Below are 56693 nucleotides of genomic sequence, written 5' to 3'. Positions count from 1 at the left end.
AGCGCGTGGCCAGCACCCGGTCGTACGCCGTCGGCGTGCCGCCGCGCTGCACGTGCCCGAGGATCACCGGCCGCGCCTCCTTGCCGAGCCGCTGCTCCAGCTCGACCGAGAGCTGCCGCGCGATGCCCGCGAAGCGTTCGTGGCCGTAGATGTCCTTGCCGCCCTCGTCGAACTCCATGGCGCCGGGCCGCGGCTTGGCGCCCTCCGCGGCGACCACGATGGCGAACCGCTTGCCCGCCTCGAACCGCGCGCCCACCTTCCGCGTCAGCTCGTCGATGTCGAAGGGCCGTTCCGGGACGACGATGGCGTGGGCGCCGGCCGCCATGCCCGAGTGCAGCGCGATCCAGCCGGTGTGGCGGCCCATGACCTCGACGATCAGCACCCGCTGGTGGGACTCGGCGGTGGTCTTCAGCCGGTCCAGCGCCTCGGTGGCGACCCCGACCGCCGTGTCGAAGCCGAAGGTGACGTCCGTGACCGCGATGTCGTTGTCGATGGTCTTCGGCACGCCCACGATGGGCAGCCCGTGGTCCGACAGCAGCCGGGCCGCCTTCAGCGTGCCCTCGCCGCCGATCGGGATGATCGCGTCCAGGCCGAGCTCCGCGACGTGGCCCCGGGCCCGCTCCACGCCGTCACGCAGGTGCTCGGGACGGACCCTGGAGGAGCCCAGGATGGTGCCGCCGCGCGCCAGGATGCCGCCCACGGCATCGAGGTCGAGCTTCGTGTAGTCGCATTCCAGGAGGCCCTTCCAGCCGTCCCGGAAACCGATGACCTCGTCACCGTGGTCGGCCACGGCACGGTGCACGACGGACCGGATGACGGCGTTCAGGCCGGGGCAGTCGCCGCCGGACGTGAGGACACCAATGCGCATAGCCCGAAATACCTTCTCAACGTGGGCCGGGAAACCGGACCACGTCGTCCGGCGGATTCCCGGTCACCATACCGGCGTGAGGGGGTGGCTCCGTAGCGGGCGTCCGCCTGCTGGACGCGTCCGCACATGTGAGCGGACGAGCCGTCAGGCGGGCCCGTCACGAGCCTGCCGGAGAGCGCTGAGAGGGCCCTGACGCGAGCCTTACGCGCGTCTCACGCGGGCTGCTGCGCGGACGCGATGCGCTCGTTGCGCAGCGCCTCGTACCAGCGGTCGTCGACCGGCGGCAGCGCGTTGACGTCGAGCGCCAGCTTCAGCAGCAGGTCGGCGATCTGCGGGTTTCGCGCGAGGACCGGGCCGTGCATGTACGTGCCGAAGACGGTCCCGTTGAACGCGCCCTCGGTGCCGTCCCCGGTGCCGTTGCCCTTGCCGATCCGGGTCCGGGCGAACGGGCGGGCGCCGGGCCCGATGTGGGTGACGCCCTGGTGGTTCTCGAAGCCCGTCAGCGGGGGCAGGCCGAGCTGCGGGTCGATGTCCGCGAGGACGTCGCCGACGCACCGCTCGCCCTCGCCGCGCACCGACGTCACGTCGAGCAGGCCGAGGCCCGGCTCGCGCTGGCCGAGGTCGTTGATGAACTCGTGGCCGAGGATCTGGTAGCCGGCGCAGACCGAGAACACGATCGCGCCGTTCTCCACGGCCCGGTGCAGATGGCCGTCGCGACGCAGGCGCTCGGCCGCGAGCCGCTGCGGCCGGTCCTCGCCGCCGCCGATCAGGTAGATGTCACCGGACGTCGGGATCGGCTGGTCGCTGCGCACGTCCAGCCGGGCCACGTCCAGGCCGCGCTGGCGCGCCCGGCGTTCCACGACGAGCGCGTTGCCCTGGTCGCCGTAGGTGCTCAGCAGGTCGGGGTAGATCCACACCAGCCGCAGTTGGTTGTCGCTCATGAGGTGATCGCCCTTCGAAGATCAGTTGCCGACGCGGCGGCGCAGGTCCTGGAACGCGGTGTAGTTCGCGATGACCTCGATGCGTCCCGGCGGGGCCGCCTGGACGGCCTGGTCGAGGTTGTCGCACACCTGGAACTGCTGGTTCGCGACTTCGAGGCGGACTGCGAGGTCCAGCTTGCGGTCACCGATCACGAAGATCGGGTGGCCGGTCAGCCGCGTGTAGTCGACGTCCCACAGCCAGGAGGTGTCGGTGCCGTCGGCTCCGCGCGCGTTCACGGAGAGGATCACCGGGGTGGGCGGCGGGTCGATCAGGGAGAACGTCTCCAGCCAGCCGGCCGGGTTCTTGGCCAGCAGCAGCCGGAGGTCACGGTTCATGAACTGGACGACGTCGTACCGGCCGGCCACGGCCTGCACCTGGTACATCCGCTCCAGGGCGACCTGCGGGGGCACTCCGAAGACGGCGGCGACCGCCGCGGAGCTGGCCGCGTTCGCCTTGTTGGCACGGCCCGGCAGCTGCAGGTGGATCGGCCAGGCGGAGCCGTGCGGGTCGAGGACGTGGTCCCCGGACAGCGCCCAGCTCGGCGTGGGCCGCCGGAAGCCGCACTCGCCGCAGAACCAGTCGTCGCCCGGACGCTGCATCACGCCACCGCAGGACGGGCAGGACCAGGCGTCGTCCTTCCACATCTGGCCGGCCGCGACCCAGATCACATTGGGGGAGGACGACGCGGCCCACACCACCAGCGGGTCGTCGCAGTTGGCGACGATGACGGCCTTGGAGCCGGCCAGACCCTCGCGCCAGTTCTCGGCGAGCATCCGGGTCTCGGCGGCGCGGTCGAGCTGGTCCCGCGAGAGGTTCAGCAGGGCGATGCACTTCGGGCCGGTGTCCCGGGCCACCCCGGCCAGGTACTTCTCGTCGACCTCGATGACGCCGAACTTCGCGTCCGAGCCGCCGGCCAGCGCCGAGGTGATGCCCGCGGGCATGTTGGCGCCGAGCGCGTTCGACACCACGGGACCCGCGGCGCGCAGCGCCTCGGCGATCAGCCGGGTGGTCGTGGTCTTGCCGTTGGTGGCGGACACCAGGGTGACGTCCAGGTTCTGGGCCAGCCGTCCGAGGAGGTCGGGGTCGAGTTTCAGCGCGACCCGGCCACCGATCACCGACCCGCTGCCGCGTCCCGCGGCGCGCGATGCCGCGGCGACCGCCTTGCCCGCGGTCACGGCCAGCTTGGCCCGCGGCGAGAGCGGGTCCGAGTTGCCTGCCATCAGTTCTCGATCCTCCTTGCGTACGCGCCGCGCCTGGGGCCATCCGGCAGCGTGGTGTGGACCTCAGCCTATCGAGATCCATTCGCACACCCGAATCGCGGCCCACGCCTCGCGGCGGGCAGGGGCCGAACGAACCGTACCCTTGCCGCCATGCGACACCGCCCCATCCCGGGCGCCCACGGGCGCGTCCGGCCCCTTTCCCTGCTCGGGGACCCCGTTCTGCACGGGCCCTGCGCGGACGTCACCGACTTCGGCCCCGAACTGTCCGCACTCGTGGAGGACTTGTTCGCGACCATGTACGCGGCCCAGGGGGTGGGCCTGGCCGCGAACCAGATCGGGGTCCCTTTGCGGGTGTTCGTCTACGACTGTCCCGACGACGAGGACGTCCGGCACCTCGGCCACGTGGTCAATCCGCGCCTGGTGGCGGCGGACGGCGTGGTGATCCGGGGCCCTGAGGGCTGTCTCTCCCTGCCGGGCCTGGAGGCGGGGACGGAACGGTACGACCACGCGGTGGTCGAGGGCTTCACGGCGGCCGGGGAACCGGTCACCGTCCACGGCACGGGATTCTTCGCCAGGTGTCTCCAGCACGAGTGCGACCACCTGGCGGGCACGGTGTACGCAGACCGTCTGACGGGTCTGCGCCGCCGGCGGCTGCGGCGGCGGATCGACCGGGCCGCCTGGCACCGCGCGGGCGGCCGCGCCGGGACCTAGGGGGCGTCTCCCCGATCTCCGCGGGTCCGCGACGCCCGGGGAGGCGCCCCCCAGGGCCGGCCCGCGGTCAGAAGCCCGGGCCGCCGACCCGGTCCCCGGCCGCGGCGAGCCTGCCCCACAGCAGGTCTGCGAGCGAGCGGACCAACTCGGCCCGGGAGCAGGGCCGTTCGCCGAGCCACCAGTCGCCGGCCGCGTGCATCATCCCGACGATCCCGTGTCCCCAGACCCGGGCGAGCTGCTGACTGCCCGGTCCGAGGTCCAGCCGGTCCTCGATGACCTGGGCCAGTTCCTCGCCCATCCGGCGAAGCAGCGGGGCGCTGTGCTTGCCGACGTCGAACCCCTGGTCGCCGCCGGTGCCGCCCTCGGCCGGGTGCATGAGGAACCGGTACACCTGGGGCCGGGCCTCGATCGCCGTGAGATACGTGTCCAGGGTGGACTCCACGCGCTCGCGCCGCTCGGCTGGCGCGTCCAGCGCGGCGCGCAGCGAGTCGAGCAGCGCGTCCGTGTGCCGCTTGGCCAGGGCCGCGTACAGGCCGCCCTTGTCGCCGAAGTGGCGGTACAGGATCGGCTTGGTGATGCCGGCCTCGGCGGCGATCGCGTTCATCGACGCCTGCGGGCCGTCGCGCAGCACCACCCGGTCGGCGGCCTCCAGCAGCTCGCGCCGTCGGCGGTCGGCGGACCGCTGCTGATCGGTCCGCTGCGTGGTGTCCATGTGGTCTCCCCACCCGTGCTGATTCGGTGACGCCTGCGCAAACTAACACTGTCCGCGCCCCTGACATCGAACGGGATGCCGAGGCGTCATCAGGAGTTGACTTTTCCTACTGGTCGGTAACACACTCACGTTACCGCTAGTAACATCACTGGTAGGACCGCACGTACCGCCGCTGGAGGGGACATGGCCGAGTTCACCATGGAGCTCAACGACGAACAGAAGGAGGTCCGGGACTGGCTGCACGGCTTCGCGGCCGACGTCATCCGCCCCGCGGCCGCCGAATGGGACGAGCGTGAGGAGACTCCCTGGCCGGTCATCCAGGAGGCCGCGAAGGTAGGCATCTACTCCCTCGACTTCTACGCGCAGCAGTACTTCGACCCCACCGGCCTCGGCATCCCGATGGCCATGGAGGAGCTGTTCTGGGGCGACGCGGGCATCGCCCTCTCCATTGTGGGCACCGGTCTGGCCGCCGTGGGCGTTCTCGCCAACGGAACCGAGGAGCAGATCGGCACCTGGATCCCGCAGATGTACGGCGACCAGAACGACGTGAAGGTGGCCGCCTTCTGCTCCTCCGAGCCCGACGCCGGCTCCGACGTGGCCTCCATGCGCACGCGCGCGGTCTACGACGAGGCCAAGGACGAGTGGGTGATCAACGGCACGAAGACCTGGGCGACCAACGGCGGCATCGCCAACGTCCACGTCGTCGTCGCGGTCGTCGACCCGGAACTGGGCTCCAAGGGCCACGCGTCCTTCATCGTGCCGGCCGGCACGCCGGGACTCGCCCAGGGCCAGAAGTTCAAGAAGCACGGCATCCGCGCCTCGCACACCGCCGAGGTCATCCTCGACAACGTCCGGGTCCCCGGTTCCTGCCTGCTCGGCGGCAAGGAGAAGCTGGACGAGCGGCTCGCCCGGGCCCGGGAGCGGGCCAGGGCCGGCGGCGAGCGGGTGAAGAACGCGGCCATGGCCACGTTCGAGGCCTCCCGCCCCGCCGTGGGCGCGATGGCGGTCGGCACCGCCCGGGCCGCCTACGAGGTCGCGCTCGACTACGCGAAGACCCGCGAGCAGTTCGGCCGGCCGATCATCGACAACCAGGGCGTGGCCTTCCAGCTCGCGGACATGCGGACGCAGATCGACGCCGCCCGGCTGCTGGTGTGGCGGGCGTCCTGGATGGCGGTCAACGGCAAGCCGTTCACCGCGGCCGAGGGCTCCATGTCCAAGCTCTTCGCCAGTGAGACGGCGAAGAAGGTCACCGCGCAGGCCATCCAGATCCTGGGCGGCAACGGCTACACCCGCGAGTACCCGGTGGAGCGGATGCACCGCGACAGCGCGATCTACACCATCTTCGAGGGCACAAGCGAGATCCAGCGCCTGGTCATCGCCCGCACCCTCGCCGGGATGCCGATCCGGTAGCGCGCGGGGGCGCGGGCGCCGTGCCGGCCCCGCGCCCCCGTGCTGTCGTCGGTCATCTGTGCCGCAGCGGTGTGAGCTGCTCGATGTCGTAGCGCCGGCGCAGCCGCTCGATCGCCTCGCGGTCCGGCGGTCCGCCGTCGCCCAGGATCTCCAGCAGCTCCTCGAAGTAGCGCTCGTGGTCCGGCGGCGGGGACGCCTGGAAGAACATCCTCGCCGGCGTGTCCGTCGGATTGGCGAACGCGTGGGGACAGCCGGGCGGTACGACGATGACCGTGCCCGGCGTCGCCCGGACCACCCGGTTGCCCGAACTCGACTCCCAGCGCTGCCAGTTGTCGGGAGTGCGGATGCGCGGCTCGAAGGCCAGCACGTCCAGTTCGCCCTCGAGGACGTAGAACAGCTCCTCGCTGCGCGTGTGCACGTGGGCGCCGACGTCGAACCCCGGCGGAACCTCCACCTCGAAGGTGGAGGCCATCCGCGAGTGCGTGCCGGTGACCTTGAACGTCACCCGCTGGGCCGGTGTCTCGACGACCCGGCCGTGGCCCGGCGGCACCAGCAGCCCCTCGGCCGGCGCCACCTCCTGGGCCGGCGGATCCGCCTGGGCCGGCGCGGCTCCCCGTGCCGCGGGCCCTTCGGGTACCGCCAGTCCCTCCGTCGTGGTCATCGGGGGCTCACCACGTCACCGGCAGGGCCGCGGGCCCGCGGATCAACGCGCCCTTCCTGAAGGGCACCTGGGCCGGGGCCACGGCCAGCCGGAGACCCGGCACCCGGTCCAGCAGGGCGTCCACCAGCAGCTCCGACTCCAGCCTGGCCAGCATGCCGCCGGGGCAGTAGTGCGGGCCGAAACCGAACGCCACGTGCGGGTTGGGGCTGCGGGTGACGTCGATCGTCTCCGGGTCGGGGAAGACCTCCGGATCGCGGTTGGCGGCAAGGTAGGAGACGTAGATCGCGTCCCCGGCCCGGATGCGGGTGCCGGAGATCTCCACGTCCTCCAGGGCGATCCGGGACAGCCCGACGGCGTTGCGGTGCGGGATGTACCGCAGCAGCTCGTCGATCGCCCTCGGTCTGATCCCCGGGTCGGAGCGCAGCCGCGCGGCCAGTTCGGGCCGGGTCAGCAGCAGGTAGAACATCTGCCCGCTGTTGTTGGTGACCGCCTCGCCGCCGATCTGGAGCAGGACCGCGAGGCCGACGGCCTCCTCCAGAGTGACCTCCTGGCGGCCCACGGCGGCGCCGAGGAGCGAGGTCACGTCCTCGCCCGCGCTGTTCTCGCGCAGGGCGACGAGATCGGAGAAGTAGGCGCTCATCTCGCGCTTGGCCTTCTCGCTGAGCTCCTTTCCGTGCGCGGAGGACAGGATGAGCTGGGTCCACGTGTGCATGCTGTGCCGGTCGGCGGCCGGCACGCCCATCAGCTCGCAGATCACCGCGATGGGGAAGGGGCTGAGCACCGCACTGGTGAGGTCGGCGGGCGGCCCGTCCTGCAGCAGCTCGTCCACCAGCTCGTCCAGCATCGCGCGCGCCCTGTCGCGGATCCGCTCCACGCCCTTGGCGGTGAACGCGGCGGCCACCGAGCGGCGCAGCCGGGTGTGGTCGGGCGGGTCGAGGAAGCCGACCGCGCCCCGGTCCGGGATGAAGTGCGGGGCGAGCCTCGTGACCTGCTTCTCCATGACGGCCTCGCGGCCGAAGCGCGGGTCGTTGGCCACCATGCGCACGTCGTCGTACCGGGTGACCAGCCAGGCCCAGCCCTCGCCGTTGGGGAGCTGGATGCGGGTGACCGGACCCTCGCTCATCAGGTCGGCCAGCACCGGGTCGAAGTCCGTCCCGGTCAGGTCGGCCACCGGCCAGTGCCGGACCGGGGGCATGGTCTCGGTGAGGGTCTCCTCGGTCATCGTGCCGTCTCGCCGTCCTGGACCCAGCGGCCCACGGTCATCTCGGCGGTGATGCCCGGCCCGAACCCGGCCAGCAGACCGCGAGCCCGGTGCTCGGCACCGCCCTCGTCGAAGAGCCGGCGCAGCGCGTCCAGGACGACGGCGCTCGCGATGTTGCCGTACTCGGTGAGCGTCGACCGGCTGAACCGGAACGCGTGCGGTTCGACCCGCAGGAACTTGCTCAGGTCGTCGAGTATTCGGGGCCCGCCGGCGTGGATGATGTAGAAGTCCAGGTCGGAGGCGTCCCAGCCGTGGTTTCCCGCGAGGTCCTGGAGCGCCGGGGCGAGCGGCTCCATGGTGGTCGGCACCCGCTTGTCCAGCAGGAAGTGGAAGCCGGTCGCCCGGACGTCGTACGCGATCCAGTCCTCGGTCTTCGGGATCAGGTACGAGCCGTTGCGCTCGAGTTGGACGCCCGTGCCGCCGCGCCCGCGCACCACGGCGGCGGCGATGCCGTCACCGAACAGGCCGTTGGACAGCAGCGAGCCGACGCCCAGGTCGGTGGGCTGGTAGCACAGCGAGCAGAACTCGCAGGCCACGATGAGTGCGTTGGCCTCGGGGTAGGCCGAACAGAAGTCGTGCGCCCGGTTGATGGCCGCACCGCCGGCCGCGCAGCCGAGCTGGGCGATCGGGAGCTGCCTGGTGGTGCTGGAGAAGTCCATCGCGTTGATCAGCCACGCGGTGAGCGAGGGCATCATGAAGCCCGTGCACGACACGTAGATGATGACATCGATGTCGGTGGTCAGGAGCTCGGCGTCGTCGAGCGCCCGCTGGATGACCGCGGGGACGCGAGCCTTGGCCTCCGCCTCGTAGAGCTTGTTGCGGTCCTCGAAGCCCGGATGCTTCAGGGTTTCCTCGATGGGCTGCACGATGTGCCGGGTGCGGACGCCCGTGTTCTCGATCAGCCGGAGGGCCAGCGGGAGCTGGGGGTGGTCCGCGTGGTGCAGGCGCGCCAGCTCCAGCGTCTCCTCCATCGTGATCACATGCTCTGGTACGGACACCGAGGGTCTGCACAAAGTCGCCATGAGCCGTCCCTGCTTTCGCCGTCCGGCAGGCCTTCGCCCGCCGTCAGAAGGTGGTCCACCCAGGTTCACCCGACGGGGCGACGATCTCGCGTCGGACTACTCCGAACCGGTGACAAGGGGTCAGGGACGGCCATGCTGCGAAACCCCCCGGAACGGCTACGGCGCCCCGCTGCTGTGGGCGATGCACGCCACGTCGATACGGTCCGCGAGCTTCGCCAGTTCGATGGTCAGCGCGGCCACCGTGTCCTCGTCGAGCCGCTCCCCGGCCTCGACGAGATGCAGCCACCGCCCGCCCACGGTCCGCAGCAACTTGCTCACGTCGGCCGCTGCCACCTGCAAGGTACCTCGGTCGTCGACGATCAGAGGCAGGGTCACTTCGCGGTTCACAATCGGGATGGTAGCCGCGCGGCCCTCACGCACCCTGCCAAACCGTGGTGATGTTGCAGAACTCCCGGATTCCGTGCCCGGACAGCTCACGCCCGTAGCCGGAGCGCTTCACCCCGCCGAAGGGGAACGCCGGATGGGATGCCGTCATCCCGTTCACGTAGACGGCGCCCGCCTCCAGGTCCCGGGAGAACCGCTCCACCTCGCGCTCGTCCCGGGTCCACACGTTCGAACTCAGGCCGAACGGCGAGTCGTTGGCGATGAGCACCGCCTCGTCGAGGTCGCCGGCCCGGTACAGCGTGGCGACCGGTCCGAACGCCTCCTCGCGGTGGATGCGCATCTCCCGGGTGATGCCCGCCAGGACGGTCGGCGGGTAGTACCAGCCCGGTCCGTCCGGGCGCTCGCCGCCGCAGAGCACCTCGGCCCCCGCGCGCTTCGCGTCGTCGACCAGCTCCTCCAGGTCCCTGCGCCCCTGCTCGCTGGCGAGCGGGCCGACCTCCGTGTCCTCCTCCAGCGGGTCGCCCGTCCGCAGCGCCGCCATGCCCGCGACGAACCTCTCCGCGAAGGCGTCGTAGACGTCGCCGTGCACGATGAACCGCTTGGCCGCGATGCAGGACTGCCCGTTGTTCTGGACGCGGGCGGTCACGGCGACGGCGGCCGCGCGGTCGAGGTCGGCGGAGGGCATGACGACGTACGGGTCGCTGCCGCCCAGCTCCAGCACCGTCTTCTTGATCATCTCGCCGGCGGTGGAGGCGACGGCCCGCCCGGCCGGTTCGCTGCCGGTCAGCGTCGCGGCCCTGACCCGCTCGTCGCGCAGGACGTCGTCCACCGCGGCCGAGCCGATCAGCAGCGTCTGGAAGCACCCCTCGGTGAAGCCCGCCCGGTGGAACAGGTCCTCCAGGTACAGCGCCGTCTGCGGCACGTTCGAGGCGTGCTTGAGCAGTCCCACGTTGCCGGCCATCAGCGCGGGCGCGGCGAAGCGGATCACCTGCCACAGCGGGAAGTTCCAGGGCATCACGGCGAGCACCGGGCCGAGCGGCCGGTAGCGGACCCGGACCCGGGAGGCGCCGGAGTCCCGCACGTCCTGCTCGGGCGGCTCCTCGTCGGCCAGCAGTCCCTCCGCGCGTTCGGCGTACCAGCGCATCGCCTTGGCGCACTTGGCGGCCTCCGCGCGGGCCTGCGTGACCGGCTTCCCCATCTCGGTGGTCATCACCCGGCCGATCTCCCGCTGGTCCTCGTCCAGCAGGTCGGCGGCCCTGTTCATCATCGTTGCGCGTTCGGCGAACGTGGTCGTCCGGTACGTGCGGAACGTGGCCTCGGCGAGCTGGAGCCGGCGCTCCAGCTCCTCCTCGCCCATGGCCTCGTACGTCTTGAGCGTCTCGCCGTTCGCCGGGTTCACCGTCGCGATGGGCATGGCTGACCTCCCTGGGAGCGGGCTTGCTTCGACCTTCGCGCGCGACACCGCCCGTCGCAACGCGTACGCCGCTGTTCAGACCGAATGCTCCGCCAGCCGGTCGAGAAACGCCGCCTGCGCCGTGATGATCACCTCGCGGGCCCGGTCCAGACCGAACCACGCGACGCGGTCCAGTTCCGGGAACTCCTGGGTGCGGCCGGACCTCGGCGGCCACTCCATGGTGAAGGTGCCCGGCTCGATGGTCTCCGGGTCCAGGTCCGCCTCCACCGCCCACGCGGTGACGACCTTGCCGCCCCGCTGCACGACCTCGCCCAGGGGCACGGCCTCCCCGTCGGGCGGCGCCAGCCCCAGTTCCTCGCGGAACTCCCGCCGGGCCGCCTCCCAGGCGGGCTCGGCGGCGTCGTACTCGCCCTTGACCACGGTCCACGCACCGGCGTCCTTCCGCGCGAAGAACGGCCCGCCCATGTGGCCGAGCAGCACCTGGAGTCCGTCGTCGGCGCGCCGGAACAGCAGCAGGCCCGCGCTGCGCCTCGTCGCCCTGACGGTCATGGCCCGACCTCCGGGTGGGCCGCCAGCAGGGCCTCGACGGTGTCGGCCTCCTCGGGCCGCTTGTCCTCGCGGTAGCGGATCACCCGGGCGAAGCGAAGGGTGACGCCGGCCGGGTAGCGGGAGGAGCGCTGCAGGCCGTCGTAGGCGATCTCCACGACGAGTTCGGGGCGCACCCTGACCCCCCAGGCCCCGTCCTCGACGGCCAGTTCCCGCAGTCTCCGCGTCTGCCAGGCGAGCATCGCGTCGGTCATGCCCTTGAAGGTCTTGCCGAGCATCGCGAAGCCGCCGTCCGGGGTCCGGGCGCCGAGGTGGAGGTTGGACAGCCTGCCGGTGCGGCGGCCGTGGCCCCACTCGGCGGCGAGCACCACCAGGTCGAGGGTGTGCACCGGCTTGACCTTCAGCCAGGAGGCGCCGCGCCGGCCCGCGCTGTAGGCGGCGTCCAGCGCCTTGACCACCACGCCCTCGTGGCCGCGGGCCAGCGTGTCCGCGAGGAACCGCTCCGCCGCGCCGGCTTCCCCGGGCCCGGACACCACCGTCCTGCGGACCCGCATGGGCTCCGGCACCAGCCGGGCCAGCTCGGCGTGCCGCTCGGCGAACGGCAGGTCCAGCAGGTCGCGTCCGTCGACCGACAGGGCGTCGAAGAACACGGGGGAGACGGGGACCTCGCCGGCCGCCCGTGCCACGTCCGTCCGGGAGCCGACCCGGCCGGCCGTCTCCTGGAAGGAGCGGGGCCGGCCGGCCGCGTCGAAGGAGATCACCTCACCGTCCAGGATGAACCTCTCGCCCGCGAGACCGAGCGCGGCGGCGCGGACCTCGGGCAGCCGGTCGGTGATGTCGTCCAGGGTGCGGGTGTGGATCCGGACGCCGTCGCCGTCCCGGTGGACCTGGACGCGGATGCCGTCCAGCTTCTCCTCCACCGCGCAGGAACCCAGCTTCTCCACCGCCTCGGCGACCGAGGAGGCGCTGTGCGCGAGCATCGGATGCACCGGCCGGCCGACGGTCAGCCGGAACCGCTCCAGCGCCCCGGGTCCCTCGGCCAGCAGCGCCTGCGCCACCGCCTGCAGCGATCCGGCGAGCATCACCGCCCGCCGCACGTCCGCCGGGTCCGCGCCGGTCGCCCGGGCGAGCCCCTCCACCGCCACCGCGTCCAGGGCGCCCTGCCGGACCTCGCCGGTGAGCAGGCCGCGCAGGAAGCGCTGTTCGGTCTCGGTGGCCGCGCCCATCAGCTCCGCGACGAGCCGGAGCCGCTCCGCCTGGGAGCCGGGCCCGGACACCTTGCCCAGCTCGCTGAGCCGGGCGTCGACCTCACGCACCGTGAGCGCCGGTCCGGCGGCCGGCGGGACCGGACGGCTCAGCACCTTCCAGCCCACACCGATCCGGCCCTGCGGGAGGCGGCCGGCCAGGTAGGGGATGACGATCGGGACGTCGTCCGCCTCCGCCTCCCGGAACAGCTCCGCGAGCAGGGCGGTCTTGCGGGATCGGGCCGCCGTCGCGGCGACCTCCCCGGACACCTCGGCCAGCCGGGTCAGCAGCATGCAGTCATGGTGCACCGCGGGGGCGGGGTCTACACCTGCGCGGCCGCGTCGAGGTCGGCGAAGAGCAGTTCCGCGTTGATCGCCGCCCCGGCCCGGTAGCCTCGGCTGGCCGCGTTCACCACCTGCTCGGCGAAGCCGCTCGCGTTGCCCGCCGCCCACAGCCCCGGCACGCTCGTCAGGCCCCGCTCGTCGATCACCGGGTAGCCACCGAACGGCGTCTCCTGGAGCTCCGCGCCCAGCCGCACGAACAGCTCGTTGCGCGGGACGGCGCGCGGGGCGACGTAGAGCACCTCGCGCTCGTGGACCGTGCCCGCTCCGGAGGGGCCGTCCCCGGCGAGCCGGACGCCGGTGAGCCGGTCCCCGTCGGCCAGCACCTCGGCCACCTCGCCGGGCACGACCTCGACACCGGCGGCGTCGAGCCTGCGCCGGTCGACGTCCGCCAGTTCCGCCTCCCGCACCTGGTGCAGGAAGAGCCGCACATCTTTGGACCACTGGGTGACTATCAGCGCCTGGTGCACGCTCAGGGGACTGCTCGCGACCACGCCGGTCGCCAGGTCGCGGACCTCCCAGCCGTGGCAGTACGGGCAGTGGACCACGTCCCGGCCGAACCGTTCGGCGAGGCCGGGGATCGGCGGGAGCTCGTCCCCGAGCCCGGTCGCGACGACCAGGTGCCGGGCCCGGACCACGCCGCCGCCCGCGAGCGTCACGGTGAAGTCCCCGTCCCGCGCCGCGTCCACCACCCGGTCCCGGACCAGTGCCACGCCGTACCGGGCGATCTCCTCACGTCCGGTCGCCAGGAACTCCGCCGGGGACATCCCGTCCCGGGACAGATAGCCCTGCATGTGCGCGGACGGCGCGTTGCGCGGCTCACCCGCGTCGACGACCAGCGTGCGCCGCCTGGCCCGGCCCAGCACCAGCGCCGCGGACAGCCCGGCCGCCCCGCCGCCGACCACGACGGCTTCGTAGCTCTCGGTCATGTGACCACCTCCGCCGCCGACGGTCGCGCGGAGGCTGCCGTGTTGACAAACTTCTTTGCCGATTCTGCAATGAGGTCATGAGCGGCGAACGAACCGGCAGTGCGCGCAGCGGCCAGGGCGCCGAGGACGCCGACGGCGTCCTGGCGGGCGTCGGGCCGAGACTGCGGCGGATCCGCAAGGAGCGGGAGGTGACGCTGGCGGCGCTGTCCGAGGCCACCGGCATCTCGGTCAGCACCCTGTCCCGGCTGGAGTCCGGCCTGCGCCGGCCCAGTCTCGAGCTGCTGCTGCCCATCGCGCGGGCCCACCAGGTGGCGCTGGACGAACTGGTCGGCGCCCCGCCGGTCGGCGACCCCGTGGTGCGGGCGAAACCGGTCGAACGAGGCGGCCGCGTCTTCTGGCCGCTCACCCGCCAGCCCGGCGGCCTGCAGGCGTTCAAGATCCTCGAACCGCAGCGCAACCAGGAGCCGGACCAGCGCACCCACGAGGGCTACGAGTGGCTGTACGTGCTCTCGGGGCGGCTGCGGCTCGTGCTCGGCGAGCACGACGTGGTGCTCTCGGCGGGGGAGGCGGCGGAGTTCGACACCCGGGTGCCGCACTGGTTCGGGTCGACGGGAGAGGGGCCGGTGGAGTTCCTCAGCCTGTTCGGACCCCAGGGGGAACGGATGCACGTGCGGGCGCGGCCCACGCGCAAGTGACGCGGACTACTGTCCCCTGATCGGCAAGCGACCGCTTAGTATGCCGTCGGAACCCGGTCAGACGAAGCAGTCCCGTGGAGGCCCCGCATGCAGGCATGGCAAGTGCACGAGAACGGCGAGCCGCGCGAGGTGATGCGCCTGGCGGAGGTGGAGCGGCCCACGCCCGGTGACGGCCAGGTGCTGCTGCGCGTGCGGGCCGCCAACATCAACTTCCCGGACGCCCTGCTCTGCCGGGGGCAGTACCAGGTGCGGCCGCCGCTGCCGTTCACGCCCGGCGTGGAGATCTGCGCCGAGACCGAGGACGGCCGCCGGGTGATCGCCAACCCCGCGCTGCCGTACGGCGGTTTCGCCGAGTACGCCGTCGCCGACGCCCGCGCGCTGCTGCCCGCGCCCGGCTCCCTGGACGACGCCGAGGCCGCCGCGCTGCACATCGGCTACCAGACCGGCTGGTTCGGGCTGCACCGCCGGGCCCGCCTGGAGGCGGGGGAGACCCTGCTGGTGCACGCCGCCGCCGGTGGGGTCGGCAGCGCGGCCGTACAGCTAGGCAAGGCCGCGGGCGCCACCGTCATCGGCGTGGTCGGCGGCGCCGAGAAGGCCGCCGTCGCCCGCGAGCTGGGCTGTGACGTGGTCGTCGACCGGCACGCCGAGGACGTCGTCGCGGCCGTGAAGGAGGCCACCGGCGGCCGGGGCGCCGACGTGATCTACGACCCCGTCGGCGGCGAGGCCTACGCCCAGTCCGCCAAGCTCGTCGCCTTCGAGGGGCGGATCGTCGTCGTCGGGTTCGCCAGCGGCGCCATCCCGAGCCCCGCCCTCAACCACGCCCTGGTGAAGAACTACGCGATCCTCGGCCTGCACTGGGGCCTGTACAACACCAAGGACCCCGGGCTGGTCCTGCACTGCCACGAACGGCTCACCGAGCTGGCCGCGACGGGCGCGATCAAGCCGCTGGTGAGTGAGCGGGTGCCGCTGGACGGCGCCGCCGACGCCGTGCAGCGGGTCGCCGACGGGGTGACCACCGGCCGGGTGGCCGTGGTCCTGGACAAGGGAGCCGCCGCATGACCGACGCAGCGGAACTGCGCCGCCGTACACAGGAGTTGCTGGCCTCACACCCGCCGGCCGGCACCGGGCGCCTGGACTTCCTGCGGGCCCGGTTCGACGCGGGCCTGGCCTGGGTGCACTTCCCGGCGGGCCTCGGCGGGCTGGACGCCCCACGCTCCCTGCAGGCCGTCGTGGACGCCGAACTCGAGGCCGCCGGCGCCCCGGACAACGACCCCCGGCGCATCGGCATCGGCCTCGGCATGGCGGCGCCGACGATCCTCAAGTACGGCACGGAGGAGCAGAAGCGGCGCTTCCTGCGGCCCCTGTGGACCGGCGAGGAGGTCTGGTGCCAGCTCTTCAGCGAGCCGGGCGCCGGCTCCGACCTGGCCGCGCTCGGCACCCGGGCGGTCCGCGGGAGCGGAGGGGACTGGGTGGTCAACGGGCAGAAGGTGTGGACCTCCAGCGCCCACCTCGCCCGCTGGGCCATCCTCATCGCCCGCACCGACCCGGAGCTGCCCAAGCACCGGGGCATCACCTACTTCCTGTGCGACATGACCGACCCGGGCGTCGAGGTGCGGCCGCTGCGCCAGATCACCGGCGAGGCCGAGTTCAACGAGGTCTTCCTGACGGACGTCCGCATCCCCGACAGCCGCCGCCTCGGCGAGATCGGGGACGGCTGGCGGGTCGCGCAGACCACGCTGAACAACGAGCGGGTCGCCATCGGCGGCATGCGGCTGCCCCGCGAGGGCGGCATGATCGGCCCGGTGTCGAAGACCTGGCGCGAGCGGCCGGAGCTGCGCACCCACGACCTGCACCAACGGCTGCTGAAGCTCTGGGTCGAGGCCGAGGTGGCCCGCCTCACCGGTGAACGCCTGCGCCAGCAGCTCGTCGCCGGCCAGCCCGGCCCCGAGGGCGCCGGCATGAAGCTCGCCTTCGCCCGCCTCAACCAGGAGATCAGCGGCCTGGAGGTCGAACTCCGCGGTGAGGAAGGGCTGCTGTACGACGACTGGACCATGCGCCGCCCCGAACTGGTGGACTTCACCGGCCGCGACGCCGGATACCGCTACCTGCGCTCCAAGGGCAACAGCATCGAGGGCGGGACCAGCGAGGTCCTGCTGAACATCGTCGCCGAGCGTGTCCTCGGCCTGCCGGCCGAGCCGCGCACCGACAAGGACGTCGCCTGGAAGGACCTGGCCCGATGAGCACCCAGCCGGATCTCCTCTACTCCGAGGAGGAAGAGGCGCTGCGCGCCGCCGTCCGCGATCTGCTCACGGACCACTGCGACGCGGCCGGCGTGATCGCCCGCACCGAGTCGGACGCCCCGCACGACCTCGCGCTGTGGAAGTCCCTCGCCGACGGCATGGGCCTGGCCGGACTGCTGGTGCCCGACGCGCTGGGCGGCCAGGGCGCGACCCACCGCGAGGCCGCCGTCGTCCTCGAGGAGCTGGGGCGCGCCGTCGCGCCGGTGCCGTATCTCAGCAGCGCGGTCGTCGCCACCGAGGCCCTGCTGGCCTGCGGGGACGAGGAGTTGCTCGGCCGCCTGGCGTCCGGCCGGACGGTCGGCGTCCTCGCGGTGGGACTGCACACGGCCCCGGACGCCCGCCCTCGCACCGCGCGGGTGGAGAACGGCTCGCTGCACGGTGAGCTGACCGGCGTGGCGGACGCGACCGCGGCCGACGTCCTGCTCGTCCCGGCCGACGACGGCGGGCTGTACGCCGTGGCCGCCGGGACGGCGACCGTCACCGCGCAGGTCTCCCTCGACCTGACCCGTCCGGTCGCCACCGTCACGCTCGACGGAGCGCCCGGACGCCGCGTCGGCGACGCGGAACCGGCCGTACGGCGGGCCCTGCGGGCCGGCGCCGGACTGCTCGCCTCCGAACAACTGGGCGTTGCCGACTGGGCGTTGACCGAGACCGTGCGGTACCTGAAGGAACGCAAGCAGTTCAACCGGCCGGTCGGCGGCTTCCAGGCGCTCAAGCACCGGCTCGCCCAGCTCTGGCTCGAGGTCGTCAGCCTCCGGGCCGCCGCCCGGGCCGCCGCCGACGCCCTCGCCACCGGCGCGGACACCGACGTCACGGTGGCCGTCGCCCAGGCCTACGCCGGGCCGGTGGCCGTCCGCGCCACCGAGGAGGCGGTCCAGCTCCACGGCGGGATCGGGATGACCTGGGAACACCCCGCGCACCTGCACCTGAAGCGCGCCAAGGCCGACTCGATCGCCTACGGCACGGCGGGCGCCCACCGCGAGGCGCTGGCCGCGCTGGTCGACCTGCGGGCACCCTGACGCACGGCGTGTGAAGCCCGCCCCGCCCCGGGGCGGGCTTCCGCGTGCGCGGGCCCGCGCGACGGAGTGAACAGGGGGTGGCAGTCCGGCCAATTCCTTCGGCATCACCGGTGCCGCGCACGCGCGGGCAGCGCGTCAGGTTCTGGGCCACCCCGGACACGGCCCGACCGGCCCGCGACGCGCTGTGGGCGGAACTCCTCGCGGCCGGCGTCGACCACCTCTACACCGACGACCTCGCCGGCCTGGAGGTCGTCCTCGACGCACACCCGTCCGTCCGACATCACACGATCGGAGGACACGTCAGCCACCCGTACAAACCCTCCACTACGCCACACTTGCGGCCGAACGCCGCTCAAGGGGCGTGGCGGAGGAGGTTGACGATGGCGATTTCCATCTCTGTGGTGCTGCTGCTCCTGATCCTGGCGGTGGTGTTCATCCGCAACGGCGCGCTGAAGATGTCACACGCCCTGGTCTGCATGCTGCTCGGGTTCTACCTGGCCAGCACCAGCATGGCGCCGACCATCCACAGCGGGCTCACCGCGACGGCCGACCTGGTGAGCAGCCTGCGGCCGTGACCCGCGAGGTCAGCCGGAGAAGACCCCGATGCCGTTCGGCACCGGGCGTTCGGCGCCGCCGCTCGGATGGTTGCGGACCGTCACGCCGCTCGCGCCCTTGCCGCGGGTGACCATCTCGCTCGACCCGCCGCCGTCGAGGTTGAACGCGTCGGAGGCGCCCAGGCCGCGCATGGTGGCCGCCTCCTCGGCGATCGTCAGGCCGGTACGGGAGTCGTCGGCGCCGTCCAGCGCCAGCAGCAGCATCTGCCGTCCGCCGCCCCGGAGACCGGCGACGGTGCGGACGGCGGAGGTGCTGTCGTCGAGTCCGGACAGCGGCGTGCCGTCACGGAGCACCGGGTAGCCGCCGATCGCGAACGCGTAGGGCACCTTGGCGGTGGCCGCCACCAGGCCGTGGGTCACGGACACCGGGTCGCCCACGGCCAGCTCGCGCAGCTCCCGCGCCCCCCGCTCGCGGCCCACCAGCACCGTGGTGCCCGAGGGGATCGGACCGCTGCCCGGTCCGCCGGCGGTGGCGACCACCCGGCCGCCGCGCACCGTCACCTCGTAGGCGTCGGTGCCGCAGGAAGCCGCCCGGTCGGTGTCCGTGCCGCAGACGGCGCGCACCCGGGAGACGCCGCCCCACCGGGAGGTGAACGCGCCCACCGAGTTCTGCGGCAGCGCGTACTGGTTGAGGCCGCCCAGCCGGAGCCTCCCCCCAGGTGTGGTCACGGAGCCGGTGAGGGAGAGGCGGTCCAGACGGGCCCGCCGGTCGGTGCCCACCCCGAGCACCTCCCGTGTGGTGGTCCCGGGCGGCAGTGCCGGCCCGAACCGCTGTCCGTCGGGCACCGCCGCCTTGAGCACCCGTCCGCCCGCCACCGCCGGACCCACGGTGGCGCCGGTGGCCTCGACGCCCGGGTGCTGGGTCTCGGTGATGTCGAAGAAGTCGCCGTTGACTCCGGCGACCGCGCCGGCCGTGTCCGCCAGCCGGGACACGGTCGCCCGGGCGGCCACCGCCCCGGGGTGCAGCAGGTCCACCCGGACGTGCGGGTTGCCCAGGTCGACGGTGAGCAGATGGGCGTGGGTGCGCCCGGCCGCCGCTCTGATGTCGAACTCCCGGTACGTGACCCCCGGGGCGATCCGCCTGCCGGTGCCGCCCTCCGGTACGGCACTGGCCGGCGCCGCCCCCGTCAGGGCCGCGCCGGCCAGCACACCGAACGCCGTGAGCACCGTGAGAGCCGATCTGCCCGCCCTCGTCCGCCGTCCGTCCCGTTTCATCGCGCCCCCTGATGACTCGTCAACTGTCGTCAGCGCTCAGGGGAAGTGCACCAGACGACGGTGACGTACGGGACGGCTAGGCGTCGACTACGCGAGAACGGGTGAGAAAACGCACCCCCTCGGGTGCCTCCAGCGAGAAACCGCTCCCTCGTCCGGGTACGACGTCCACGATCAGCCGGGTGTGGCTCCAGGCCTCGTACTGGCTCCGCGACATCCAGAAGGTCACGGGCTCCTCGACGCCGTCCACTGCCAGTTCGGCCAGCAGCACGTCGGAACCGCCGGTGCGGAACTCGCCGTCCGGGTAGCACATGGGCGCGCTGCCGTCGCAGCAGCCGCCGGACTGATGGAACATCAGCGGTCCGTGCGCGGCACGCAGCCGGCGGACCAGCTCGGCCGCCTGCGGGGTGAGTTCGACGCGGGGCAGTTCCTCTTGCATGGTCACCGTCCTGGAGCACCGGGAGCTGGGATCCCGTCGAGTCTCACCTCTCCCCGGCCGCGCGTCCAGCACGCGGAGGCCACGTCCGGCGCCGCCGAGGGGAGTTGAGGACGTCCGCCGCCCCGGTGAGTGCGCCGGCGGGGGCCTTGGACGAGTGTTCGACTTCCGTTTCCGGCGCTGTATAGGATCCCGCCTGAATTGATCATGTAACCCGAGAGGGTGCACGTGGCAAGGGGGGCGATGTGCGCGATTCCGCCTGCTATTGGCATGTCCATGGCAGTCTTTTCGGGTCGAGGACGCCGCGTCCGGACGCGGGCGCCGGTGCGCGCGGCGGCCACCGCCACGGCGAACTCCGACCATCCGAAGGAAACCGTTGAAGCCGATAAGACAGCGGCTGTCGGTGCCGGTCGTCACCCTGGTGGCCACCGCGCTCACGCTGCCGCTCACCCTGCCCGCGCAAGCGGCCGAACCCGCGCCGCCCAAGGGCGCCACACAGTGGCGGGCTCCCCACACCAAGGACGTCGACAAGCCCGCCTCGGTGCCCGCCGGCGACCGGGGCGAGGCACTGGGCGAGCACTACCGGAAGTCCTCCGACCGCGCCTTCACCACCTCCGGCGACGCCACCGGCTTCCACCTGCTCGTGGCGGGCGAGAAGGACGGCTACGCCTGGAAGACCGCCGCCACGCTCAGCGAGCCGGGCTTCGACACGGACGGCTGGATCGGCAACGCCTGCCTGACCGCCTCGGGCAGGCGCGCCGCCGTCGCCTACGCGCCCCGCACGTTCACCAACAAGCCCGAACTGATGGCCCGGGGCGCGTTCACCGCCCTCGTGGACCTCACCACGGGCAAGGTCACCAAGCTTCCCTTCACCGCGTCGCTCGCCTACTTCTCCCCGGGCTGCGGCACCGGTGAGCAGGCCGTGTTCACCCAGCTCTCGGACGACGGCGACGAGAGCCTGCGGTCCCGCCTGATCAGGATCGACGCGGCCACCGGCCGGCAGGACGCGCCGCTCACCTATCCGGGCGAGGTCACCTCGGCCGTCCCCACCCGGAACGGCATCGTCGCCGCGCACGGCAACCGGCTGGTGATCGCGCGCGCCAAGGGCAGGCTCACCGAGATCGCCGCCACGCGGACGGTCCCCTTCCAGCTCACCGTGGACAGCGCGGGCGGTGTGACCTACATCGACCGCACCAGGACCAGCGGCACCCGGAAGACGTCCACCGGCTACGCGCTCCACCTGGACGCGGCCCGGCTCGGCCGGAAGCACGCCAGGGCCACCACCGTCGCCCAAGGCAGGCTGACCGACTGGGACCTGGCGTCCTCGGCCGACGGAACCGTGTTCGTCACCGGCAGGGCGAAGACCACCGGCACCCTGCCCGGGACCGTCAGGAACCCCGGCCACATCGCCAAGGGCGCCCTGATCTCCAGCCACGGCCACGCCGCCGTCACCACGGCATGGGCCGACGGCGAGGCGGCACCCCTGCGCGGCGACGAGGCGGCCGGCGCCCGCACCGCCCGCATGACGATGCGCCTGCTGCGCAGCGGCACGACCGTCACCCTGGACTCCCGCCCCGGGGAGAACCGGATCGGCGGGCGGAAGGCGGCCCGGCAGGGAGCGGCCTTCTCGCCCGCGCTGCCGCGGCCCGAGGAGGCGTCCGGGGGCCCCTCCACGCAGACCGCGCGCCTCCAGCCGCTGTCGGCGTCACCCTCCGGGCCCAGCGAGGACGAGACGGAACGCACCTGCTCCGTGGCCCGCAACGACGTGCGGAAGATGGCCTTCCAGCCCACCCCGCGCCAGGTGGAATGGGCCGTGGACCAGGCCGTCGTCGGCAAGCTCGACTTCTACCGCCCGCCAGACTGGAAGGGCACCGGGATGGGCGGCTACCAGCCGCAGGGCCTGTTCCCGGCGGTCGTCCTGGAGGGCGACCCCAACGGCCGGCTCGACACCGAGGACGGCACCAACGACCGCTGGCACATCCCCGCACAGATCCTCCTCGGCGTCACCGCCCAGGAGTCCAACATGTGGCAGGCGGGCCGCTACGCCGTCCCCGGCGTGACCGCCAACAGCCTCATCGGCAACTTCTACGGCATCAAGTACTCCGCCGACGGCACCCAGAACGACCCCTGGAGGATCGACTGGTCCAAGGCGGACTGCGGCTACGGCATCACCCAGGCCACGGACGGCATGCGCCTGCCCGGTCACGACCAGCCCACCAAGTCCGTCCTCCAGCAGGAGGCCGTCGCGCTCGACTACACCGCGAACATCGCGGCCGGCGCGCAGATCCTCTCCCAGAAGTGGAACGAGACCCGCAAGGCCGGGCTGAAGGTCAACGACGGCCACCCGCAGTGGATCGAGAACTGGTTCTTCGCCCTGTGGGCGTACAACTCCGGCTTCTACGCCGACGCGGACTCCGCCGGGCACCAGGGCGTGGGCTGGACCAACAACCCGGCCAACCCGCTGTGGAAGGCCAACCGGCTGCCCTTCCTGGAGAGCGCGGTCGGCGGCGACGACTACAGCCACGCCGCGCACCCGCAGGACTGGCCGTACGAGGAGAAGGTGATCGGCTGGGCCGCCCGCCCCCTCTCCGCCATGTTCGCCCCGGGCGACATGCAGGCCGGATACCGCCCCGCCTGGTGGAACACCATCGGCGACCGCAGCAACGCCAAGCCGCCCGTCGACCTGTTCTGCGACTCCTCCAACAGCTGCGAGCCGTCCAAGATCGGCGACAACGACTCCAACGACCCCGGCCAGGGCGCCTGCACGCTCGACTCCGGCACCAGTGACACCAACCCGCACTGGCTGCACTGCTGGTGGAACAAGTCCGTCCAGTGGAAGAACTGCACCACCGGCGCGCAGTGCGGCAACCAGGTCCACCGCTTCAACACCAGCTACCCCGAGCAGCCGGACGCCAACTCCTACCCGCCGCGCTGCAGCAGCGGTCTGGCCTCCGGCGCCCTGATCGTCGACGACGTCGACGACGGTGTCACCCCCGCCGGCTCCGCCGGCCGCAGTTGCGGTCCCGTCAGGTCGGACGGGACGTTCACCCTCAGCTACCACGCGTGGAACGGCACCTACCCCGGCAAGATGGACACGCACCAGATCGGTGCCGGCTACGGCAACCACTTCTGGTTCGCCCACACCCGCCAGCCCGAGTCCGGCGACAAGGCCGACCGGATGGAGGTCACCGGCACCTGGAAGCTGGGCAAGGCGGTCCCCGGCGGCCAGGCGAAGGTGTACGCGCACGTTCCCGACCACGGGGCGCAGACCGGTGAGGCCGACTACCGCATCAAGACGCCGTTCGGCGTGAAGACCAAGACGGTCTCCCAGTCCGCCAACCAGTCGAACAAGTGGGTCGACCTAGGCGCCTACCGGTTCAACGACAGCATCCCGGAAGTCAGCCTGTCGAACTTCAACAGCGGTGGCACCGGCGACAAGGACATCGCCTACGACGCCGTCGCGTTCGTGCCCGGCAACTACGACGGCATGCCGAACATCGCCTTCTCCGACCCGGACGTCAACTCCCCGCAGCCCGGCGACATCACCACCCCGCAGGACATGACCCCCGACGGGGTGAGCATCGGTGACCCGCTGGACTCCATCCAGCAGCAGTACTCCGACCCGAAGCACACCTACGTCCCCTGGTGCGCGGCCAAGCCCTTCGGCTGGGGGACCAGCCGCAAGATCTGGACCAACCGCACCGAAGGCTGCATCAAGGGCCGCTTCGGGTTCGTCAAGTCGGTCAACGGGGAGGTCACCGGTACCGCGACCTTCGAGTTCCAGGCCGAGATGAAGCTGTACTCCGACGAGGTCGGCTGGAACACCGCGTTCAAGTTCCGGATCGTCGACGCGTCCGGCGAGGCGGCGGCCGAGCCGATCTACCTCACCGTCGACGACTCCTGCTCCCTGGACTGCAAGAAGAACGGCCCGCGCTCCGACTCCGGCAACCTGTGGTGGGAGTACGGCCTGGGCGACCACCACGTGTACTCCATGTCGCAGATCTGGAACTGGGGTGAGTCCAGGCCGTCCGACCTGGCGTTCCTCAAGTGGTCCATGCGGGGCGAGATCGGCGGTGTCATGTCCTCCAACGACACGGACGTCACCAGCGGCGCCGAGGCGCAGATCCGCTGCGACTCCACCGTCCCGCAGGCCTACCCGGGCTGCGTGTTCGACCGGTACAAGCCGACCTACGTGATGAACTCCAAGAAGTTCCCCGCCGCGGCCGCCCACGCCTGGCTCGTCCAGAACAAGCTCCCCGGGCACTTCGGCAGCAAGACCCTGGGCACGCCGCTCACCTACCTCGGCAGCAACGTGATGTCGGCGAGCGATCCCACCAAGAAGCAGAGCACCGCCAACCGCGAGGTCATCTGCCCCACCAGCTGGCCACGCAACCAGGACGTCACCCTGTCCCCGGAACTGAACGAGGGGGACCCGCCCAAGGACGACCGGCCGTCCTGCGACGAGTTCGCCTTCGCCGCCAGCTACGACAGCGCCGGCATGGCAAACGGATACAACCCGGTCGCCTCCGGTGACGAGTGCCTGCAGACCTACGCCAAGAAGGGCGGCGACGGCGTCTGGCACCTGCTGTCCGATCCCCGCTACCCGCTGCCCGAGTGGAACGAGAAGTGCGGCCGCGCCACCATCTCCAACAACCAGAACACCCAGTCCATGCGGCCCTTCGGACAGTTCATCGTCCGCAACAGGCTGACGGACAAGGACCAGTACTGGCTCGACCTCGACGGGTTCACCCCGTGACCGTGAACCGCTGAACAGCACTGTGGCCCGGAAGCCTCCCGCTCCCGGGCCACAGCCCTGTTCGGGGACCGGCTACCAGCAGACGAGACCCTCGCGCACGGTCGGCAGGTGCGGGGACCGACGGCCCATCACCGTGAACGGGCCGACCCCCTCCAGCGCGTCCGCCACGGTGCCCAGGTAGTCGGCCAGCGACGGGAAGGCCGGCTCGGGGAAGCTCTCCTCCTCGTACCTGTGCACCGGCGCCGGATCCTGCCCGCCGGACACGTCGAGGAACAGCCCGGAGTGCGCCTCCCGCTGCCGGAAGGCGGGGATCCAGCCCTCCTTCCAGTACTCGTAGCGGGACCCCGGCTCCTGCAGGGAGAGGCTGGCCCGCCTGTTGCCCGTGTACAGCGAGCCGATGAGCTCGACGTCGTTGAACACCAGACCGGAGGGGAACAGGGCGTCGCCGCCGCCCGGAGCGTCCTGGAGGGCGCCGCCGGCCGCGGCCCGGTGCCCGGCCGTGCTGCCGTTGTTCACCATCAGGACCTGCCGCAGGTCGGCCGGCAGGTCCAGCCCCATCCGGGACTCGGCCAGCCCGATCTCCTCCTGCGTGGCCGGAGGGTTCAGGGCCTCGGCATGCGCGGGGGCGTTCGCGGAGATCCAGCGGGCGATACGGGACCACGCCTCGACTGCGCTGCTCAATGCGGTCTCTTTCCTCACGGGAACGCTTCGTGCCTCGGAGCTGACCGAATGATCGCACGAACGACAGACGCCGCTCAGATACGGTCCTGGCCCAGCTCCGTGCCCAGCGCGACGTTCCAGCGCCCCGCCCGGCCGGTGAACTCCGCAGCGGTCAGGGGCCGTACGTCGATCCGCCAGAAGGCGGCCTCCGGAGCGCCGAGCACCCGCACGGTCACGGCCCGCACGATCTCCGGCTCGACCACCGCTACCGTGCGACCGGCGGACCGGGCGGCCTCCTCCAGCCAGCCCCCGACCCGGGCGCACAGCAGGCGCACCGACTCTCCGCCGTGCGGGCTCGCCGCCGGGTCGGCCAGCCACCGGGCCAGCGCCTCCGGTTCCCCGGCACCGACCTCGTCGAGGGTCCGCCCCCGCCAGCGGCCCATGTCCAGCCCGGCCAGGGCGGGTTCGGGGCGTGCGCCGAGACCCAGCGCGGCCGCCGTCTGCCGGCAGCGGACGGTGGGGGAGACGAGGACCGTGGCGGCCGGCCGCAGTCCGTCCGCGGCCGAACGGGCGCGCGCCGCGCCGGCCGCGTCGAGTGAGCACCCGTCGTCGAACCGGGCCTCCCGCAGGGCCGGGTTCATCGCCGGTGAGATCAACATCACTCGGGTCGTCACGAGGTCGCCTGCATGGTCAACGGCCCTTTCGGCACGGGGATTTCACAGGGTACGGCGGGTGCGGGGGCGCACCGGCCCGCACCCGTGCGCCCTTGGCCGCACCCGCGCTTCGCGGTACCTTCTCGGCGATATCGACGACGGAACGCGGAAGCCGGTGGGAATCCGGCACGGTCGCGCCACTGTAAGCCCGTCCACACCACTCCTGGTGCGGGCCGGGCAAGTCAGACCCGCCCGTCGTCCCGTGCACCACCGAGCAGGGACGCGAGTTCCCCAGGAGGTCCTGCCATGGCGCAGTCCGCCGTTCAGCCCAGCACCAACCCCACCGCCATCCCCGCCAAGCTGCCGATCGGCGCCATCGCCCCGTGGGCGGTCTTCTTCGGCGTCATGATGCTGGTCCTGCTGTACTTCGTCGGCGCCGAACAGGGCGCGACGTCCGTGATGTCCGGCGAGAACGTGCACGAGTGGGTGCACGACGCCCGGCACCTGCTCGGTTTCCCCTGCCACTGACCGGGGCGAGGAAACACACCGCCCATGAACTCGGCAACTGTCCGGAACCTGTTGGTGCGTGGCATGCTCGCGGGACTCGCCGCGGGCCTGCTCGCCCTCGTCGTCGCCTACTTCCTCGGTGAGCCGCGGGTCGACTCCGCCATCGCCTACGAAGAGGCGCACTCCCACGAACACGGCATGGAGGCGGTCTCGCGCACGATGCAGTCGACCGCCGGCCTGTCCACCGGCGTGCTCGTCTACGGCATCGCGTTCGGCGGGATCGCCGCCCTCGCCTACTGCTTCGCGCTCGGCCGCATCGGCCGCTTCGGGCCGCGCGCGAGCGCGCTGCTCCTGGCGGCCGCCGGCCTCCTCGCCGTCTACGTCGTGCCGTTCCTGAAGTATCCGGCCAACCCGCCGTCCGTCGGCGACCCCGACACGATCGGCAAGCGCACGGCGCTGTACTTCCTGATGACGGTCCTGAGCGTGCTGCTGGCGGTCGCCACGGTGATCCTCGGCAAGCGGCTCGCCCCCCGGCTGGGCAACTGGAACGCGACGATGGCCGCGGGCGCGTTCTTCCTCCTGGCCGCCGGGCTCGCCTACGCGTTCCTGCCGGCCGTGGACGAGGTCCCCAAGGACTTCTCCGCGAGCCTGCTCTGGCAGTTCCGCCTGGCGGCGCTGGCCGTCCAGGCGACACTGTGGACCGCGTTCGGGCTGGTCTTCGGCGTCCTCGCGGAACGTGTGCTCACCGCGGAGCGCGGGGCCGGCGAGCGGCAGGCCGCCGGCCTGGGCACCCCGGCCGCGCACCACTGAGGTATCCGGCGTTCCGGCGCGAGGCACCGGCCCGCTCGCGGCCGGTGCCTCGCGTGGCCGCCGCGGACCCCGCGACCGTCGTCAGGAGCGGTCCGCGGGGCCCCGTTCAGAAGGCGTACCGGATACGCAGCCAGGGAGCGTGCGCCGCGACGAGCCCGCGCAGTTCGTCCAGGGCCCGCGCTTTGACCAGGTGGTCGTAGCGCACGTTCAGCGCCCCGTTCTCGGAGCGTTTGCCCTGCTGGATGCCCGGCTGCCAGAGCATGTCCTCGGCGCGCGGATGCCAGCCGAGGTTGACCTCGTGCAGCTCCCGGTTGTGGGTCAGCATGATCACTTCGGCGGCCGCCTGCCGCTTGACCCGGTCCGGGAGCACGTCGTCGAGCCGCCGGAGCAGCTCGGCCCAGGCCTCCTGCCACCCGGGGCGCAGCACCACGGGGGAGAGGTTGAAGTGCACCTCGTAGCCCGCGTCCAGGAAGTCGGCCGCGGCGGCGACGCGCTCGGACACCGGTGACGTCCTGATGTCCAGCAGCCGGGAGTCCTCGCCGGGCATGACGGAGAAGCGGACGCGGGTGCGGCCCCGCGGATCCAGTGCCAGCAGATCGGGGTTGACGAACTTGGTGGCGAAGGACGCCTTGGCGGTGGGCCACTGCCGGAAGGCGTGCACGAGGTCGGCGGTGTTGTCGCAGATCAGCGCGTCCACCGAGCAGTCGCCGTTCTCCCCGATGTCGTAGACCCACGCCCGTTCGTCGCACTGGTTGGGTTCCCGCTTGGGACCCTGTCGCGCGATGTGGCGGCCCAGGTGGGCGATGATCCGTTCGATGTTGGTGAAGACGGTGACGGGGTTGGCGTACCCCTTGCGCCGCGGCACGTAGCAGTACACGCAGGCCATCGCGCAGCCGTTGGAGGGACCGGGGGCGATCCAGTCGGCGGACCGGCCGTTGGGCCGTGTGGTGAGCGTCTTGCGTTCGCCCAGCACCAGCGTCTCGCCCTTCACCCGCACCCAGCGGCCGACGTTCCCCTCGTTCCCGTGCAGCTCCGGAATGCGCCAGTGGGAGTCCACCTCGACGACGCGCGCGGCGGGGTGGCGGGCGAGGATCTGGCGGCCGCGGGGCGACGCGGCGGCAGCGGGCTCGGCGTAGATCGTCCGCACCGGCAGGAGCCGGCGGGCGGCGTCGGAGTCGCGGAACGGCGGACCGGCGGCCCGGGTCCGTCCCGGCTCGTCCGCGGCGGGCGCGGCGCCGGGCAGGGCGTCGAGTCCGAAGAGCACGCCGTCGTCCGGTGTGGCGGAGAAGTCCCTCATGAGCGCTTCGCTGAGTTTCCTGTCCGACGTCCCATGCGCCCACCGTACGCAGCCGGGGCGCACCGGGGCGAAGGCCGTCGGCGGTTGAGCCGGACGATGGAGGCGTTCAAGGCGGCCGCGAAGGCGCACCAGGCGGCGTAGGGCAGCAGGGCCCCGGCCGCGGCCCGGTCGGTGCGGGCGATCTGCCGGATGAGCTGCGCGTTGCCGAGGTTCAGCAGCAGGTTGTCGGCGAGCGCGGCCTTCGGGGAACGGTGGGCGAAGAACAGCCGGCTCCAGGCCGCGTTCAGCGCCAGGTTCGCGGCCAGGTCACGCACGATGCCGGCCCGCCGGCGCGGATCCTGGGCGCGCCCGAGCGCGTGGCCCGCCGCGTAGCCGATCGACGCGTACAGCGGCGTCCACACCACGCCGAACGCCCAGGACGGCGGCTGCCAGGACGGTTTGCGCAGCGCGGCGTACCAGTCGCTGTCCGGATCGGTCGCCGTGGCACCGGCGACGGCGGTCGCGGCCACCGCCGCCGCGGCCGCGCCGTACCGAAGCCAGGGGCGGGGCCGCCGGATGCCTCCACGTTCACTGATCACCTTCATGTCCTCACGTCTTCCCGGGCGGAGCCCGATGTCACCGGTCAGTCGCGGCGGCGCAGCAGCTCCGCCAGGATGTCGGCCCAGGGCAGGTGGGAGCTCTCGGTGCCCGCGGGCACCGCCTCGAACGTCTCGGCCAGCCAGCCCTCGAACGGATCGGCCGGTATGTACAGCACCGCCGCACCGCCCGGACCGCGCAGCAGGACCCGCAGCGTGGTGGCACCGTGGCAGCGGCAGGGCGGCCAGACGCGCACCGAGCCCTCGCCGGACGGAACACGCAGGCCGGCGTCGAGCAGGTCGCGTGAGAACAGCCAGGGCGCGACGGTCGCGGGGCCGTCGCGGAAGTCCATGCGCACGGCGAAGGGATCGGCCGGGTCGTAGCTGAAGCGGACCTCGAGCCGGAGGGCCTCCGCATCGCTGAGGACCAGGTCGATGTCCAGATCGGTGTGGAGACGCCTGGTCCGGTCGGGGTCGGTGGAGTCCATGACGCCTCCCGGATGAGGTGGATCGCGGGCTCCACCCTGCGCGAAGCCCCGCACCCCACACTTCCGGGCGGGGGCCGGGGGTGGATGCGGGCGGCGTCGGGACCGGTGCGGGAGACCTGAGGGACGGCCGCCGGCCGTCGGGGTGCAACCGTTTCGCGCCCGCCGCGGGAAGAGGTGGCGACGTGGGCGGGAGGGCGGTCCGAGCCCGCTCCACCCCCTGGGGGGGCCTGGCACGCATCGGAAAGGATGTGTCATGAGGCTTCGCGACGAATGGCCGGTGGACCACAGGCTGGCGACGGTCTACCGGTACGGCGCCGGAATCTGCGGCGGCGTCCTGCTGCTCTTCGGCTGTCTCGGCTTCGCCGACGAACTCACCCCCTTCGGCACTGACGGCACCCGTATCGCGGGCATGTCGACGAACGGGCTGCTGAGCCTGATCTCGGTGTTCTTCGGGCTGCTGCTGATCGGCGGCGCCGTGGTCGGGGGGAACTTCGCCTCCACACTCAACATGGCCGTGGGGGCGCTGTTCCTCGTGAGCGGGTTCGTCCACATCTTCGTCCTGGACCGGAGCGCCAACATCCTCGACTTCGGCATGACGAACGTGATCTTCACCTTCGTCATGGGCCTGCTCATCATCACCTTCGGCATGTACGGCCGCGTCACGGGCGGGCTTCCGCACGACAACCCGTACTGGCGCCGCCGCCACCCGAGGGAGGCGGCGAGGGAGTCCCTGGCCGCCCGGCGCCGGGAGCGGGCCCGCACCGCCCTGGCCCCGGCACATGAGGCCCCGTCCCGGTACCCGGCCACCAGGTCGCACGGCTGAACCCGCCGTGCCGCACGACGGCCGTGGCGTCCCGGCTCGGCGGTCTCCCGGAACCCACGGCCGTCTCCTGGAACGACAGGGGCGGCACCGCCACCGGCGGTGCCGCCCCGCACGACGGGAGCCCTGCCCCGACGGCTCACAGATCGATCATTCGCACCACGAAGAACGCGGCGACGAGCAGGCAGCCGATCACGATCAGGGCCATCCAGACACCGGGATGTTCCCAGATGCCGCCGTCCGGCCGCTCGGGGTGCGCCTCCGCCGTCGATCCCTCGACGGGCGGCGTCTCTCCGGGAGGGCGCAGGGGATCGGTCATCGTTTCCACCTCCAGGGTTCGGGCGGTGGGGGCCGTTCACAGAGGCTGTGACGCACCTCGGCGAACCGGATCCTCCCGAACTCTTCCGGGCCGGCCGGACCACCGGATGCGGCGGACACGTCCCGCCGGGACGCGCCGGCGGGTGCCCGGTGCGGGACGGCGTCAGATCTTCGGAGGCACGACATGGAACTGACCGGATCACGGGTGCTCGTCGCCGGCGCCACCGGCGAGATCGGCTCGGGCCTCGCCCTCGAACTGCACCGGCGCGACGCCCGGGTCGCCGTGGCCGGCCGGGACCCGGACCGGCTCGCCCGCGTCGCCCGGGAGTGCGGCGGTGCCCCGGCGTTCGGCATCGACGCCTACCGCCCCGACGGTTGCGCCGCCGCCGTGCGCGACGCCGCACGGCGGTGGGGCGGCCTGGACGCGGTCGTGGTCTGCGTCGGCGTCACCGCCTTCGGCCCCGCCTCGGAGATGGACGACGCCGTGGCCGAACACCTTCTCTGCGTCAACACGCTCGCGCCCATGGCCCTGCTCCGGGCCGCCGTTCCGCTCGTCGGCCGGGGCGGGGCGCTGGCCGCCGTCACCGGTGTCGTCGTCGACCGGCCCATGCCTCGGATGGCCGACTACAGCGCGGCCAAGTCGGCGCTCGCGGCCTGGCTGGACGCGCTGCGCCGGGAACTGCGCGCGGCGGGCGTACGGGTGGCGGACGTGCGCCTGCCCCACGTCGCGACCGCCTTCGCCGACCGCGCCGTGACCGGGACCCCGCCCCGGCTGCCCCCGGGACTGGAGCTCTCCGACGCGGTCCGCACGGTGACGGAGGCACTGGCCCACGGAGACGGCGTCGTCCGGCACACGGCCGGCGCCCCGGTCGCCCGGGCGGACGGGACCGGCCGCTGACGCAACGTCCCCCGCGCGGGGGCCCCGGCCGCGCCCCGCCCCTGCGCCGCCCGGTGTTCTCAGCCGGCGCCCCCCGCCCGGGCCGCCGCCCAGCGCAGGGAGGCGAGCCGGCCCTGGTCGGGTACGGTCCACAACGCGTGCCCGCGCAGGCCCCAGCGCCGAAGCAGCGTGTTGGCGGCGAGGAAACCGCTGGTGGCGGCCCGTTCCATCAGGGCCACCGGCAGGCCGGTGCGGACCGTGTCGCCCGCGACGACCAGTCCCGGCGTGGGAGTGCCGACCGTGGGCCGGTCGGCGTGGCCGCCCACCGGGAACAGGGGGCAGTCGGCCCGCCACTCGTGCCGGGCGTCCACCACCCGGGCCCGGGCCGTCTCCGGGTAGACACGGTGCAGTTCGCCGAGCAACTCCTTCTCCGTGGTCTCCCGGTCGGCGTCCTCGGGTACGGCGTAGGCGTGCAGTTCGACGACCGAGCCGCCGGTGCGGGCCGCCCATCGCGCCGCCTCGCCCTCCCAGTCGCTGAGCACACTGACGTTGTCCAGGGCCCCGAAACCGCTGGTGCCTAGGAACCCGGGCCGGTCCGCGCGCACGGGCCGGTCCAGCCACAGGCGGGACACCAGGAACGGCGGTGCGGTGCGCAGCCGCGCCACGCGGTCGCGCCACTCGGCGTCCCCGAGACCGTCGCACCGGCCCACCAGGGAGCGCAGGCCCCCCGGGTCCAGGGCGAGCACCACGGCGTCGTACGGCTCCTCGCCGCCCGCGGCGGCCACGGTGAAGCCGCCCGACGGCAGGACGGAGACACCCTCCACAGCCGTGCTCGTGCGGACGCGCGCGCGAAGGCGCTCCAGACGTGCGGCGATCGGATCCCACAGTGCCTGCGGGAAGGGCTCCCTGGGCACGTCGAACAGCAGCCCCTCGGACGAGCCGAGGAAGTAGATGTGGAACATCAGCGCCATCTCGGCCGCCGACAGCTTGCGGGGGTCCGCGAAGAAGCTGCGGGAGAACACCTCGAAGGCCAGGTGCCGTGCCGCCGGCGGGAACCGGATGTCCTCCAGGAAGTCGTACGCGCTGACGCCGTCGAGCCGCTCGTACACCTCGGGCACCCGCACGTCGAGCAGCGGCAGGGCCGCGCGCGGGCGCATCCGGGCCAGGTCGCGCACGGAGAACGACTCGCTCAGCGCCACGAACCCGAGCGCGCTCAGCGGCGGGGTGCGCGGCACGTGCCGGAAGCTGTCCTGCCGCCCGCTGCCGTGCCGCAGCGGGTAGTCGGGCAGGCCGGTCAGGCGGGCCAGGGCGGGGTCGGTCCGGCGCAGCAGCGCGCGCAGGTTGTAGTACTGCCGGAAGAACGCGTGGAAGCCGCGGCTCATCGTGACCGTCGAGCCGTCGGCCAGCCGCGTGGACCAGCCGGCCAGCCGGCCGCCGAGCTGCGCGTCGCGTTCGTACACGGTGACCCGCGCCCCGCGCTCGGCCAGCGCGGTGGCCGCCGTCAGCCCGGCGATGCCGCCGCCCACCACCGCCACCCGCGGCGCGGTGGACTCCTCGGCGCGGCCGGCGCCGGGCGATGCGGGCAGCAGCCGGGCCAGCCGGTCCCGGCCGGGACGGGCCGTGCGGACGCCGGACAGGGACATGGAAGGACGGCGCGGCCCGGTCATCGGCCCGCCTCCCCGCCGTCGGCGAACGGACGGCGGGCGACGACGGTGTGGGTGATGCCGGTCTGCCAGCCGGGCAGCGGCAGCACCCGCACCCGTTCGAAACCCGCCCGCTCCACCCGCCGCGCGAGCTGCCCGGCGGTGTCGAAGGAGACGACGCTGCGCCGCAGATGCCGGTAGAGCGGCCCGTCGCCGAGCAGCGTGGCGACCGGCAGGACGACCCCGCCGCACACGGTGTTCCACACCGCGCGGTGCGTCGCCCGCCCGCTCAGCGCGTACTCGTGCACCGCCAGCCGGCCGCCCGGTGCCAGGAGCCGGTACGCCTGGGCGAGCACCGCGTCCGGATCGGCGGTGTTGCGCAGCAGGTACGCGGCGAAGACCGCGTCGAACGGGCCGCGCACCCCGCCCGCCGCCAGCCGCTCCGCCGACGCCTGCACGAAGCGCACCGGCGTCGGCCAGCGGCGCCGGGACGCCCTCCGCAGCATCCCGGCCGAGGCGTCCACGGCCGTGATGTCCGCGCCGGGCAGCGCGGCGGCCAGAGCCGCGGTCGAGGCGCCGGTACCGCAGCCGAGGTCCAGCACCCTCGGGCCCGGAACGCCGCCGGGAAGGCCGAGGCGCCGGGCGGAGCGGCGCAGGTGGGCGTGGTAACCGGGATTCGCCGCCACGAGCGTGTCGTAGCTCTTGGCGGCGTGGTCGAACGCGGTCGCCAGCTCGGCGTCGCGCAGCACGGGCATGCCATCTCCGTGGAAGGTCGTCGGTACGGGGCGGTCGTCGGATACGGGGATACGGGGTCGGCGGTCAGATGATGACGGGGGCAGGTGGTGACGGGGGTCAGGTGGCCGGGGCACCGCGGCGCGGGGTGAACGGCAGGGCGAGCGCCGAGCCGAGCATCGCGGGGACGGGCACGTGCAGCCCGATGGACAGGTCCTCCGCGAGGCCCGTGCGCCCGTCCAGGAAACGCAGCAGGCGGGGCGCGGGCACGTGGGTGAACAGGCGGGTGAAGAAGGCCGGACCGTCCACCCGGCCGCGGTCGAGTGCGTGCAGCAGCACCGCGTCCATGAGCCGGGAGCGGGCCGAGTGGGCGCGTGGCGGAACGGGACGGCGGCCGGCGTGCAGCGCCGCGGCGACCGCGTCCGTCTGGCGCTGCACGGCGCTGAAGGTGTAGCCGGTCGCGGGACGGGTGGCCCCGGCCGCGGCCCCGATGCGGAACACGGAGGGGCCCGTCCGCCGCGGGAAGTCGGCGTCCGTCATCGGGATCACACCCTGTTCGCAGTCCAGCACCTCGTACTCGCCCGCGCCCAGCACGCCGGTGAGGTAGTGCCGCAGCGCCCGGTCGTAGGCCTCCCGGTCGAGAGGGCTGCGGGAGAACTCGGTGTACTCCACCAGCGCCTCCCGGGAGCCGGTGGGCAGCACGTAGCCGAACGACAGGCCGTGCGCGGGCTGCGGGGTGCGGAAGTCCATCAGCTCCACCACGCCGGGATCGAACACCGGGCGGCGGGTGCGCACGAACCAGCCGCGGAAGTGCTGCAGCAGCGTCGTGCGGGCCGGTGGCAGCCGCTCCGGCGGCCGTGAGTCGAACACCCAGCGGGCACGCACCGCCACCGGGCCGCCGTCGGCCCGGCGGGCGTGCACCACCGCGCCACCGGGCGCCGACTCCACCCGCTCGGCGACGGCCCTCACGGTCGTCACCCAGGGGCTCTCCGCGAGCACTTGGCCGGCCAGGTCCTCCAGCGCGTCGGACCGCAGCATCTTGTAGCGCAGCGGCTCGATGGCCGCGTCCACCGTCCGTCCGTCGGCGGAACGCACCCGCAGCCGCCGCCAGGAAGCCGTCAGCGCGTCGTCGTACGGCCCCGCGCCCGCCTCCCAGAAGCACCAGGTGCGCCGTGGCGCGCGAAGCGGCCCCGGCGGCGCCGCCAGCAGCACCGCCGTCACCCGGCGCCCGTCCGCGGGCGGGCGGGCCAGCCGCAGCGCCAGCGACAGCCCGGCGGCCCCGGCGCCCACGACGGCGACGTCCGACTCCACCTCCACGGCGGCTCCCTCCACGGCGGATCTCTCTGCGGACCGGCGGATCCGGCCAGTCTTCCCGCGCACCGGCCCCGCCGGATGCAGCGGGGAGCGTGTCGTGCGGGTGGGTACCCATGGCGCCGGCATGTCCACCGAATGGCGCATCCGACGGGGCGACCCGCGCGGAATGTGTCACGACGACGTACCGGTCGCGACGGTGCCGGCGCCGGGTGCCACCCGTGCCGGCTCACCACAGCGCGACTCGGCCGGCTCACCGACAGGTGGTCCGGCTCACCGACCGGCGAGAGGATTCGCGATGCGTTCCACCCAGGCGATCGGCCGTCTCACGGCAGACCCGCCGCGCAGGCCGCCCGCCGCGGCAGCCCCCCAGACCACCGGGGACCAGCCCGCCACCGGCGGCGCTCGCGCCGTCGACGAGGACGTGCCGGGCGCCGTCGGCCGTGAACTGCGCGATCTGCTCGCCGACCGTCTCGCGGGCTGCCACGGGCTCGACCCGGTGTTCGCGCGGGACGTCGCCGAGCGGACCGCCCGCTTCACCCGGAGCGGCGGCCGCCGCATCCGCCCCCGGCTGCTGTGGTGGTCGCTGCGCGCCTGCGGCGGCGGAGACCCGGCCCAGGTGCGCCTGGCGCTGCGGACGGCGGCGGCACTGGAACTGCTCCAGACCTGCGCCCTGGTCCACGACGACCTGATGGACCAGGCGCCCACCCGCCGCGGCGCGCCGGCGCTGCACGCCGACGTGGCCGAGCAGTACGCCGGTGCCACGGCGGGCCCCGTCGCCCAGCGGCTCGGCGCGTCCACCGCCGTCCTCGCCGGTGACCTCGCCCTGGCCTGGGCGGACGACGCCCTGTCCGGACTGCTGCTGGACCCCGGGCTGCCGCGCGACACCGCGCACCGGCTGCACGAGGTGTGGCGGGTGCTGCGCACGGAGATGGTGGCGGGCCAGTACCTCGACGTGCGCGGCCAGGCCGTGTCCTCCGGGACCCCGGCCCGGTCGATCCGGGCCGCCTGCCTCAAGAGCGCGCTGTACACGGTGGAACGGCCCCTGCAACTGGGCGCGGTGCTCGCCGGAGCCGACGACCTCACCATCCGGACCCTGCGCCGCGCGGGACGCTGCGCGGGCCTCGCCTTCCAGCTTCGGGACGACCTCGACGACCTCTTCGCCGACCCCCGGGTCACCGGCAAGCCGTCCGGCGGCGACGTCCGCGAGGGCACCCCGACCTACCCGCTGGCCGTGGCCCGGTCCCTCGCCACCGCCGCCGGCGACCAGCACGCGCTCGGCGTGCTCGAGCACGCCATGGGCCGCGCCGACCTCACGGACGGCGAACTGGCGGAAGTGCGCGAGGCCGTCGTCGCCACCGGAGCCCGCGACCACGTCGAGGCGCGGATCGCCCGGCTCACCCGGCGCTGCCTGCGCCACCTCGGCGAAGCCTCCCTGGAAGCCGGCGCGGCCGCCCGGCTGCGCGGCCTGCTGGCGGAGATCACCGGCACGTCCGGCCAGGTGCCCGAGCCGGCCGCGGCCCCGCGCCCCGCCGCCCTGGCCGCCGCCGGAACGGAGGCGGGCCGGTGACCCGGACCATCACGGGACCCACCGACCACGTGGTCGTGGTCGGCGCCGGACTGGCCGGCCTGTCCGCCGCGCTGCACCTGCTCGGCGCCGGCCGCCGGGTCACCGTCGTCGAACGCGACCCCAGGCCCGGCGGGCGCGCCGGCCGGATGGAACTCGGCGATTATCTGATCGACACCGGCCCCACCGTGCTCACCATGCCCGAGATCGCCGACGAGGCGTTCGCCGCGGTCGGCACCTCGCTGCGCGACCGCGTCGAACTGATCGAGCTCCACCCGGCCTACCGGGCGCGCTTCGCCGACGGCAGCACCCTCGACGTGCACACCGACGGCGAGGCGATGGAGGCCGAGATCGAGCGGTTCGCCGGCGGCGCCGAAGCGGCGGGCTACCGGCGGCTGCGCCACTGGCTGGGGCAGCTCTACCAGGCGGAGCGGGGCCGTTTCCTCGACGCCGACTTCGACTCACCGCTGCAGCTGCTCGGCCCCGACCTGCTCCGGCTCGCCGCGCTGGGCGGCTTCGGCCGCTGGGAGGCGCAGATCGCCCGCCACGTGCGCGACGAGCGGCTGCGGCGTGTCTTCTCCTTCCAGGCCCTGTACGCCGGGGTGCCGCCGGAGCGGGCGATGGCCGCCTACGCGGTGATCGCCTACATGGACACCGTCGCCGGGGTGTACTTCCCGCGCGGCGGCATGTACGCCCTGCCGCGGGCCATGGCCGAGGCGGCGGCCGAGGCGGGGGCTACGTTCCACTACGGGCAGGGGGTGACCCGCCTGGAGCGCTCCGGCGATCGCGTCACCGCGGTGGTGACCGACGACCAGCGCATCCCCTGCGACGCCGTCGTCCTGACCCCCGAACTGCCCGTGACGTACCGTCTGCTCGGCCGCTCCCCGCGCCGTCCCGCACGCCTCAGGCACTCCCCTTCGGCCGTGATCCTGCACGCCGGCTGCGACCGCACCTGGCCCGAACTGGCCCACCACACCCTGTCCTTCGGCCAGGAGTGGCGGCGCACCTTCCGCGAACTCACCCACACCGGTGAGCTGATGAGCGACCCCTCCCTGCTGATCACCCGGCCGACCGCGACCGACCCCGCCCTGGCCCCGCCGGGCCGCCATCTGCACTACGTCCTGGCTCCGTGCCCCAACACCGACATCGGGCCGGACAACGCCGAGTGGGCCGGGCTCGGCGCGCGCTACCGCGACGGTCTGCTGCGCGAACTCGACCGCCGCGGCCTCGCGGGCATCGCGTCCGCCATCGAGGAGGAGTGCCTGGTGACCCCCGCCGACTGGAGCGCGCAGGGACACGCCGCCGGCACGCCGTTCTCCGCCGCGCACACCTTCGCCCAGACCGGCCCCTTCCGCCCGCGCAACCTGGTGCGCGGCACCGCCAACGCCGTCCTCGCCGGCTGCGGCACCACCCCCGGCGTGGGCGTACCGCCCGTGCTGCTGTCCGGGAAGCTGGCCGCGGCCCGCGTCACCGGCGGCACCCGTGTCCGCACCACCTCAGGCCGGGCCGCCCGGCAGACCGCCGAAGGAGTACGGCCATGACCACCCGCGAGCTGGACGCCGCTCGCATCACCGACCCGGAGCTGCGCGCCGCCTACACCCACTGCCGGGACCTGAACGCCCGGCACGGCCGCACCTACTTCCTCGCCACCCGCCTGCTGCCCCCCGACCGGCGCCCCGCCGTGCACGCCCTGTACGGCTTCGCCCGCTGGGCCGACGACATCGTCGACTCGCTCGAGGACGGCCCCGGCGCCCCCACCGGTGACGAGGCGGCACGGCGGGCCGCCGCCCTGGACCGCCTGAGCGCCGACCTGGTCCGGGGCCTGGCGGGCGGACAGGGCGCCGAGCCGGTGGTCACCGCCCTCGCCGACACCAGCGGCCGGTACGCCATCGACCCGCGCCACTTCACCGACTTCCTGGCCTCCATGCGCAGCGACCTGACGGTCACCGAGTACGCCGACTACGCGGCGCTGCGCGGCTACATGCACGGTTCGGCGGCGGTGATCGGCCTGCAGATGCTGCCGGTCCTCGGCACCGTCGTGCCCCGCGAGGAGGCCGCCCCGTACGCGGCCGAACTGGGCGTCGCCTTCCAGCTCACGAACTTCCTGCGGGACGTCGGCGAGGACCTCGACCGGGGCCGGGTCTACCTGCCGCAGGACCTGCTCAGCGCACACGGCGTCGACCGCGAACTGCTGCGCCGCTGCCGGGACGAGGGCCGCACCGACCCCCGGGTCACCGCGGCCCTGCGCGCCTTCGCCGACCTCACCCGCGCCGCCTACCGGCGCGCCGCGCCCGGCGTACCGATGCTCGACCCCGTCGCCCGGCCCTGCATCCGCACGGCGTTCGTGCTCTACGGCGGCATCCTGGACGCCGTCGCCGACGACGGCTGGACCGTACTGAACCGCCGCTCGGCGGTCCCCCGCAGGCGCCGCGCCCTGGTCGCGGCGGACGGCCTGCTGCGCGTGGCGGCGGCCCGCCTGACCGCCCGTCGCGGCTCCGCCCCCGCCGTGTACCCGCCCGCACCCTGTGAGGAGGCCGCGTGACGTCCGATCGTCCGTTCCGCCGAGCCCGTCTGCCCCTGCGCCTGCGCCGCGATCCCGTCGCCTGGGAACGCCAGCGGCCGACGTGGCGCGAGGCGCGGCCCGCGCTCATCGCCGACGCGCTCAAGCGGGCGCAGCAGCGGCCCGGCGGCAACTGGTACGTCGTCGGGGCCTCCCGCGACCTGCCCCGGGACCGCCCGCTGGGCCGGACCGTCGCCGGCCAGGAGGTCGTGCTCTGGCGCGACGGACAGGGCAGCCTCGTCGCCGGCCCCGGTATCTGCCCGCACCTGGGCGCGCCGCTGCGGGACAGCCCGGTGCGGTGCGGCACCCTGGTCTGCCACTGGCACGGACTCGCGCTGAACGGCGCGCCGTTCGGTGGCTGGGAGCCCTGGCCCGCGTACGACGACGGGGTACTGCTGTGGGTGCGGCTGGACGGCGTCGGGGGCGAGGAACCCACCCCCCGGCCGCCGGTACCCGACCGGCCCGCCGTGGCCGGCGCGCTGACCGCCGTCTACACCGGGCAGGGCGTCTGCGAGCCGGCCGACGTGGTCGCCAACCGCCTCGATCCCTGGCACGGGGCCTGGTTCCACCCGTACTCCTTCGTCGACCTCACCGTGGTGGACGCCCCGGGCCGCGACGACGGCGAGGACGCGTTCACGGTCGACGTCTCCTTCAAGGTCGCCGGCCGGCTCGTCGTGCCGGTCCGCGCCGTCTTCACGGCCCCCGGACCCCGCACGGTCCTCATGCGGATCACCGGCGGCGAAGGGGAGGGGTCCGTCGTGGAGACCCATGCGACACCGCTCGGTCCGGACGACGGGGGCAGGCCGCGTACCGCCGTGGTGGAGGCGGTCATGGCCACCTCCGAACGCCCCGGCTTCGCCGTCGCCCGCCGGACCGCCCCCGTCCTCCGCCCTCTCATGCGCCTCGCGGCCGGCCGCCTCTGGCGCGACGACCTGGCCTACGCCGAACGACGCTGGGAGCTGCGTTCCACCGGGCGCTTCCCCGGGTGAGCACCGGGCCGCCGACCGGGGGCCCGCCGCCCCGGGGCTCCCGGTCCGCTCCGGCACGCGGGACGTGCCCGGCGGCGTCGCTCGTCCTCGCGCTCGGAGTGACGCGCGCCGCGCACGCCCCGCGCGATCCGGCGGCCGTGACGCCCGGCGGGTGCGCGGCGGGCGGGGGAGCGGGCCCCGGTCCGAGCGGCACGGCCCGGGCGGCGGGGGTGAGTGCGAGGGTGAGCGCGCGTGAGCGGGCCGCCGACGGCTCCCGTGAGCCGCGGTCGGCCGGCCGGAGGAACGGGCCCGTCACCCGCTTCCGGCCCGCCGCGTTCATCCCCGCCCGGCCGAGCGGACGGCTCCCTCCGCGCCGTACAGACCGCACAGCGTCCGCACCGCGTCCCGGAGGCCGCCGCACCGCGGGAAGTCCCCGGCCGCCCTGCGGTCCCAGCCCGGTCCCGTCGGCAGGACGAGCGGGCGCCTGCGGGCACCCGCCGACCCCCACTGCAGGCCCGCCACGTGCCGGGCCAGCGGCCCGGACGCCGTCGACCGGGTCTGCGCCCAGAGCACGACGGCGACCGGACCGGTACGCCGGACACAGGCCAGCAGCGCCTCCACCGGCACGGCGGCACCCAGCATGCGCGTCGGGACCCCCTGCTCGGCCAGCGCCGCGTCCAGCGCCTCCAGCGGCAGCGAGTGCTGCTCGCCGGGCGCGCAGGCCAGTACCACCGGCTCGGTACCGGGGGCGTCGGCGGGACGCGGCAGCACCATCGGCGCACGGCGCAGAGCGGTGGAGATCTGCCATGACAGCAGGTGCTCCACCTCCACGTAACGGTCGCCGGACGACTCCCACTTGCGGCCCACCGCCCGCAGCGTCGGGACCATCACCTCCTCCCACGCCGTCACCAGGCCGTGCTGCCTGACCGCGTCCAGCAGCCGGTTCTCCAGCTCCGGGGCGTCCAGCCGTACCGCGGCCCGGGCCAGCCCCCGGCACTCCTGGCGCACGTCACCCAGCGGGAGCCCGCCGCCGGCACCGCCTCGTCGGACGGCCGTCGCGGACGCCTGGACCGACGGAAGGCCGGGGACGGGCGCCGCCGGTGCCGTCGCGGGCGGAGCCCCCTCGCCGTGCGTGGAGCGGGCCACGCGTGCCGCCTCGGCCGGGGCGACGCCCGCCGCCGCCAGCCGGCACATCTCCTCGACCATCGCCACGTCCCGCGGGCTCCAGCGCCGGTGCCGGCCCTGCGACCGCGAGGCGGGCCCCAGCCCGTAGCGGCGGTCCCAGGAGCGCAGCGTGGTGGGGGAGACGCCGAGGCGCCGGGCCACCGCGCCCGTCGTCAGCCCGGCCGCCTCCGTCACGTCCACATCGCTCATGACCGTCGGCCCGCCGTCCCGAGGACCCGTGGGCCCGCTCTTCCCGCTTCCCGCCATGGGCTCCAGACTACTCGATGCGATATCGATGCGAGTTGTGCAGCCATGGATGTCCAGCGCAGGCTGGACACACGGACAGCGGAGTACACGGACGCGGTGGACACCGGGACCGAGCCGCTGACCGGAGGGCGCCGCAGGACACCGGCGACGCACACCGGGCTCACAGGGAGAGACGTGGTCATGGACCGAATCGCGGCTGTATCGGGCTCCGTCGTCACCGCCGGTCCGCGCCCGGCGCAAGCGTCGCCGGCCGTCGGGGACGGCCTCACGCCGGCCGCCGACGAAGCGTCCTGGTCCGAGATCCACCGCCGTTGGGGCGGACTGGTGCACGGGCTTGCCCAGCAGGCACTCGGGGACGCGCGGGACGCCGAGGACGTGGCGCAGCAGGTCTTCGCCGACGCCTGGCGCGGCCGGCACGGCTACGCGCCGGAGCGCGGCACACCGGCCGCCTGGCTGGTGGGCATCACCCGGCGCAAGGTGGCCGACGCGCTGGCCGCCCGGGCGCGGCGTGCGCGGCTCGTGGCGGCGGCCGCCGAACAGCCCCCGGCCCAGAGCCGCGACGACACCGGCGAGCCCGAGGCCGCGCTGGACCGGATGGTCGTCGACCGGGCCCTGCGCCAGCTCAGCTTCCCGCAGCGGCAGGTGCTGCACCTGGCCTACTACGAGGACCTGACCCAGACGCAGATCGCCCACGTCACCGGCTGGCCGCTCGGCACCGTCAAGAGCCACACCCGTCGCGGACTCGACCGCCTCCGCCACTGCCTGGAGGACCAGGGCATCGCCGACATGGGGCGCGCGCAATCGATGCAAGTCTGATGCGCGCCGCGGGAGGTGCAGACCGAGCGGCCGGTGGCCGGGCTTTCGCCCCGACCACCGGCCGCACTCACGACAGGAAGGTCAGCCGGTCGGATGACGGCCGTCCCGTCGGGCGCCGGGCGAGAGCGGACCGGAGGCCGTACGCCGGCCGGGCGCGACCTGCCGGGCGAACGCCTGCATGGCCACATCGCTGTTGGCCGGCAGGACGGCCATCAGCCCGCGGTCCTGAGCCTGCGCGAACGCGGGGGCGGCGGCGCTCCCCTCGGGAACGAACGCCAGCCGCACGTGCCCGTCCCCGGAGCCGCGCCGGTCCACCGGCGAGACCGCGCCGTGGGTTCCGTCGGGCAGCGTGACCCACAGCTGGAAGTCGTCGTACCGGACGAAGTCCGCGCCCTTGACCGGCCAGGGGTAGTGGTGCTCGCCGGGCACGCTGGGCAGGATGCCCTGGTGGTTGCCGTGGCTCAGCGGCACGCAGGAGTTGAACAGGGAGTCGGTCCACGCCTCGACGGCGTCGGCGTCCTCGATGGGCGTGCGCAGCAGGTCCTCGGCACGCTCGTAGCCCAGCTCGGCGAGGGCGGGCAGCGTGAGCGGGAAGGCGTCCACCAGCTCGGCGGCGTCCTGCCGGAGCCGGTCCACCTTCGCCGGGTCGGCACAGAACTGCATGCTCCACTCGATGCCGACCCGCGCGCGGAACATGAGCCAGCCGCGGGCTCCCTTGACCCACAGGCTGCCGCCGTGGTGCATCTCCCACCGCTCGGAGTCCGCCGGCCCCTCCTTCGCCCCCAGGGGCCGGGGTCCGTAGGGCAGGTCGGTGTCGTCCATGGCGTGGAGGATCTTCCGCGCCGTCGCCTTGGCGGCCCGGAAGTGTGACGATTCAAAGCGCTTCGGATGCTCGACGAGGCGGATCTTCCACGGATGGTTCTCCGATTCGATACCGCCCAGCCGTATATCGGGCTGGCCCATCGCTGATCTCCTTGGCTCGGCCTCACGGGCCGACCCCCCGGCTCGCGGGGCGGAGTCCCCCCTGATGCGTCCCCCCGCTCACCCCCTGATTCCCATCGTGCTCCGCGAACCGCCAGGTCGCGACCCCAGTGGCCACCAGCCGTGCGAGGGACTCAACATAGTTGCCTTGTCGACTTGTTGACGAGGTGTCGAGTTCCGTGACGCGCGGCCGCGTGCCGGTCCGTGATCCGGTTGCGGGGCATTCCGGGCGGAGTAGCCTGAAGTTGATCGGTCCTGCCTGATTTCTGGAGGTGGGCGATGTTTCTCCGATTGCTGCGGCGTCACAGGCCGCACCGGCTGGTCCTTCTCGGCAACGGCCGTCTCATCCGGGGTTTCAGCGGCGGAATGTACGACGGTCACGGTTACCAGCCCTGACACCCTTCGCGGTTGAATCCTGGAGGAAGTGCGGTGACAGAGGACACCCACGCCCTGGCAGCCATGGCAAGGCTTCTGTCACCGCACTGCCGTGTCACCCGGATGTCCGACGGAGCGCTCATCGCGGACTGGAAACGGACGAGGTTTCTCGGCATGGCGGCGGCGGACGTCCGGAAACTTGCCGAGGGAAGCCCCGAGGAACGTGCCGAGCTCCTCGGCGCACTGCGAAGCGCCGGCTGTGCGACGGGCCGTCCGGCACCGCGGTCGGACCCGGTGATCGGCACCTGGCTGCGCGGGGTGCACCTGCTGATCCGGACCGCCGGATTCGGGCGCGTCCTGCGGCTGCTGGCCCTGGCCGCGCCGGGCTACACCCGCGCGGACACCCCTTCCGCCGACGAGGTGGCTCGCCTGAAGCAAGTGGTGCGGACACAGAGCCGCGGAAGCTGGCTCGTCAACGGCGACTGCAAGTCCGAGGCCGTCACGGCCTTCGTCCTGCTGCGCCGGTCCGGCCTGGAGGCCGTCCTGCACGTCGGTGTGCGTGAGCACCCCTTCGCCATGCACGCCTGGACGGAGGCGGCGGGCCTGTGCATCCCCGACTCCGATCCGCGCGGGCACGCCTTCGCGTCGGTGCTCGCGGTCGGCTGCTGGGGGCGGTGACATGGAAGCGCTTCGCCTCGACTGGGCCGGCGGCGCACCGGGACTGCGGACGGCGGGCGCGATGACGCGCCAGGGCCTCGTGACGACCGTCTCCTCACCGGCCGGTACCGCGGCCGTCGTCGGCTGGGCGGGCTCGGCCCGCGACCGCGAGGCGGGCGCGCGCGGCCTCCTCGACGCCCTCGGCCGGCCGGGAACCGCACCCCTGTTGCCACCCGGCGACTACGCGGCCGTTCTGGTGTACGGCGACCGCGTCCTCCTGCTGCGCGACGGGCAGGCACGCGTCCCGCTGTTCTTCCGCGAGTCCGCCGGCCGCGTGACCGCCGTGAGCACCTCGGCGGGCGGCCTCGCAAGCGCCACCGACCTGGACCCCCGCTACTTCTGCCGGTACCTCACCGGAAACACGGCGCAGCCGCACACGGACCTCACCCCGTTCACCGGCGTCCACCGCGTCCTGGGCGGAGAGGTCGTCGAACTCTCCCGCACCGGCCGGATGCGCGCCCGTACACCGCGCCGCGTCCCCCGGGTGACCGGCCCTCCCGAAGCGGCAGCCGGCGGACCCACCCGCGCCCGGGCCGCGCGGGAGCTCCGGCTGGCGCTGGAGAACGCCGTCCGCAGCCGGATGGGCACCTCCACGGCCTGCCATGTCTCGGGCGGCACCGACTCCACCAGCGTCGCGCTCCTCGCCGCACGACTGCTGGCCGGTGACCGCGGCGATCCGGGGGAACTGGTCCTGCTCGCCGGGCGTTTCGCGCACGGCGAGCTGGCCGCGGAACGGGCCTACCTGGACCTGGCGATGCAGGAGATCCGCCGCCACGCGCCCGCGGCCCGCCCGCTGGTCGTCGACGCCGACGACGTGGCCGACTTCGACGACTTCGAGCACCACGCCGGAGAAGCGGACGAGCCGCATCCGCACGCCTTCCGCGCCCCGTTCTGGAGCAGGCTCCACGCCGCGGCCGCCGAACTGGGCTGTGACACCCTGCTGACCGGCTGCGGGGCCGACCCGGTCGTTGACGCCAACCCGTACGTCCTGCACCGGCTGGCCCGCACGGGCCGGCTCCGGCAACTGACCCGGCAGGCCCGGGCCTGGGCCGCGGGCAGCGAACGGGGTCTGCGGGACGTCGTGCACGCCTACGTGGTCCAGCCGGCCCTGCCGCTCGCGACCGAGCGTGTCACGGCCCTGGCCCGCGGCGGCACCGTGCTCGGCGGACTCGGCACCTTCAACCGGCCCGGCTGGCTGCGGCCGGGGTTCGCGCGGGCGCACGGCTACCGGGAGGCCGGCGTCGCGGAGAGCCGTTTCGTCTTCGGCGGCACACCGGAACGGTCGCTGTACGACGCCGCCAACTACGCCGCCGCTCCCGACGCGCTGTCCTGGCAGCGGGCGCCACGGGACGGCTTCCTCCTCTCGCACCCGTTCCTCGACCCGGCCGTCATCGCCACGATGAGCGGCCTGCCCGCCTCGGTCAGCTTCGAGCCGGGCCGCCCCAAAGCCGTTCTCCGCGCGGCCATGGCGGACCTGCTCCCCGCCCGGATCGCCGGCCGGACGCTCAAGGTCCCCTTCGACGACCTCTACGCCCGCGGCCTGCGGGCCCACGGCGACGAACTCATCGCCCTGTGCCGTTCCGCCCGGCATCCGCTGGTTCCGGAGATGTTCGACGTGGAGACGCTGTGCCAGGCGATCCGGGAGGCCCGGCTCGGCACGGGTGACTCCTACGCCTGGGACCGGCTGAACCGCTCCCTCGCCCTGGTGTCCTGGCTGGAGCGGCTCAACGCAGGCTCTTGATGTCCCACAGGGTGCGCTCGACGGGGCCGGCGGCGATATCGGTGAGACCGTACCGGCTCACCAGTTCCCGTTGCTCCTGCCCGGAGAACCTGCTGTTCCTGTCCGCTCCCTCGCGCGTGACGCTCGTCTGCACGCCCGCACCCTGAGAACCGAACGTCCAGTAGACGAAGACGAAGCGAGGGTCCCTGGTGTTCTCGTCGATCGCGTTGTTCTCGTGCACCCGAGCCCGGTAGACGAGGGAGTCGAGGCCGCTCCTCTGCTGATCCTTCACCCATGACGCGACATCGCCACCACCCCAGGAAGTCGTCACGAAGTTGATCGGCGGGTCCAGCACGATCTGGTCCTTGCGCGCGAGTTTCGCGGTGGCGTAGAAGGCCACCTGGTCGTAGGGCGTGTCCACGGGTACCTGCACCACCGCGCGAGTGGTGAAGGCGTCACCCGACTCGATCCAGTCCCCGGGCGACATCCAGGGCTTCGCCTCCATCATCTGGCCAGGCTGGCGAATCTCCCTGCGGGAGAGCGGGTTGATCTCCCCCGACGACTTGGCCCACTGCTCGGCGTCTCTTCGCCACTGTTCGCGGAGACGGTCCCTGGGACTCAGCCGTACTCGTTCGCCCATGGCGTGGAACTCGGTGCCCAGCACGTAGAAGCCCACATCGGCGCGGTTCTGGATCGTGATGTCGACCGGCACGGCGAACGCTTTGCGGTCCTTGCTCGGCACGGCCGTCCCCACGGACAACGTGATGAGAGGCCTGGCCTGACGCCGGTTCGGCAGGTAGAGGTTCTGGTAGCCGAAGTTGGCGACGGCGAGGGCCGAGGAGACGAGCAGCGCGGCGGCCACACGTTTGGGGGCGGGGATCGTGACCGACGTCCGCCACACGGCGAAGACAGCCCACGCCGACCCCGCCACGAGAGCGCCGAACAGTGCCTGGAAGAGTACCGAATCGCCGCTCCGCAGCGTCCTGAGCAGGAGCATGGCGTTGCTCAGCAGTGCCGCGAAGACGCCGATCAGGACGACCAGGCCGGAGTACTGGAAGCTGTGGCGGATCCAGTAGTCCAGGACAGCGCCCGCAGCCAGGAGTGTGGTGAAGGCGACCGTGATGAGGACGGCACCGGTGAGGCGGCCGGGGAAGGTCAGCGCATGGATGAAATTGCCCAGGCCGAACCAGCCCAGCAGCACCGTTGTCGCGAGCAGGACCAGCAAAATCGCTGCCATGCTCAGTCGGGCTTGCCAGGTGTGCAGCGAGGGTCGTGGCGCTTTGGGTCGTAAGCCGGTGTGCTGCTTGGCGGGAGTCCGCACGGCGATCACCTCCTGAGAGCGCGCACGTGGAAAAACACCTGTGCCGTGCGGAGACACAGGTGTGCGGCACGGCAGCGGTCGGCCCGCCGCCGTGCCGAGGGTTCGTCATCATCGTCCGTGGTGATCAACCGGGCCGCCATCCGACGCCGCCGGACGTGGTCCTCGCCGGCGCTCCCACGGTTTCACCAGGTGGGGTCCTTGACCATGCCGTAGGACCAGTGAGGGCCCTTGGACATCTCGAAGTGCAGATGCGGTCCCGTGGCGTTGCCCGTGGCCCCGACCTTGCCGAGCCGCTCCCCGGCGGTGACCCGCTGGCCGTCGCTCACCTGCCGCTGGGAGAGGTGGCAGTACGTGTAGACGTGCCCGTTGTCGGCGCTCAGGCCGATCCACTGGCCGTACGCCCCGCCCTTGCCGTTCGACCAGGCGATGGTCCCGTTGCGTACGGCGACCACGGGGGTGCCGGTCGGCGCGGCGAAGTCCTCACCCGTATGGCGGCTCACGCCGTCCGGCTTCCAGGCGTAGGGGCCGCGTGCGTAGAAGGGGAAGGTGACTTCGTGGCCCGGCACCGGTGACGGCACCCGTCCGCCGCGGGCGGGGCCCGGGCGGTCGACGGTGAAGCCGGCACGGCGCCCGAGTGCGCTGAGGGAGGCGTAACCGGGGATGCCGTCGGCGTCGGCTCCGGTGAAGCCCTGGGCGAGCTGTTCCGCGCGGTAGGCGGCCCGGGTCTGCGGGCCGAAGAATCCGGTGGGGCCGTCGGCGATGGGGTGGCCCTGGGCGATCAGGGCCCGCTGCACGGTGCGGACGTCGTCGTTGCTCGCCCCGAGCCTGACGTTGGACAGTGAGACCATGACGGTTCGTTCCTTTCGGGTCGTCAGCGCCACGGGGTCACGGTGAGCCGGATCCGCGCGTCCTGCCCGAGGATCGGTCCCGCGGTCGCGGGCAGCGGGATGCGGCAGACCCAGGCGCCTGGGGTGGGGTCCTCGTCGCGCAGGGCGTGGCTGTCGGGCCGGTAGGCGCTGATCGGGCCGCTGATCTCCGAGTTCCAGACGGCCGTGAGCGCGGGCACGGGGGCGGCGGGGTCGGTGCCGACGTCGACGACGAGGATGTCGTCGAAATCGGCGGTCTGCTCCAGATGGTCGTCGAAGCACAGCAGCCCGTCGCGGCGCCGCAGCGACAGGATCCGCAGATGCAGCGCGTACCGCATGGTGCCGGTCTCGTCCGGCCGCAGGCCGCTGCACAGGAACGTGGTCACCAGGGGGACCGTCGCCCCGTCGTCCGGGGTGCCGTCCGGGGCGCCGTCGGGCAGCTGGACGGGGCACCAGTGGGCGCTCGTCCGCTCGTGCGTGACGATCCGCAGGCCGCGGACCGACAACCGGACCTCGGCCTGCCACACCGTGTCCTCCCGCCGCGGCAGCCGGACACCGACGAGTTCGGCCTCGGCCCTGCGGTCCCCGAACAGGAAGCGCCGCAGGTTCTGGTAGCCCTCCTCGGAGTTGACCAGTCCGTAGCGTCCGCTGTGACTGCGGTGCACGCAGGCCTGGTGTGCGCCGGGGACGTACGCGTTGTCGATCCGCACCAGACCGTCGCTGCGCGGCCCGACCGTGGCCGCGGACAGGCCGAGCGCCACGTCGTAGTCGGTCGGGTCGGTGCCGATCAGGCAGAAGACCCGCTCCGGTGGGAAGGGGAACTGCCCGTCCCCGGGCATCGCGCGGGCGTCCCACGCCGGCGGCGGACCGTCCGGGTCCGTCTCCGACTTCGGCGTCAGGTACTCGTACATCCGCTCGCGCCCGAAGATCTCCGCGCCGTTGACCCCGGTGACGTCACGCAGCCGCTCCAGCAGGCCGAAACCGACGTCGAAGGCGATGCCGCCGTGCGGCGTGCCGTACGTGAAGAGCTTGGCCACGCAGTCGTCCGGATCGCGGCCGAGGTCGGGGAGGACCTTCTGGATCAGGCAGCGGCACACCAGCCCGCCCATGGAGTGGGCGACCAGATGCACCCGTTCCGCTCCGGACTTCGCCCTGACCGTGTCGATCAGCCGCAGCAGGTCCGCGGCGGCCGTCTCCAGCCGGAACTCCTGGGGGCGGGCGCCCCAGGTGCTCGCGGACGGGTCGTAGAACCGGTGGATCCAGATGGTGTCCGGCGGGATCGTGTCATGACCGGCGAGATAGAGGGCCTGCCCGCCGTCGACGAGGATCCGGTAGCCCTCGTCCAGGTGCAGACGGAGCAGGGGGCTCTCGAACTCGTAGAAGCAGGGGGCGTCGTCCGGTCCGATACGGACGTGCGTGGAGCCCTCGTTGAACCCGTAGAACGGGTCCGCCACCGCCTTGTCGATCGCGGCGGTGCCGCCGGCGTATCCCCGGACGTAGACGATCGGCAGTCTCGGGTTCGGAGTCATGCGTCCTCCAGGCGGTCCGGAAGGATCGGCTGCCGCGCAGGCACGCCGTCGAGGCTACGGACCAGCCGTCAGCCCGATGTCAATCCGGCGTCACCGGCCCGGTGGGAAGCAGCCGTGGCCGAACAGCGTCGAACGGGGGAAGACACCGTGCGCCTCTCTTCCTCGGCTTCGGCCGGTGCGGACGGGCGCCGCAACTGCGGGCAACAACGCGTGAGCGTGTCGGCTGATGTCACGTCACATTCATTTGAAGCGTCACTGGTTGACCGTGAAACCGCCTGCCTCGGTGTCCCGGCTCCGGTGGCATGGATACGTCGCCGGGGTGAGAATCAGGGGAGAGGTGAGCGGCGCCGTCGCGCGCCGCCCTCGGTTCTCACGCCCTCGAAGATCTTCACGATCTCGAACTCGAACGAGGCGTTCACCCATGGCTCTCCACACGACGCGTCCTGTGGTTCCCGGGCTCCACCACGACCTGCGCGACCATCCCGCCGAGGGCCTTCACGGCGGTGGCGGCGGTGGCGGCGGTGGCCACGGTGGCGGTGGCCACGGTGGCGGCTGGAACTCCGACGGGGGCAGGCGCTCCGGCGGCGGCTGGAACTCGGACCGCGGCCGGGACTCCGGCTGGGACAGGTCCCGCGGACCGGGCCCGGACCGGCACCCGGACCCCGGACCGGTACACACGGAGGACGTCGCCGAGGGCCCGTTCCGGGTGGTGCGGCCGGCGGACATGCTCGTCGTCGACATCAGCCTGATCAATCTGCGCCGGGACGGCAGTCGTCTGGTACCGCGGATTCCGGGTACGCCGGCGTTCGTCGTGGCCGTGCTGCCACCACAGCACGTCATGGAGCAGGCTTTCCCGCTGCAGACCCCGGCCCCGTCCGCACCGGTCAGAGCCTTCACCGCCGGCCCGACGACGCTGTCCTTCTCGGTGCCGACCGACCTGAACGGCCTGGACCTCTCGCTGGAGGCGCTGCTCGACTGGGAGCGGCTCGTGCCGCTGACGGATCTGTCCGGCCTGCCCGCGGGCGCCGCGGGGCCCACGGGCTTCCAGGGGGTCCCCGGGAGCGTCCTCGAATTTCCCACCTGGCTGCTCATCACCTACGACGGCCCGGTGGACTGGCTGAGCAGGCCGCAACCCCACCGGGCCGACGGGCGTACCGCCTTGTGGCACGCGCGACTGCACTCCACACGGGGCGGAGACGTCCCGCTCCGGGCCTTCGCGGCGGTTCCGGACCGCGACAAGCACCTCGGGAGCGGCTCCCTCAGCGACAGGAACCGGGCGGACATCGTCACCCTCACCAGCCGCACCGAACTCGTGCCACCGGGCGGCCCGCCCATCCAGGTCCCCAGCGCGTCATTGCAGTCGGAACAGTTCATCGTCACGCCGCTCGGCGCGTCGGCCCATCTGCACGGCGTCTGGGAGGAACCGCACGAGAACGACGAAGACCGGTACAGGGCGGCCGGACGGCAATACCCCAACCTGGAGATGTACGACCACATCACGGGTCTGGGGCGTGACCAGTACGTGCGCGTCGTCACCCGCGGCCGTCTGTGCACCAGGCACCGGGCGTCGCACGTGGCGGAGTTCCGGCGGGTGTTCGTCACCGACCCGCAGGGCGGAATCGTCGCCTATCTGCGGCGGGAGGACCGCATCGTCGTCAAGGAGCCTGAGGTCCCGTACCAGGCGGACGACTACCCGCACGCAGGGCGGGAGATGCCCTTCACCAGCCTGCGCGTCACCGACCGTGTCACCCCGCCGATCAGTCAGCCGGAACCGGCTTCGAATCGGCCCGGTTCGGATGCGCCGCTCATCGACAACGTCGCCTTCTGGGTGAGGCGCGCCGACGACGGACAGGACTACCAGTTCACTCTGATCGGCACGGACCGCGAGGGCAGGAAGGTCAGCTTCAGAATGCCGCTGATCTATGTGCCGGACGGACCACTCGTCGATCCGGCTGCACCGCTGCCCGACGGCGGGCATGCGGCCATCGACACCGAGACTCTGGTGCGCAGGCTGCTCGGCGAGAAGCCCGACCGCATGACGGGCAAGGTGAACGGCCAGGTGATGGCCATGGCCCAGCCGCCGGAGGGCGTGCCCGGCAGCACCAGCCATCCGGTCGACGACCTGACCTTCGAGCTCCACAAGGTCGGTACGCCCTTCGTGCGGAAGGCGAACGTACGCGTTCCCGCCGTCGAGCAGTTCACCGGCAACGCCGGTTACCGGGGCGTCAGGTTCAACGACACCTACCTCGAGCGAGCCGTGGACGGCCATCCGGCGGGCGCCTACCTCGATCTCGAGTCGTCTGTCACGGTCTCCATCGGTACCGAGCAGGCCGGAGGCGTCGCCAGCCCCAGGACCGAGCTCAAGTTGATCACCGCTCAGGCCGGTGTCGTACCGGACGTCTACCGAGCGGACACGAACTTCGACGGCATAAGGAAGTTGTTCGCCGGAGCAAAGCTGCTCGGCAAGATCCCCCTCGACGAGTTCCTGCGGGACGTGCCCCACGCCGGGACGGCGCGGAATCTGGACGACGAGCAGATCGAGAACATCCTGAGTGCCCCGGACGGTGTGCTGCCGGCACCGGTGCTGCGGGTCCGCGACCTGCGGGACGGCCAGGGCAAGGAATTGCGCTACGTCTGGAAGACCCGGCTGGGCCCGAGAGTGGAACCGAAGCCGAAGCCCGATGAGCCCCCGCCACCGCCGGTACCGGTCGACGTGGAGAACTCCATGCTGACACTGGACGCCCGGACCATCCGCTCACAGGACAACGTCGACAAGTCCACCGTGCAGGGCACACTGACCGACTTCGCCCTGGACTTCTTCGGGATCGCCCAAGTGCATTTCGACGAGCTGAGGTTCAGGTCCGGCCCGGGGAAGAAGCCCGACGTCACCGCCGACGGCGTGAAGCTGACGTTCAAGAACGACCTGGAGTTCATCAACACCCTGCGCAGCGCACTGCCCGCCGACGCCTTCGGAGCCGGCGCCTACGTGGACATCGACGCGAGCGGTGTCCGGACGGGGTACAAGCTCGTGGTCCCGACCCTGCCGATCGGCGTCTTCATGCTGTCCAACCTCTCGCTGGCCGCCGAGGTGAGGATTCCCTTCGGCGACGAGCCGGTCTCGTTCAGGTTCTCCGTCGCCGAGCCGCAGCATCCTTTCCACCTCACCGTGTCCCTTCTCGGTGGCGGCGGCTACTTCTTCATGGAGGTCGACACCGCCGGTATACGGCGGATAGAGGGGGCGCTGGAGTTCGGCGGCGCCGCCGCACTGGACCTCGGGGTCGCGAGCGGCGGGGTCTCGATCATGGCGGGTATCTGCTTCGTGCTGGAGAGAGGCACAGCGGCGCACGACGGCGAACCGGCAACGCTGGACAAGGTCTCGCTCACCGGCTATCTGCGCTGCGGCGGCTTTCTGTGCGTGCTGGGCATCGTCACGGTGTCCGTCGAGTTCGACCTCGAACTCCGCTACGAGCACAACGGACGTGAGTCGGTGGTCCGCGGCAGGGGGACGCTCACGGTCAGCGTGCGGATCGCCTTCTTCAGCAAGTCCGTGACGCTCGAACTCGAACGGAGCTTCTCCGGAGCCCCGCGCGACCCGACCTTCGCCGACTGCGTCCCGCTGGAACCGTACTGGCGCGAGTTCTGCCAGGCGTACGCTCCCCAATCCCACGGGTGATGTCCATGCCCCTCGAACAGCACATCAGCTGGACGGTCCTGCCCGCCGGGCTCTCGCAGGACGGCACCCGGGCACGGGTGTCGGTGTTCGTGACGCCTCGGCTGTACCCGTCCCCCGATACGGACCAGACGCTGCGCGCCTTCACCGACTTCCAGGACTGGCCGGGCACGGTCATGGGGATCACCTTCGCCTTCGCCACCACCAGTGACCCCGCGTCGCCGCCCGTGCCCTTCACCGAACCGCTCCGGCCGCAGGTCCCGGAACCGAACACGAGCCTGTGGCAGAGTCTTTTCGACCGCGACACCCAGCTGGAGCCCTACCCCGACCCGCACGAGCAGGACTTGACCAGCTACTCGGCCAAAGACGTCCGCTCGTACACCAAGGGCGTCTATGCCAGGGCGGCGACGGAGCACGCGGAGGAGCCGCCTCCGGCGCGGGAGATGCTGCGCTCGCAGCAGGAGCTCCCCCCGGGGACCCAGACGAAGCACCACCAGGACAGCCAGGACGAAGTCGCCGGTGCCGACGCGGTTCCGACGGAGCTGAGGAAGCTGTACACGTTCTCCTTCCCCTCGAAGGCCGCCCGGTCCGCGCCCGGCGGGCCGCCGAGCGGCGGGCCGCCGGGCGGGGTGGAGACGGCGGCTGTCGCCGAGCCTCCGGCCGGTGAACCGCGCGCGGCCGACCAGGAGGAGCAACACCCGCCACCGTCGCCACCGCCGCCTCCTGACTTCCACACCATGCTCGGCTCGCTCGGCGACCACCCGGTGCTGCTCCAGCACCTCGGGCTGGTGCTGACCTTCGAGGTGTCAGGGCTCCCCGAGTCCCACGGCGAGCGGTTCCTGACGGTCGTCCCCGGCTGGGTCTCGGCACTGGCACCCCACTCGCACGACGTCGCCTGCCTCACCCGCTACTACTTCGGCACGGACCCCCTCGCCCCGGAACCGCCCGTCCCCGGCCGGCGCGTCTTTCTCGCCGCGCAGCCGCCTCCCGACCGCCCGGCAGGGGCTGCGGCCGAACCTGAGGCCGCGGTGGCCCTGGCGGCCCCTTCCCGCGGCCTGGAGGAATTCTCGGCGGCCTTCTCCGTGGAGCAGGCGGACGTCGAGGACGCCGCGCTCAAGCTGGTCGCGGTGTCCGACGAGGCCACGGGACTGTCCCCGATGCGCAACCCCGGTATCTCCCTGGTCTGGAACGGGCGCATGGACGAACTGAAGCCCGAGCTGGCCAAGCCGATGGACCAGAACGACAGTCTCAAGGCCGTCGTCGACCACCAGAGGGAGCACGACGGACAGGCGCCCCCTAACGTCGAGGACCCCCCTGCCTCTCAGGACCGGCCGGTCCCGCCCGTGCTCGCCGCCCGGGACCTGGTCCGCGGCCACCGGATGGACATCTGGGACGAGCAGCGGAACGCCTGGTTCTCGCTGCACGCCCGCGACGTGGAGTACCGGAAGGCCCACGGCGGGCCGCTCCTGCTGAAGGCCTCCGACGAGGGTTTCTTCCAGACCCACGCGGTCTCACCGCCGAACGGTTCGGCGCTGCATCTGCCCGAACGCGTGGCCGTCTGGCGCGGATGGTCCCTGTCCGCTCCGTTCCCGGGCCTCGTGCTCGACACCGACCCCGGGGATCCGGACGGCCACACGCCCCCCAACCCCCCGGTGCCCCTCCGGAACGAGGCGCCGCCGGGGGTGCCGTTGGAGATCACGGTCAAGGCGGGAAGCGGATCCCTGCCGGCCCTGCGGTACCGCCACGCCTACCGGGTGCGCCTGCGTACCGTCGACCTGGCCGGCCATGGCCTCGACCTCGACCGCGCCGATGCCCTGATGCACCTGCCCGGCGCGGCGATCCCCGACCGGCCGCTGGTCTTCCAGCGGTTCGAGCCCGTGTCGGCGCCGGCGGTGGTACAGAGACTGCCACTCGCCGAAGGAGCCTCCACCTTCCGGATGGTCATCCGCAGCAGCCCGGGGGACCAGCCGCCACCGGCTGCTCCGCCCGGCCCCGCGGACAGCGGGACGAGGGTCTCGCTGGCCAACGTCCGACCCGAACTGAGGAACGCCGACATCGCCGTCGTCCAGAGAGCACTCGTAGCCCTGGGCTACGACCTGCCGGGCGGCGCGGACGGCTACTTCGGGAAGCTCACGAGAGCTGTATACGCGGAGGAGCAACGCAAGCAGGGTTTCTCCGGGAGCGACGCGGACGGCGCACCCGGCTGCGAGACCCTCACCAAGCTGGGCCTCAAAGGCGGCTTCACCGTCGACTGCGGCCCCGACGCGCGGCCGGTCCCCGACACCGGCAGCACGGCGGAGCAGTACGCCGCGGAGTTCAATCGAAGGCCACTGGTCGTGAAAGAGGGGCACCGTCCCTACCAGGGGGTCGACGAACGCCACCTGGTGGCGCCGAAGGTGGCTCTGCAGTCCGTTATTCGGTACGGACTGCTGGACGAGGCCATCGGCTCCACCGATCCCAGCGTGCAGAGCGCCGTCTACGAACTGGCCGTGCGCGAGAGCGGTTCCCTGGACGACCCCGGTCCGGACGTACGTCTGGAGCCCGTCGACTCACCCGCGGCGGACCCCGAGCACCCGGCGGTGATCGCGCTGCACACCGGTGAACAGGTCGCCATGCGTGGTCTGCCCGACCCCGAGGCACGCGCGGCCGCTCTCTTCGGCCTGCCGGGAACACGCGCCGGTGAGCCGTTCGTCATCCCCTGGGACGGCGATGTCTGGCACCGCCCGAAGTCCTTCCGGCTGCGG

At 73.0% G+C, this 56693-nt stretch carries 49 protein-coding genes, 1 pseudogene and 1 riboswitch (2 of these 51 running past the window's edge); of the genes and pseudogenes, 22 read left to right on the top strand and 28 right to left on the bottom strand.

The features are described 5' to 3' along the window. The 3 genes from ACWCPN_RS24170 to ACWCPN_RS24160 form a co-directional block, all read right to left on the bottom strand. Window positions 1-868, bottom strand: the 5' portion of a protein-coding gene (locus tag ACWCPN_RS24170) for a 6-phosphofructokinase (protein ID WP_199209635.1). Its footprint begins 158 nt before the window's first position; the window shows 868 of its 1026 coding nt (coding positions 1-868); the start codon lies at window positions 866-868; its stop codon lies off the left edge, out of view. Window positions 869-1080: 212 nt separating this feature from the next. Then, the gene (locus ACWCPN_RS24165; RefSeq protein WP_365129734.1) at window positions 1081-1809 is read right to left on the bottom strand and encodes a type 1 glutamine amidotransferase; all 729 of its coding nucleotides are present in this window, start codon (window positions 1807-1809) and stop codon (window positions 1081-1083) included. A gap of 21 nt (window positions 1810-1830) precedes the next feature. Continuing rightward, on the bottom strand, window positions 1831-3069 hold the full coding sequence (locus ACWCPN_RS24160) for a MurT ligase domain-containing protein (protein WP_199209634.1): 1239 nt from the start codon (window positions 3067-3069) through the stop codon (window positions 1831-1833). A gap of 150 nt (window positions 3070-3219) precedes the next feature. Between ACWCPN_RS24160 and def the strand changes: the two genes are divergently transcribed. Then, window positions 3220-3780: a peptide deformylase gene (gene def / locus ACWCPN_RS24155; protein ID WP_451209696.1), complete on the top strand. Its 561-nt coding sequence runs from the start codon at window positions 3220-3222 to the stop codon at window positions 3778-3780. Window positions 3781-3847: 67 nt separating this feature from the next. Here def and ACWCPN_RS24150 read toward each other — a convergent pair whose 3' ends face one another. Continuing rightward, window positions 3848-4492, bottom strand: a complete 645-nt coding sequence (locus ACWCPN_RS24150; protein WP_451209693.1) for a TetR family transcriptional regulator — start codon at window positions 4490-4492, stop codon at window positions 3848-3850. A 183-nt stretch (window positions 4493-4675) separates the two neighbouring features. On the opposite strand from ACWCPN_RS24150, the gene ACWCPN_RS24145 reads away from it, so the two are divergent. Next, window positions 4676-5902, top strand: a complete 1227-nt coding sequence (locus ACWCPN_RS24145; RefSeq protein WP_199209631.1) for an acyl-CoA dehydrogenase family protein — start codon at window positions 4676-4678, stop codon at window positions 5900-5902. Window positions 5903-5954: 52 nt separating this feature from the next. On the opposite strand, the gene ACWCPN_RS24140 is transcribed toward ACWCPN_RS24145, so the two are convergent. The 8 genes from ACWCPN_RS24140 to ACWCPN_RS24105 all read right to left on the bottom strand — a co-directional run bounded on the left by ACWCPN_RS24140 (window position 5955) and on the right by ACWCPN_RS24105 (window position 13705). After that, window positions 5955-6476 (bottom strand): cupin domain-containing protein, encoded by a 522-nt coding sequence (locus ACWCPN_RS24140; protein ID WP_451209957.1) that lies wholly within the window; start codon window positions 6474-6476, stop codon window positions 5955-5957. A 94-nt stretch (window positions 6477-6570) separates the two neighbouring features. Next, window positions 6571-7785: a cytochrome P450 gene (locus ACWCPN_RS24135; RefSeq protein WP_392401442.1), complete on the bottom strand. Its 1215-nt coding sequence runs from the start codon at window positions 7783-7785 to the stop codon at window positions 6571-6573. Next, window positions 7782-8846, bottom strand: a complete 1065-nt coding sequence (locus ACWCPN_RS24130) for a type III polyketide synthase (RefSeq protein WP_199209629.1) — start codon at window positions 8844-8846, stop codon at window positions 7782-7784. The genes ACWCPN_RS24135 and ACWCPN_RS24130 overlap by 4 nt, the downstream gene beginning before the upstream one ends. A gap of 156 nt (window positions 8847-9002) precedes the next feature. Beyond that, window positions 9003-9233 carry a DUF6213 family protein gene (locus ACWCPN_RS24125; protein WP_199209628.1) on the bottom strand — a complete coding sequence of 77 codons (231 nt, stop codon included), beginning with the start codon at window positions 9231-9233 and terminating at the stop codon, window positions 9003-9005. A 25-nt stretch (window positions 9234-9258) separates the two neighbouring features. Then, window positions 9259-10644 carry an NADP-dependent succinic semialdehyde dehydrogenase gene (locus ACWCPN_RS24120; RefSeq protein WP_451209689.1) on the bottom strand — a complete coding sequence of 462 codons (1386 nt, stop codon included), beginning with the start codon at window positions 10642-10644 and terminating at the stop codon, window positions 9259-9261. 75 nt (window positions 10645-10719) lie between these two features. Continuing rightward, window positions 10720-11193 carry an NUDIX domain-containing protein gene (locus tag ACWCPN_RS24115; RefSeq protein WP_392401440.1) on the bottom strand — a complete coding sequence of 158 codons (474 nt, stop codon included), beginning with the start codon at window positions 11191-11193 and terminating at the stop codon, window positions 10720-10722. Beyond that, complete coding sequence (locus ACWCPN_RS24110; RefSeq protein WP_451209685.1) at window positions 11190-12728, bottom strand: ATP-dependent DNA ligase; 1539 nt, start codon at window positions 12726-12728, stop codon at window positions 11190-11192. Before ACWCPN_RS24110 ends, ACWCPN_RS24115 begins: the two co-directional genes overlap by 4 nt. A 29-nt stretch (window positions 12729-12757) precedes the next feature. Then, the gene (locus tag ACWCPN_RS24105; RefSeq protein ID WP_451209682.1) at window positions 12758-13705 is read right to left on the bottom strand and encodes an NAD(P)/FAD-dependent oxidoreductase; all 948 of its coding nucleotides are present in this window, start codon (window positions 13703-13705) and stop codon (window positions 12758-12760) included. Between the two features lie 77 nt (window positions 13706-13782). Here ACWCPN_RS24105 and ACWCPN_RS24100 point away from each other — a divergent pair, with 77 nt between their 5' ends. From ACWCPN_RS24100 to ACWCPN_RS24075, 6 genes and pseudogenes are all read left to right on the top strand, one after another. Continuing rightward, window positions 13783-14400 (top strand): helix-turn-helix domain-containing protein, encoded by a 618-nt coding sequence (locus ACWCPN_RS24100; protein ID WP_451209679.1) that lies wholly within the window; start codon window positions 13783-13785, stop codon window positions 14398-14400. A gap of 87 nt (window positions 14401-14487) precedes the next feature. Next, window positions 14488-15459, top strand: a complete 972-nt coding sequence (locus ACWCPN_RS24095) for an NADPH:quinone oxidoreductase family protein (protein ID WP_451209677.1) — start codon at window positions 14488-14490, stop codon at window positions 15457-15459. Beyond that, window positions 15456-16640, top strand: coding sequence for an acyl-CoA dehydrogenase family protein (locus ACWCPN_RS24090; protein ID WP_451209674.1), 1185 nt, complete (start codon window positions 15456-15458; stop codon window positions 16638-16640). The genes ACWCPN_RS24095 and ACWCPN_RS24090 overlap by 4 nt, the downstream gene beginning before the upstream one ends. After that, window positions 16637-17719: an acyl-CoA dehydrogenase family protein gene (locus ACWCPN_RS24085; RefSeq protein ID WP_451209671.1), complete on the top strand. Its 1083-nt coding sequence runs from the start codon at window positions 16637-16639 to the stop codon at window positions 17717-17719. The genes ACWCPN_RS24090 and ACWCPN_RS24085 overlap by 4 nt, the downstream gene beginning before the upstream one ends. Window positions 17720-17763: 44 nt before the next feature. Next, window positions 17764-17916, top strand: a pseudogene (locus ACWCPN_RS24080) (hypothetical protein); the annotation flags it as partial. 183 nt (window positions 17917-18099) lie between these two features. After that, window positions 18100-18294 carry a hypothetical protein gene (locus ACWCPN_RS24075; protein WP_199209621.1) on the top strand — a complete coding sequence of 65 codons (195 nt, stop codon included), beginning with the start codon at window positions 18100-18102 and terminating at the stop codon, window positions 18292-18294. A 9-nt stretch (window positions 18295-18303) separates the two neighbouring features. Here the strand turns inward: ACWCPN_RS24075 and ACWCPN_RS24070 are convergent, their stop codons facing one another. Then, window positions 18304-19548, bottom strand: a complete 1245-nt coding sequence (locus ACWCPN_RS24070; protein WP_451209667.1) for a phosphodiester glycosidase family protein — start codon at window positions 19546-19548, stop codon at window positions 18304-18306. 76 nt (window positions 19549-19624) lie between these two features. After that, a complete protein-coding gene (locus ACWCPN_RS24065) occupies window positions 19625-19984 on the bottom strand; it encodes a DUF779 domain-containing protein (protein WP_451209664.1) in 360 nt (119 codons plus the stop codon). Window positions 19985-20357: 373 nt separating this feature from the next. On the opposite strand from ACWCPN_RS24065, the gene ACWCPN_RS24060 reads away from it, so the two are divergent. After that, window positions 20358-24737, top strand: a complete 4380-nt coding sequence (locus tag ACWCPN_RS24060; protein WP_451209661.1) for a hypothetical protein — start codon at window positions 20358-20360, stop codon at window positions 24735-24737. 72 nt (window positions 24738-24809) lie between these two features. Here ACWCPN_RS24060 and ACWCPN_RS24055 read toward each other — a convergent pair whose 3' ends face one another. Together ACWCPN_RS24055 and ACWCPN_RS24050 are read right to left on the bottom strand one after the other, a co-directional pair. Then, window positions 24810-25418 (bottom strand): SMI1/KNR4 family protein, encoded by a 609-nt coding sequence (locus ACWCPN_RS24055; protein WP_451209659.1) that lies wholly within the window; start codon window positions 25416-25418, stop codon window positions 24810-24812. 74 nt (window positions 25419-25492) lie between these two features. Continuing rightward, window positions 25493-26071, bottom strand: a complete 579-nt coding sequence (locus ACWCPN_RS24050) for a histidine phosphatase family protein (RefSeq protein ID WP_451209656.1) — start codon at window positions 26069-26071, stop codon at window positions 25493-25495. Between the two features lie 113 nt (window positions 26072-26184). After that, window positions 26185-26303, top strand: a riboswitch (cobalamin riboswitch). 53 nt (window positions 26304-26356) lie between these two features. Here ACWCPN_RS24050 and ACWCPN_RS24045 point away from each other — a divergent pair. Together ACWCPN_RS24045 and ACWCPN_RS24040 are read left to right on the top strand one after the other, a co-directional pair. After that, window positions 26357-26578, top strand: coding sequence for a CbtB domain-containing protein (locus tag ACWCPN_RS24045; RefSeq protein WP_451209653.1), 222 nt, complete (start codon window positions 26357-26359; stop codon window positions 26576-26578). Between the two features lie 24 nt (window positions 26579-26602). Then, window positions 26603-27367 carry a CbtA family protein gene (locus tag ACWCPN_RS24040; protein ID WP_199209617.1) on the top strand — a complete coding sequence of 255 codons (765 nt, stop codon included), beginning with the start codon at window positions 26603-26605 and terminating at the stop codon, window positions 27365-27367. Window positions 27368-27473: 106 nt separating this feature from the next. Here ACWCPN_RS24040 and ACWCPN_RS24035 read toward each other — a convergent pair whose 3' ends face one another. Genes ACWCPN_RS24035 through ACWCPN_RS24025 form a run of 3 tightly spaced genes read right to left on the bottom strand, consistent with a single transcriptional unit; the run spans window position 27474 to window position 29727 of the window. After that, window positions 27474-28664, bottom strand: a complete 1191-nt coding sequence (locus ACWCPN_RS24035) for a spore photoproduct lyase family protein (RefSeq protein WP_451209650.1) — start codon at window positions 28662-28664, stop codon at window positions 27474-27476. After that, window positions 28661-29248 carry a TspO/MBR family protein gene (locus tag ACWCPN_RS24030; RefSeq protein ID WP_451209647.1) on the bottom strand — a complete coding sequence of 196 codons (588 nt, stop codon included), beginning with the start codon at window positions 29246-29248 and terminating at the stop codon, window positions 28661-28663. The genes ACWCPN_RS24035 and ACWCPN_RS24030 overlap by 4 nt, the downstream gene beginning before the upstream one ends. 38 nt (window positions 29249-29286) lie before the next feature. Then, a complete protein-coding gene (locus ACWCPN_RS24025; protein ID WP_199209614.1) occupies window positions 29287-29727 on the bottom strand; it encodes an SsgA family sporulation/cell division regulator in 441 nt (146 codons plus the stop codon). A 253-nt stretch (window positions 29728-29980) separates the two neighbouring features. Here ACWCPN_RS24025 and ACWCPN_RS24020 point away from each other — a divergent pair, with 253 nt between their 5' ends. Continuing rightward, a complete protein-coding gene (locus ACWCPN_RS24020) occupies window positions 29981-30550 on the top strand; it encodes a DUF4383 domain-containing protein (protein WP_451209644.1) in 570 nt (189 codons plus the stop codon). A gap of 136 nt (window positions 30551-30686) precedes the next feature. Here ACWCPN_RS24020 and ACWCPN_RS24015 read toward each other — a convergent pair whose 3' ends face one another. After that, entirely contained in the window at window positions 30687-30866 is a 180-nt protein-coding gene (locus tag ACWCPN_RS24015) for a DUF6480 family protein (RefSeq protein ID WP_199209613.1), read from the bottom strand. A 183-nt stretch (window positions 30867-31049) separates the two neighbouring features. Here ACWCPN_RS24015 and ACWCPN_RS24010 point away from each other — a divergent pair, with 183 nt between their 5' ends. Then, window positions 31050-31763: an SDR family NAD(P)-dependent oxidoreductase gene (locus ACWCPN_RS24010; RefSeq protein ID WP_451209641.1), complete on the top strand. Its 714-nt coding sequence runs from the start codon at window positions 31050-31052 to the stop codon at window positions 31761-31763. A 59-nt stretch (window positions 31764-31822) separates the two neighbouring features. On the opposite strand, the gene ACWCPN_RS24005 is transcribed toward ACWCPN_RS24010, so the two are convergent. From ACWCPN_RS24005 to ACWCPN_RS23995, 3 genes are all read right to left on the bottom strand, one after another. Then, window positions 31823-33409: an FAD-dependent oxidoreductase gene (locus ACWCPN_RS24005; RefSeq protein ID WP_451209638.1), complete on the bottom strand. Its 1587-nt coding sequence runs from the start codon at window positions 33407-33409 to the stop codon at window positions 31823-31825. Further along, window positions 33406-34140 carry a class I SAM-dependent methyltransferase gene (locus ACWCPN_RS24000; protein WP_451209635.1) on the bottom strand — a complete coding sequence of 245 codons (735 nt, stop codon included), beginning with the start codon at window positions 34138-34140 and terminating at the stop codon, window positions 33406-33408. Before ACWCPN_RS24000 ends, ACWCPN_RS24005 begins: the two co-directional genes overlap by 4 nt. Window positions 34141-34237: 97 nt before the next feature. Then, window positions 34238-35449: a lycopene cyclase family protein gene (locus ACWCPN_RS23995; RefSeq protein WP_451209632.1), complete on the bottom strand. Its 1212-nt coding sequence runs from the start codon at window positions 35447-35449 to the stop codon at window positions 34238-34240. 277 nt (window positions 35450-35726) lie between these two features. On the opposite strand from ACWCPN_RS23995, the gene ACWCPN_RS23990 reads away from it, so the two are divergent. The 4 genes from ACWCPN_RS23990 to ACWCPN_RS23975 are packed head-to-tail and all read left to right on the top strand — an operon-like array spanning window position 35727 to window position 40544. After that, a complete protein-coding gene (locus ACWCPN_RS23990; protein WP_451209629.1) occupies window positions 35727-36998 on the top strand; it encodes a polyprenyl synthetase family protein in 1272 nt (423 codons plus the stop codon). After that, a complete protein-coding gene (crtI, locus tag ACWCPN_RS23985; protein WP_392401425.1) occupies window positions 36995-38536 on the top strand; it encodes a phytoene desaturase family protein in 1542 nt (513 codons plus the stop codon). The genes ACWCPN_RS23990 and crtI overlap by 4 nt, the downstream gene beginning before the upstream one ends. Further along, entirely contained in the window at window positions 38533-39537 is a 1005-nt protein-coding gene (locus ACWCPN_RS23980; RefSeq protein WP_451209625.1) for a phytoene/squalene synthase family protein, read from the top strand. Before crtI ends, ACWCPN_RS23980 begins: the two co-directional genes overlap by 4 nt. Continuing rightward, the gene (locus ACWCPN_RS23975; RefSeq protein WP_451209622.1) at window positions 39534-40544 is read left to right on the top strand and encodes a DUF5914 domain-containing protein; all 1011 of its coding nucleotides are present in this window, start codon (window positions 39534-39536) and stop codon (window positions 40542-40544) included. Before ACWCPN_RS23980 ends, ACWCPN_RS23975 begins: the two co-directional genes overlap by 4 nt. Before the next feature lie 315 nt (window positions 40545-40859). On the opposite strand, the gene ACWCPN_RS23970 is transcribed toward ACWCPN_RS23975, so the two are convergent. Next, window positions 40860-41897, bottom strand: a complete 1038-nt coding sequence (locus ACWCPN_RS23970; RefSeq protein ID WP_451209619.1) for a MerR family transcriptional regulator — start codon at window positions 41895-41897, stop codon at window positions 40860-40862. Between the two features lie 237 nt (window positions 41898-42134). On the opposite strand from ACWCPN_RS23970, the gene ACWCPN_RS23965 reads away from it, so the two are divergent. Then, entirely contained in the window at window positions 42135-42770 is a 636-nt protein-coding gene (locus ACWCPN_RS23965) for an RNA polymerase sigma factor (protein WP_451209616.1), read from the top strand. An 81-nt stretch (window positions 42771-42851) separates the two neighbouring features. On the opposite strand, the gene ACWCPN_RS23960 is transcribed toward ACWCPN_RS23965, so the two are convergent. Next, window positions 42852-43799: a DUF6424 family protein gene (locus tag ACWCPN_RS23960; protein ID WP_451209953.1), complete on the bottom strand. Its 948-nt coding sequence runs from the start codon at window positions 43797-43799 to the stop codon at window positions 42852-42854. 381 nt (window positions 43800-44180) lie between these two features. Between ACWCPN_RS23960 and ACWCPN_RS23955 the strand changes: the two genes are divergently transcribed. Together ACWCPN_RS23955 and ACWCPN_RS23950 are read left to right on the top strand one after the other, a co-directional pair. After that, window positions 44181-44804, top strand: a complete 624-nt coding sequence (locus tag ACWCPN_RS23955; protein WP_451209613.1) for a lasso peptide biosynthesis B2 protein — start codon at window positions 44181-44183, stop codon at window positions 44802-44804. Between the two features lies 1 nt (window position 44805). After that, window positions 44806-46584 (top strand): asparagine synthase-related protein, encoded by a 1779-nt coding sequence (locus ACWCPN_RS23950; protein WP_451209610.1) that lies wholly within the window; start codon window positions 44806-44808, stop codon window positions 46582-46584. Here ACWCPN_RS23950 and ACWCPN_RS23945 read toward each other — a convergent pair. The 3 genes from ACWCPN_RS23945 to ACWCPN_RS23935 all read right to left on the bottom strand — a co-directional run bounded on the left by ACWCPN_RS23945 (window position 46568) and on the right by ACWCPN_RS23935 (window position 50279). Beyond that, window positions 46568-47800, bottom strand: coding sequence for a hypothetical protein (locus ACWCPN_RS23945; protein ID WP_451209608.1), 1233 nt, complete (start codon window positions 47798-47800; stop codon window positions 46568-46570). The two genes, ACWCPN_RS23950 and ACWCPN_RS23945, sit on opposite strands and share 17 nt — an antisense overlap. Window positions 47801-48066: 266 nt before the next feature. Further along, window positions 48067-48732: a M23 family metallopeptidase gene (locus tag ACWCPN_RS23940; protein WP_451209605.1), complete on the bottom strand. Its 666-nt coding sequence runs from the start codon at window positions 48730-48732 to the stop codon at window positions 48067-48069. A 23-nt stretch (window positions 48733-48755) separates the two neighbouring features. Beyond that, window positions 48756-50279, bottom strand: a complete 1524-nt coding sequence (locus ACWCPN_RS23935) for an alpha/beta fold hydrolase (RefSeq protein ID WP_451209602.1) — start codon at window positions 50277-50279, stop codon at window positions 48756-48758. 421 nt (window positions 50280-50700) lie between these two features. On the opposite strand from ACWCPN_RS23935, the gene ACWCPN_RS23930 reads away from it, so the two are divergent. After that, a complete protein-coding gene (locus ACWCPN_RS23930) occupies window positions 50701-53952 on the top strand; it encodes a hypothetical protein (protein ID WP_451209599.1) in 3252 nt (1083 codons plus the stop codon). A gap of 5 nt (window positions 53953-53957) precedes the next feature. Further along, window positions 53958-56693 carry the 5' portion of a peptidoglycan-binding domain-containing protein gene (locus ACWCPN_RS23925; RefSeq protein WP_451209595.1) on the top strand. Its footprint extends 1929 nt past the window's final position, so only the first 2736 of its 4665 coding nucleotides appear in the window; the start codon lies at window positions 53958-53960; the stop codon falls past the right edge of the window.

This window comes from Streptomyces sp. NPDC002386 (genome assembly GCF_053593175.1).
Note: the sequence above shows the minus strand (reverse complement) of the source record. Positions and strands in the feature narration are given on the sequence as shown.

Excerpts from the sequence above, each read along its gene's own strand:
- ACWCPN_RS23980 (WP_451209625.1), top strand. The coding sequence starts at position 38,533 with ATGACCACCCGCGAGCTGGACGCCGCTCGCATCACCGACCCGGAGCTG.
- ACWCPN_RS24160 (WP_199209634.1), bottom strand. The coding sequence starts at position 3,069 with ATGGCAGGCAACTCGGACCCGCTCTCGCCGCGGGCCAAGCTGGCCGTG.
- ACWCPN_RS24090 (WP_451209674.1), top strand. The coding sequence starts at position 15,456 with ATGACCGACGCAGCGGAACTGCGCCGCCGTACACAGGAGTTGCTGGCC.
- ACWCPN_RS24165 (WP_365129734.1), bottom strand. The coding sequence starts at position 1,809 with ATGAGCGACAACCAACTGCGGCTGGTGTGGATCTACCCCGACCTGCTG.
- ACWCPN_RS24095 (WP_451209677.1), top strand. The coding sequence starts at position 14,488 with ATGCAGGCATGGCAAGTGCACGAGAACGGCGAGCCGCGCGAGGTGATG.
- ACWCPN_RS23970 (WP_451209619.1), bottom strand. The coding sequence starts at position 41,897 with ATGAGCGATGTGGACGTGACGGAGGCGGCCGGGCTGACGACGGGCGCG.
- ACWCPN_RS24145 (WP_199209631.1), top strand. The coding sequence starts at position 4,676 with ATGGCCGAGTTCACCATGGAGCTCAACGACGAACAGAAGGAGGTCCGG.
- ACWCPN_RS23950 (WP_451209610.1), top strand. The coding sequence starts at position 44,806 with ATGGAAGCGCTTCGCCTCGACTGGGCCGGCGGCGCACCGGGACTGCGG.
- ACWCPN_RS24045 (WP_451209653.1), top strand. The coding sequence starts at position 26,357 with ATGGCGCAGTCCGCCGTTCAGCCCAGCACCAACCCCACCGCCATCCCC.
- ACWCPN_RS24130 (WP_199209629.1), bottom strand. The coding sequence starts at position 8,846 with ATGGCGACTTTGTGCAGACCCTCGGTGTCCGTACCAGAGCATGTGATC.
- ACWCPN_RS24015 (WP_199209613.1), bottom strand. The coding sequence starts at position 30,866 with ATGACCGATCCCCTGCGCCCTCCCGGAGAGACGCCGCCCGTCGAGGGA.
- ACWCPN_RS24025 (WP_199209614.1), bottom strand. The coding sequence starts at position 29,727 with ATGGACTCCACCGACCCCGACCGGACCAGGCGTCTCCACACCGATCTG.
- ACWCPN_RS24110 (WP_451209685.1), bottom strand. The coding sequence starts at position 12,728 with ATGCTGCTGACCCGGCTGGCCGAGGTGTCCGGGGAGGTCGCCGCGACG.
- ACWCPN_RS24075 (WP_199209621.1), top strand. The coding sequence starts at position 18,100 with ATGGCGATTTCCATCTCTGTGGTGCTGCTGCTCCTGATCCTGGCGGTG.
- ACWCPN_RS23965 (WP_451209616.1), top strand. The coding sequence starts at position 42,135 with ATGGACCGAATCGCGGCTGTATCGGGCTCCGTCGTCACCGCCGGTCCG.
- ACWCPN_RS24010 (WP_451209641.1), top strand. The coding sequence starts at position 31,050 with ATGGAACTGACCGGATCACGGGTGCTCGTCGCCGGCGCCACCGGCGAG.
- ACWCPN_RS24085 (WP_451209671.1), top strand. The coding sequence starts at position 16,637 with ATGAGCACCCAGCCGGATCTCCTCTACTCCGAGGAGGAAGAGGCGCTG.
- ACWCPN_RS23940 (WP_451209605.1), bottom strand. The coding sequence starts at position 48,732 with ATGGTCTCACTGTCCAACGTCAGGCTCGGGGCGAGCAACGACGACGTC.
- ACWCPN_RS24150 (WP_451209693.1), bottom strand. The coding sequence starts at position 4,492 with ATGGACACCACGCAGCGGACCGATCAGCAGCGGTCCGCCGACCGCCGA.
- ACWCPN_RS24000 (WP_451209635.1), bottom strand. The coding sequence starts at position 34,140 with ATGCCCGTGCTGCGCGACGCCGAGCTGGCGACCGCGTTCGACCACGCC.
- ACWCPN_RS24115 (WP_392401440.1), bottom strand. The coding sequence starts at position 11,193 with ATGACCGTCAGGGCGACGAGGCGCAGCGCGGGCCTGCTGCTGTTCCGG.
- ACWCPN_RS24100 (WP_451209679.1), top strand. The coding sequence starts at position 13,783 with ATGAGCGGCGAACGAACCGGCAGTGCGCGCAGCGGCCAGGGCGCCGAG.
- ACWCPN_RS24135 (WP_392401442.1), bottom strand. The coding sequence starts at position 7,785 with ATGACCGAGGAGACCCTCACCGAGACCATGCCCCCGGTCCGGCACTGG.
- ACWCPN_RS24005 (WP_451209638.1), bottom strand. The coding sequence starts at position 33,409 with ATGACCGGGCCGCGCCGTCCTTCCATGTCCCTGTCCGGCGTCCGCACG.
- ACWCPN_RS24070 (WP_451209667.1), bottom strand. The coding sequence starts at position 19,548 with ATGAAACGGGACGGACGGCGGACGAGGGCGGGCAGATCGGCTCTCACG.
- ACWCPN_RS24065 (WP_451209664.1), bottom strand. The coding sequence starts at position 19,984 with ATGCAAGAGGAACTGCCCCGCGTCGAACTCACCCCGCAGGCGGCCGAG.
- ACWCPN_RS23945 (WP_451209608.1), bottom strand. The coding sequence starts at position 47,800 with ATGGCAGCGATTTTGCTGGTCCTGCTCGCGACAACGGTGCTGCTGGGC.
- ACWCPN_RS23990 (WP_451209629.1), top strand. The coding sequence starts at position 35,727 with ATGCGTTCCACCCAGGCGATCGGCCGTCTCACGGCAGACCCGCCGCGC.
- ACWCPN_RS24120 (WP_451209689.1), bottom strand. The coding sequence starts at position 10,644 with ATGCCCATCGCGACGGTGAACCCGGCGAACGGCGAGACGCTCAAGACG.
- ACWCPN_RS24020 (WP_451209644.1), top strand. The coding sequence starts at position 29,981 with ATGAGGCTTCGCGACGAATGGCCGGTGGACCACAGGCTGGCGACGGTC.
- ACWCPN_RS24105 (WP_451209682.1), bottom strand. The coding sequence starts at position 13,705 with ATGACCGAGAGCTACGAAGCCGTCGTGGTCGGCGGCGGGGCGGCCGGG.
- ACWCPN_RS24035 (WP_451209650.1), bottom strand. The coding sequence starts at position 28,664 with ATGAGGGACTTCTCCGCCACACCGGACGACGGCGTGCTCTTCGGACTC.
- ACWCPN_RS23935 (WP_451209602.1), bottom strand. The coding sequence starts at position 50,279 with ATGACTCCGAACCCGAGACTGCCGATCGTCTACGTCCGGGGATACGCC.
- ACWCPN_RS24040 (WP_199209617.1), top strand. The coding sequence starts at position 26,603 with ATGAACTCGGCAACTGTCCGGAACCTGTTGGTGCGTGGCATGCTCGCG.
- ACWCPN_RS24030 (WP_451209647.1), bottom strand. The coding sequence starts at position 29,248 with ATGAAGGTGATCAGTGAACGTGGAGGCATCCGGCGGCCCCGCCCCTGG.
- def (WP_451209696.1), top strand. The coding sequence starts at position 3,220 with ATGCGACACCGCCCCATCCCGGGCGCCCACGGGCGCGTCCGGCCCCTT.
- ACWCPN_RS23930 (WP_451209599.1), top strand. The coding sequence starts at position 50,701 with ATGGCTCTCCACACGACGCGTCCTGTGGTTCCCGGGCTCCACCACGAC.